Annotated in this window: 58 protein-coding genes and 1 tRNA gene (2 of these 59 only partly in view); 39 read left to right on the top strand and 20 right to left on the bottom strand. The window is 47.8% G+C overall.

The genetic code is table 11. The annotated features are described in order from the left end of the window. The 3 genes from G459_RS0116785 to G459_RS0116775 all read left to right on the top strand — a co-directional run. Positions 1–294, top strand: the final stretch of a protein-coding gene (locus G459_RS0116785) for an MFS transporter (protein ID WP_026968683.1). It extends 1020 nt beyond the left edge of the window; the window shows 294 of its 1314 coding nt (coding positions 1021–1314); its start codon lies beyond the left edge, outside the window; the stop codon is at positions 292–294. A gap of 2 nt (positions 295–296) precedes the next feature. Continuing rightward, positions 297–1766, top strand: a complete 1470-nt coding sequence (locus G459_RS0116780; protein WP_026968682.1) for a bifunctional ADP-dependent NAD(P)H-hydrate dehydratase/NAD(P)H-hydrate epimerase — start codon at positions 297–299, stop codon at positions 1764–1766. 63 nt (positions 1767–1829) lie between these two features. Beyond that, positions 1830–3017, top strand: coding sequence for an MFS transporter (locus G459_RS0116775; protein ID WP_026968681.1), 1188 nt, complete (start codon positions 1830–1832; stop codon positions 3015–3017). Positions 3018–3088: 71 nt separating this feature from the next. On the opposite strand, the gene asnS is transcribed toward G459_RS0116775, so the two are convergent. After that, a complete protein-coding gene (gene asnS, locus G459_RS0116770; protein ID WP_026968680.1) occupies positions 3089–4540 on the bottom strand; it encodes an asparagine--tRNA ligase in 1452 nt (483 codons plus the stop codon). Between the two features lie 176 nt (positions 4541–4716). Here asnS and rpoN point away from each other — a divergent pair, with 176 nt between their 5' ends. Next, positions 4717–6174 carry an RNA polymerase factor sigma-54 gene (gene rpoN / locus G459_RS0116765; RefSeq protein WP_026968679.1) on the top strand — a complete coding sequence of 486 codons (1458 nt, stop codon included), beginning with the start codon at positions 4717–4719 and terminating at the stop codon, positions 6172–6174. Between the two features lie 29 nt (positions 6175–6203). Then, positions 6204–6794 (top strand): PA-phosphatase, encoded by a 591-nt coding sequence (locus G459_RS0116760; RefSeq protein WP_245588196.1) that lies wholly within the window; start codon positions 6204–6206, stop codon positions 6792–6794. Positions 6795–7060: 266 nt separating this feature from the next. On the opposite strand, the gene G459_RS0116755 is transcribed toward G459_RS0116760, so the two are convergent. Beyond that, entirely contained in the window at positions 7061–7807 is a 747-nt protein-coding gene (locus G459_RS0116755) for a porin family protein (RefSeq protein WP_026968677.1), read from the bottom strand. 176 nt (positions 7808–7983) lie between these two features. On the opposite strand from G459_RS0116755, the gene G459_RS0116750 reads away from it, so the two are divergent. Next, positions 7984–8057: transfer RNA gene (locus G459_RS0116750), tRNA-Arg, on the top strand. A gap of 225 nt (positions 8058–8282) precedes the next feature. On the opposite strand, the gene sppA is transcribed toward G459_RS0116750, so the two are convergent. Beyond that, the gene (sppA, locus tag G459_RS0116745) at positions 8283–10049 is read right to left on the bottom strand and encodes a signal peptide peptidase SppA (protein WP_026968676.1); all 1767 of its coding nucleotides are present in this window, start codon (positions 10047–10049) and stop codon (positions 8283–8285) included. Between the two features lie 67 nt (positions 10050–10116). Between sppA and folK the strand changes: the two genes are divergently transcribed. Next, positions 10117–10608, top strand: a complete 492-nt coding sequence (gene folK, locus G459_RS0116740; RefSeq protein ID WP_026968675.1) for a 2-amino-4-hydroxy-6-hydroxymethyldihydropteridine diphosphokinase — start codon at positions 10117–10119, stop codon at positions 10606–10608. A gap of 22 nt (positions 10609–10630) precedes the next feature. Here the strand turns inward: folK and G459_RS0116735 are convergent, their stop codons facing one another. Further along, the gene (locus tag G459_RS0116735; RefSeq protein WP_026968674.1) at positions 10631–10858 is read right to left on the bottom strand and encodes a hypothetical protein; all 228 of its coding nucleotides are present in this window, start codon (positions 10856–10858) and stop codon (positions 10631–10633) included. 350 nt (positions 10859–11208) lie between these two features. On the opposite strand from G459_RS0116735, the gene G459_RS0116725 reads away from it, so the two are divergent. The 17 genes from G459_RS0116725 to G459_RS0116645 all read left to right on the top strand — a co-directional run bounded on the left by G459_RS0116725 (position 11209) and on the right by G459_RS0116645 (position 28472). Beyond that, the gene (locus tag G459_RS0116725) at positions 11209–12621 is read left to right on the top strand and encodes an anthranilate synthase component I family protein (RefSeq protein ID WP_026968673.1); all 1413 of its coding nucleotides are present in this window, start codon (positions 11209–11211) and stop codon (positions 12619–12621) included. A gap of 10 nt (positions 12622–12631) precedes the next feature. Further along, on the top strand, positions 12632–13198 hold the full coding sequence (locus G459_RS0116720; protein ID WP_026968672.1) for an anthranilate synthase component II: 567 nt from the start codon (positions 12632–12634) through the stop codon (positions 13196–13198). 40 nt (positions 13199–13238) lie between these two features. Continuing rightward, positions 13239–14249: an anthranilate phosphoribosyltransferase gene (gene trpD, locus G459_RS0116715; RefSeq protein WP_026968671.1), complete on the top strand. Its 1011-nt coding sequence runs from the start codon at positions 13239–13241 to the stop codon at positions 14247–14249. A 6-nt stretch (positions 14250–14255) separates the two neighbouring features. Further along, entirely contained in the window at positions 14256–15077 is an 822-nt protein-coding gene (gene trpC, locus G459_RS0116710) for an indole-3-glycerol phosphate synthase TrpC (RefSeq protein ID WP_026968670.1), read from the top strand. Further along, a complete protein-coding gene (locus G459_RS0116705) occupies positions 15077–15721 on the top strand; it encodes a phosphoribosylanthranilate isomerase (protein WP_026968669.1) in 645 nt (214 codons plus the stop codon). The genes trpC and G459_RS0116705 overlap by 1 nt, the downstream gene beginning before the upstream one ends. 19 nt (positions 15722–15740) lie before the next feature. Further along, positions 15741–16919: a tryptophan synthase subunit beta gene (gene trpB, locus G459_RS0116700; protein ID WP_026968668.1), complete on the top strand. Its 1179-nt coding sequence runs from the start codon at positions 15741–15743 to the stop codon at positions 16917–16919. 174 nt (positions 16920–17093) lie between these two features. Then, positions 17094–17867: a tryptophan synthase subunit alpha gene (trpA, locus tag G459_RS0116695; protein WP_026968667.1), complete on the top strand. Its 774-nt coding sequence runs from the start codon at positions 17094–17096 to the stop codon at positions 17865–17867. A 107-nt stretch (positions 17868–17974) separates the two neighbouring features. Continuing rightward, the gene (locus tag G459_RS0116690) at positions 17975–18994 is read left to right on the top strand and encodes a bifunctional 3-deoxy-7-phosphoheptulonate synthase/chorismate mutase (protein WP_026968666.1); all 1020 of its coding nucleotides are present in this window, start codon (positions 17975–17977) and stop codon (positions 18992–18994) included. Between the two features lie 136 nt (positions 18995–19130). After that, positions 19131–21068: a ComEC/Rec2 family competence protein gene (locus G459_RS29080; protein ID WP_026968665.1), complete on the top strand. Its 1938-nt coding sequence runs from the start codon at positions 19131–19133 to the stop codon at positions 21066–21068. A gap of 61 nt (positions 21069–21129) precedes the next feature. Next, positions 21130–21906, top strand: coding sequence for an enoyl-CoA hydratase/isomerase family protein (locus tag G459_RS0116680; RefSeq protein ID WP_026968664.1), 777 nt, complete (start codon positions 21130–21132; stop codon positions 21904–21906). Beyond that, on the top strand, positions 21907–23829 hold the full coding sequence (locus tag G459_RS0116675; RefSeq protein WP_026968663.1) for a RecQ family ATP-dependent DNA helicase: 1923 nt from the start codon (positions 21907–21909) through the stop codon (positions 23827–23829). Beyond that, a complete protein-coding gene (locus G459_RS0116670; protein WP_026968662.1) occupies positions 23822–24424 on the top strand; it encodes a hypothetical protein in 603 nt (200 codons plus the stop codon). The genes G459_RS0116675 and G459_RS0116670 overlap by 8 nt, the downstream gene beginning before the upstream one ends. Continuing rightward, positions 24417–24968 carry an NUDIX hydrolase gene (locus G459_RS0116665; protein WP_026968661.1) on the top strand — a complete coding sequence of 184 codons (552 nt, stop codon included), beginning with the start codon at positions 24417–24419 and terminating at the stop codon, positions 24966–24968. The genes G459_RS0116670 and G459_RS0116665 overlap by 8 nt, the downstream gene beginning before the upstream one ends. Next, on the top strand, positions 24965–25402 hold the full coding sequence (locus tag G459_RS0116660) for an acyl-CoA thioesterase (RefSeq protein ID WP_245588195.1): 438 nt from the start codon (positions 24965–24967) through the stop codon (positions 25400–25402). Before G459_RS0116665 ends, G459_RS0116660 begins: the two co-directional genes overlap by 4 nt. A gap of 36 nt (positions 25403–25438) precedes the next feature. Continuing rightward, complete coding sequence (locus tag G459_RS0116655; RefSeq protein WP_035456237.1) at positions 25439–26149, top strand: tetratricopeptide repeat protein; 711 nt, start codon at positions 25439–25441, stop codon at positions 26147–26149. Between the two features lies 1 nt (position 26150). After that, positions 26151–27113: an L-threonylcarbamoyladenylate synthase gene (locus tag G459_RS0116650; protein ID WP_026968658.1), complete on the top strand. Its 963-nt coding sequence runs from the start codon at positions 26151–26153 to the stop codon at positions 27111–27113. A gap of 159 nt (positions 27114–27272) precedes the next feature. Further along, positions 27273–28472 carry a phosphoglycerate kinase gene (locus tag G459_RS0116645; protein ID WP_026968657.1) on the top strand — a complete coding sequence of 400 codons (1200 nt, stop codon included), beginning with the start codon at positions 27273–27275 and terminating at the stop codon, positions 28470–28472. A gap of 86 nt (positions 28473–28558) precedes the next feature. On the opposite strand, the gene G459_RS0116640 is transcribed toward G459_RS0116645, so the two are convergent. Both G459_RS0116640 and G459_RS0116635 read right to left on the bottom strand, forming a co-directional pair. After that, complete coding sequence (locus G459_RS0116640) at positions 28559–28999, bottom strand: DinB family protein (protein WP_026968656.1); 441 nt, start codon at positions 28997–28999, stop codon at positions 28559–28561. Between the two features lie 23 nt (positions 29000–29022). After that, positions 29023–29871, bottom strand: a complete 849-nt coding sequence (locus G459_RS0116635) for an endonuclease/exonuclease/phosphatase family protein (protein ID WP_026968655.1) — start codon at positions 29869–29871, stop codon at positions 29023–29025. 242 nt (positions 29872–30113) lie between these two features. Between G459_RS0116635 and G459_RS0116625 the strand changes: the two genes are divergently transcribed. Beyond that, entirely contained in the window at positions 30114–31007 is an 894-nt protein-coding gene (locus G459_RS0116625; RefSeq protein WP_026968653.1) for a flavin reductase family protein, read from the top strand. Positions 31008–31071: 64 nt separating this feature from the next. Here G459_RS0116625 and fabD read toward each other — a convergent pair whose 3' ends face one another. The 3 genes from fabD to G459_RS0116610 all read right to left on the bottom strand — a co-directional run bounded on the left by fabD (position 31072) and on the right by G459_RS0116610 (position 35341). Next, on the bottom strand, positions 31072–31947 hold the full coding sequence (gene fabD, locus G459_RS0116620) for an ACP S-malonyltransferase (protein ID WP_026968652.1): 876 nt from the start codon (positions 31945–31947) through the stop codon (positions 31072–31074). A gap of 218 nt (positions 31948–32165) precedes the next feature. Further along, the gene (locus G459_RS0116615; protein ID WP_026968651.1) at positions 32166–32567 is read right to left on the bottom strand and encodes a thiol-disulfide oxidoreductase DCC family protein; all 402 of its coding nucleotides are present in this window, start codon (positions 32565–32567) and stop codon (positions 32166–32168) included. Beyond that, positions 32564–35341 (bottom strand): T9SS type B sorting domain-containing protein, encoded by a 2778-nt coding sequence (locus tag G459_RS0116610; RefSeq protein ID WP_026968650.1) that lies wholly within the window; start codon positions 35339–35341, stop codon positions 32564–32566. The genes G459_RS0116615 and G459_RS0116610 overlap by 4 nt, the downstream gene beginning before the upstream one ends. A 316-nt stretch (positions 35342–35657) precedes the next feature. Here G459_RS0116610 and G459_RS0116605 point away from each other — a divergent pair, with 316 nt between their 5' ends. From G459_RS0116605 to G459_RS0116565, 8 genes are all read left to right on the top strand, one after another. Next, on the top strand, positions 35658–36338 hold the full coding sequence (locus tag G459_RS0116605; RefSeq protein ID WP_026968649.1) for a succinate dehydrogenase cytochrome b subunit: 681 nt from the start codon (positions 35658–35660) through the stop codon (positions 36336–36338). A 13-nt stretch (positions 36339–36351) separates the two neighbouring features. Beyond that, complete coding sequence (locus G459_RS0116600; protein ID WP_026968648.1) at positions 36352–38286, top strand: fumarate reductase/succinate dehydrogenase flavoprotein subunit; 1935 nt, start codon at positions 36352–36354, stop codon at positions 38284–38286. A gap of 27 nt (positions 38287–38313) precedes the next feature. After that, positions 38314–39063 (top strand): succinate dehydrogenase/fumarate reductase iron-sulfur subunit, encoded by a 750-nt coding sequence (locus tag G459_RS0116595; RefSeq protein ID WP_026968647.1) that lies wholly within the window; start codon positions 38314–38316, stop codon positions 39061–39063. 247 nt (positions 39064–39310) lie between these two features. After that, on the top strand, positions 39311–40552 hold the full coding sequence (locus G459_RS0116585) for a dihydroorotase (protein WP_026968645.1): 1242 nt from the start codon (positions 39311–39313) through the stop codon (positions 40550–40552). Beyond that, a complete protein-coding gene (locus G459_RS0116580; RefSeq protein WP_026968644.1) occupies positions 40545–41054 on the top strand; it encodes a DUF4199 domain-containing protein in 510 nt (169 codons plus the stop codon). Before G459_RS0116585 ends, G459_RS0116580 begins: the two co-directional genes overlap by 8 nt. An 11-nt stretch (positions 41055–41065) precedes the next feature. Beyond that, complete coding sequence (locus G459_RS0116575; RefSeq protein ID WP_026968643.1) at positions 41066–41614, top strand: DUF4199 domain-containing protein; 549 nt, start codon at positions 41066–41068, stop codon at positions 41612–41614. Positions 41615–41617: 3 nt separating this feature from the next. Beyond that, a complete protein-coding gene (locus tag G459_RS0116570) occupies positions 41618–42580 on the top strand; it encodes a glycosyltransferase family 2 protein (protein WP_026968642.1) in 963 nt (320 codons plus the stop codon). Next, on the top strand, positions 42580–43542 hold the full coding sequence (locus tag G459_RS0116565; RefSeq protein WP_026968641.1) for a glycosyltransferase family 2 protein: 963 nt from the start codon (positions 42580–42582) through the stop codon (positions 43540–43542). The genes G459_RS0116570 and G459_RS0116565 overlap by 1 nt, the downstream gene beginning before the upstream one ends. On the opposite strand, the gene G459_RS0116560 is transcribed toward G459_RS0116565, so the two are convergent. The 9 genes from G459_RS0116560 to G459_RS30185 all read right to left on the bottom strand — a co-directional run bounded on the left by G459_RS0116560 (position 43539) and on the right by G459_RS30185 (position 48029). After that, positions 43539–44303 (bottom strand): class I SAM-dependent methyltransferase, encoded by a 765-nt coding sequence (locus G459_RS0116560; protein WP_026968640.1) that lies wholly within the window; start codon positions 44301–44303, stop codon positions 43539–43541. The two genes, G459_RS0116565 and G459_RS0116560, sit on opposite strands and share 4 nt — an antisense overlap. 127 nt (positions 44304–44430) lie before the next feature. Continuing rightward, positions 44431–44613, bottom strand: coding sequence for a type II toxin-antitoxin system antitoxin (locus G459_RS0116550; RefSeq protein WP_026968639.1), 183 nt, complete (start codon positions 44611–44613; stop codon positions 44431–44433). 3 nt (positions 44614–44616) lie between these two features. Beyond that, positions 44617–45108, bottom strand: a complete 492-nt coding sequence (locus tag G459_RS0116545; RefSeq protein WP_035456232.1) for a hypothetical protein — start codon at positions 45106–45108, stop codon at positions 44617–44619. Between the two features lie 3 nt (positions 45109–45111). Further along, positions 45112–45957: an SPFH domain-containing protein gene (locus G459_RS0116540; RefSeq protein ID WP_026968637.1), complete on the bottom strand. Its 846-nt coding sequence runs from the start codon at positions 45955–45957 to the stop codon at positions 45112–45114. Between the two features lie 117 nt (positions 45958–46074). Beyond that, entirely contained in the window at positions 46075–47031 is a 957-nt protein-coding gene (gene ftsY, locus G459_RS0116535) for a signal recognition particle-docking protein FtsY (RefSeq protein WP_026968636.1), read from the bottom strand. Positions 47032–47126: 95 nt separating this feature from the next. Further along, on the bottom strand, positions 47127–47279 hold the full coding sequence (locus G459_RS29485) for a DUF4295 domain-containing protein (protein ID WP_084454550.1): 153 nt from the start codon (positions 47277–47279) through the stop codon (positions 47127–47129). A gap of 37 nt (positions 47280–47316) precedes the next feature. Beyond that, on the bottom strand, positions 47317–47499 hold the full coding sequence (gene rpmG, locus G459_RS0116525) for a 50S ribosomal protein L33 (protein ID WP_009036148.1): 183 nt from the start codon (positions 47497–47499) through the stop codon (positions 47317–47319). Between the two features lie 32 nt (positions 47500–47531). Continuing rightward, positions 47532–47774, bottom strand: a complete 243-nt coding sequence (gene rpmB / locus G459_RS0116520; protein ID WP_026968635.1) for a 50S ribosomal protein L28 — start codon at positions 47772–47774, stop codon at positions 47532–47534. A gap of 102 nt (positions 47775–47876) precedes the next feature. Next, a complete protein-coding gene (locus tag G459_RS30185; protein ID WP_169725045.1) occupies positions 47877–48029 on the bottom strand; it encodes a C1orf53 family protein in 153 nt (50 codons plus the stop codon). A gap of 71 nt (positions 48030–48100) precedes the next feature. Between G459_RS30185 and rocD the strand changes: the two genes are divergently transcribed. The 6 genes from rocD (at position 48101) to G459_RS0116470 (ending at position 54864) form a co-directional block, all read left to right on the top strand. Beyond that, on the top strand, positions 48101–49342 hold the full coding sequence (gene rocD, locus G459_RS0116510; protein WP_026968634.1) for an ornithine--oxo-acid transaminase: 1242 nt from the start codon (positions 48101–48103) through the stop codon (positions 49340–49342). Between the two features lie 59 nt (positions 49343–49401). Then, positions 49402–50076 (top strand): HAD family hydrolase, encoded by a 675-nt coding sequence (locus tag G459_RS0116505; RefSeq protein ID WP_026968633.1) that lies wholly within the window; start codon positions 49402–49404, stop codon positions 50074–50076. A gap of 121 nt (positions 50077–50197) precedes the next feature. Further along, positions 50198–51166, top strand: coding sequence for a porphobilinogen synthase (hemB, locus tag G459_RS0116500; RefSeq protein ID WP_026968632.1), 969 nt, complete (start codon positions 50198–50200; stop codon positions 51164–51166). A gap of 518 nt (positions 51167–51684) precedes the next feature. Further along, complete coding sequence (locus G459_RS0116485; RefSeq protein WP_157373366.1) at positions 51685–52977, top strand: ammonium transporter; 1293 nt, start codon at positions 51685–51687, stop codon at positions 52975–52977. A 107-nt stretch (positions 52978–53084) separates the two neighbouring features. Further along, positions 53085–54278 carry a porin gene (locus G459_RS0116480; RefSeq protein WP_026968630.1) on the top strand — a complete coding sequence of 398 codons (1194 nt, stop codon included), beginning with the start codon at positions 53085–53087 and terminating at the stop codon, positions 54276–54278. A gap of 298 nt (positions 54279–54576) precedes the next feature. Beyond that, positions 54577–54864, top strand: a complete 288-nt coding sequence (locus tag G459_RS0116470) for a hypothetical protein (RefSeq protein ID WP_026968628.1) — start codon at positions 54577–54579, stop codon at positions 54862–54864. A 74-nt stretch (positions 54865–54938) separates the two neighbouring features. On the opposite strand, the gene G459_RS0116465 is transcribed toward G459_RS0116470, so the two are convergent. Continuing rightward, on the bottom strand, positions 54939–55313 hold the full coding sequence (locus G459_RS0116465; protein ID WP_026968627.1) for a co-chaperone GroES: 375 nt from the start codon (positions 55311–55313) through the stop codon (positions 54939–54941). Positions 55314–55442: 129 nt separating this feature from the next. Next, positions 55443–56497 carry the 3' portion of a molecular chaperone DnaK gene (gene dnaK, locus G459_RS0116460; RefSeq protein WP_026968626.1) on the bottom strand. The gene runs 853 nt beyond the window's last position, so 1055 of the gene's 1908 nt are visible here — the last part of the coding sequence; the start codon falls outside the window, past its right edge; it ends in the stop codon at positions 55443–55445.

Here is a 56497-nt window from a genome sequence, read left to right as displayed (position 1 = left end):
GCCTTGGCATTCGTAGTCGGAATGGTCATGGGAGGGATCCAGTCGCTGTCACGTTCGACTTTTTCCAAACTTATCCCGGATGAGACCACCGATCATGCGTCTTATTTTAGCTTTTATGATGTAATGGAGAAGCTTGCCATCGTATTTGGCACATTTTCCTACGGCGTAATTGAGCAGCTGACCGGCAGCATGAGAAACAGCGCACTTTCTTTGGGAGTATTCTTTGTAGTTGGCTTGGGTTTCTTGCTGTTGGTGACGATTCCCAAGAAGTCGCTGTCGGTTCAGACCACTTGATGATGCTCAAGATTCTATCAGGTAATCATGTCAAAGAACTCGATGCGGCACACATTGCGCTACGGGGAATCTCCAGCTTGGCACTGATGGAGCGGGCTGCGTTTGCTTTTGTGGATTGGTGGAAAGCGAAGAATTTTGACAGAAATTTGCCCGTTTGCATTTTTTGTGGAGCGGGAAACAATGGAGGCGATGGATTTGCGATTGCTCGTTTTCTCCATCAAGCAGGCTTCAAGATCACCGTATTTAATTGCTTTTTTGATTCTGGTAAGATGAGCCCCGATGCTTCAAGCAACTTCAAATTGCTGCCTGAAGCGGTCTTGGTCAAGTCTTGGCGGGAATTTGACTCCAGTGCCGACGGTGTTTTGGTTGACTCATTCCTTGGCGTCGGTTTCAAAGGCGCTTTGAGGGCGGAGGCAGAGGAAATAGTCAACAAGATCAACTCGTTCCCGGGAACAGTGGTTTCGGTCGATATCCCGAGCGGATTGGCTTCGGATGAGATGCTCGAAGGGTCAGCTGTCGAGGCGGATTATACCATCACCTTTGCTTTTCCTAAGCTGTCCCTCCTTTTTCCAGAGCATGGTCGCGTGACAGGAGAGTTGGTTATTGCTGATATTGGAATTGATGATACCGAGTACGATGCTTTCGACAGCCCTTATTTTTTCCTCAGAGAAAAGGATATCGAAGGCTTCCATCGGAGGTTTCATCGATTTTCCCACAAAGGTGATTTTGGGAAGATCTTGCTGCTCGCAGGCAGCCGGGGAAAGATGGGAGCGGCGACGCTTTCATGCACAGCAGCTCTTCGTACTGGATCTGGCTTGGTTACCGCTTTGATTCCGGAGGAGGAAAGGCAGATCTTTCAAATAGCTGTTCCAGAGGCGATGTGCAGATTTTCACTTCCAGCCGATTTATCGGGGTTTGATGCGCTGGGCATTGGCCCAGGAATCGGCGTTGAGAACAAGTCCGAGCTTTTGAAAGTCCTTTTTGAAAAATATAGAAATCCTGTAGTTCTGGATGCCGATGCGATTACGCTGCTGGCACAAAATTCGGATTTGGTGTCTTTGGTGCCAAAGGGAAGCATTCTTACGCCGCATTTGGTGGAGTTTGATCGGATTTTGGGGAAGTCTGAGGATCACCTGGATCGTCTTAAAAAGAGTTCTGAGTTTTGCCAAAAGTGGAGCCTTAATCTCTTGGTCAAAGGTGCCAACTCTGTGATTTGCTTGGCTGACGGAAGACAGATCTTCAACTCATCCGGCACACAATTCATGGCGACAGCCGGAGCGGGAGATGTACTTACCGGGATGCTCACTTCCTTTTTGGCACAGGGATATAGCCCGGAGCAGGCCTTGATCTGCGGAGTCTTCCAGCACGGGCTTGCAGGTGAAATCGCCGGCAAAAAGAAGCGAAGAGGGACGATTGCCTCAGATATCATTGATGCGATTCCTGATACGTTTGTTCAGCTGGACATTTCTTGAAAAACATTTCGATGCCCAAACTTAATTTCCCGGGGGAGAGTTTTCAAACCATAGAATTTTAACATGCAAAAGGAAAAGGCGCTTCTGTGGACGCTCGCCGCCATCAATTTTATCCACATCGTCGATTTCATGATTCTCATGCCGCTGGGGCCTCAGCTGATGCGAATCTTCGATATCGGACCGAGCGAATTCAGTCTGCTAGTTTCCTCCTATACATTCAGCGCGGGGTTTTCCAGTTTTTTCGGTGCGTTTTTCCTAGATCGGTTTGATCGGAAGAAGATCTTGATTTGGGTTTACGTTGGGTTTACAATTGGGACTTTAGGGTGTGCGCTTTCGCCAAGCTACGGGGTTTTGTTGGTGGCTAGAGTGGTCTCGGGAGTGTTTGGGGGATTGACGTCGGCGCTGATCTTGGCGATCATCGGAGATGTTGTCCCCAACGAAAGACGGGGAAGGGCGATGGGATTGGTCATGGCGGCATTTTCGTTTGCCTCGGTGATGGGGGTGCCCCTTGGTTTGTTTTTGGCCAGTCTCTCCAGCTGGCACACGCCGTTTTTCATCCTGACGGGATTGGCAATCTTGAGTTTTGGGATGATTTTTAAATTTATCCCGCCGATTGGCGATCACCTGGGAAAAGAAATCAAACGACCGCGGCCCCTGGAAGTGATCTCCCGCGTCACGAGCAATGGCAATCAGATGCGGGCTATCGGACTGTCTGTGATGATGATGTTCGGACAATTTATGATCATCCCATTTTTGAGTCCATACAACGTCGCCAACGTTGGCTTTTCCGAGATGCAACTAACCTACATCTACATGGCTGGCGGAGCATTTACCATCTTTACTTCTCCATGGGTGGGAAGGTTGTCCGACAAGCACGGCAAGTTGAAGATCTTTACCATCTTCATGTTGCTCAACCTGATTCCGATTGGTATCATTACCCACCTGGGGATTACGCCCATTCCGCTTGTGCTGATGGTCACGACGATGTTTTTTGTGACTTCCAACGGCCGGTACGTTCCGGCGGCGGCCATTATCACCGGCACCGCGCAGCCGGAAAATAGAGGGAGTTTCCTGAGCTTTAATTCAGCTGTACAACAAATGGCAGCGGGATTGGCATCGCTCGGAGCGGGGATGATTATCGGAGAAAACGAACTCGGTCAGCTGACCAACTTCAACATCGTAGGCTATCTGGCGATTTTCTTCAGCATCCTCTGTATTCCCTTGGCTCAAAGGGTGAAAGTGGTGAGCTGAGCTTTCTTACCCAAAAAAAATTTTCTTCTAAAGCAAAATCCCCAACTTTTTTGGCCGGGGATTTTTAGTTTTTAGAATTCCGCGTTTCCTGGAGTTCTTGGGAAGGCGATCACGTCGCGGATATTGCCCATGCCGGTGACGAAGAGTACCATCCGCTCAAAGCCCAAGCCGAACCCCGCGTGCGGGGTCGCTCCAAACCTTCTGGTATCGAGGTACCACCAAAGCTCCTCCTCTGGGATATGCATCTCTTGCATTCTTTGGGTCAGCTTGTCCATGCGCTCCTCACGCTGCGATCCGCCGACGATTTCTCCAATACCCGGGAATAGGATATCCATTGCTGCGACAGTTTTCCCATCCTCGTTTTGACGCATGTAGAAGGCCTTGATCTGTTTTGGATAGTCGGTCAGGATCACCGGCTTTTTGAAATGTTTCTCCACCAGATATCGCTCGTGCTCAGATTGGAGGTCAGCTCCCCATTCCTCGATGAGGTACTGGAATTTTTTCTTCTTGTTGTGGTTGGAATTGCGGAGGATGTCGATGGCCTCGGTGTAGGTGAGCCGAACGAAGTCATTTTCTACCACAAATTTCAGCTTCTCAATCAATCCCAATTCAGCGCGTTGGTCGGCTGGCTTTGTGTTTTCTTCCTCCAATGCTCGCTGAGCCAGAAAGTTGAGGTCTTCCGCACAGTTGTTCAAAGCGTACTGGATTACATATTTTAGAAAATCCTCCGCCAAGTTTTGGTTGTCTTCGGCATCATAGAAGGCCATCTCCGGCTCGATCATCCAGAATTCCGCCAGATGGCGAGTGGTGTTGGAGTTTTCCGCTCGGAAGGTTGGGCCAAAAGTATAGATCTCACCCAAGGCCATCGCCGCCAGTTCTCCTTCTAGTTGACCCGAAACTGTCAGGTTAGTTTCTTTTTCGAAGAAATCCTGCTTGAAATCGATCGCGCCTTCCGAGGTTGTTGGAAGCTTTTTCAGATCCAACGTGGTCACCCGAAACATCTCCCCCGCACCCTCTGCATCCGAGCCGGTGATAATCGGAGTGTGAATGTAGAAGAAGGCTTTGTCATTGAAATATTTATGAACTGCAAAAGCCAGGGCATGTCTCACTCTGAATACCGCGCTGAAGGTATTGGTGCGCATTCTCAGGTGAGCAATGTCTCTGAGGAATTCCAATGAGTGTTTTTTGGGTTGAAGCGGGTATTTTTCCGGATCGGCCTCGCCCAGGATTTCGATGGATTTGGCATTGAGCTCGGAAGATTGTCCCGCGCCCTGTGAAGCGACGACCGTTCCGGTCACTTTGAGACAGGCACCTGTGCTGCATTTTTTCAAAACCTCCTCGGAGATCAGATTGGGATCGGCGACGACCTGGTAGTTGGTGATGATCGAACCGTCATTGAGGGCAATGAAAGAAACATTTTTATTGCTTCTTTTGGTACGAACCCAGCCCATCAGAGTGATTTCTTGTCCGATCAGGTCCTGGTCCAGGACGGCCTTGATTTTGACCCGTTTGTTGAATGCCATTGGAGAGTAATTTATCGGAAAAAATGCTTTTCCGGCCATTTTTTAGTGGAATGCAAAAAAACGATTAAATCACCTTTTTATCAAAAAATTGGGGCTTTTTCCTAAATTTGATTCACTGGCTCTATCCGAAGGGAAGAGCTTTTTTTACCCCAAACAGTAGGTTTTATCTGATTTCAATGCAAAAGCTTAACTTAAGCCAATCTCTTTCCCAGAAGCTTTCTCCCCAGCAAATCCAGTTTATCAAACTGCTGCAAGTACCCACAGCTGAACTGGACGCTCGCATCGAAGAGGAACTGGAAATAAATCCCGCGCTGGAAGAGGGAAAAGATGAGGAACCCGAGCCGAGTCAGGAGGACGACTTTGAAGAATCCTACGAGGAAGAGCGGACCCGGGAGGAGCAAGATCTCAATCTCGAAGACTATCTCGACGACGAGTACAGTGGCTACAAGATGCAGGGCGACGGCAACTACAACGCCGATGACGATGATCGGGAGATTCCGATCTCTTCACAAGCTTCGCTGCATGAGCAATTGATCTCCCAGCTCAGCTATTTGAAGCTGGATGAGCGTCAGAAGATCATCGGCCAGCAGCTCGTAGGCAGTATAGAAAATGACGGCTATATCCGACGGGACCTGGAGGCGATCATCAATGACCTCGCTTTCAGCCAAAATATAGAAACTGACATCGATGAGATGGAGGAGATCCTCCGCAAGATTCAAAATTTTGACCCGGCGGGGATCGCAGCGCGCAGTCTTCAGGAATGCCTGATCATCCAGCTAGAGCGTAAAGAACATCCAGATGATCCGGCTGTCCTGCACGCCCTGTTGATCGTTCAGGAATGTTTCGATGAGTTTACCAAGAAGCATTATTCCAAGATCCAAAAACGGCTAGATCTCGATGAGGATCAGATTAAAGATGCGGTCAATCTGATCACACGACTGAACCCAAAGCCGGGAGGAACCTCTGACGGCATGGTGAGGACGCAGTACATTATTCCGGATTTTATCCTGACAAATACGGGAGGAAAGTTTGAAATCAGCCTTAATTCGAGAAACGCGCCCGAACTCAGGATCTCAAGATCTTATGCGGAGATGTTTGACGCGTATGATAAGAGTGACAAGAAGGACAAAAAACTCAAGGATACGGTCACCTTTGTCAAGCAGAAGCTGGACTCAGCCAAGTGGTTCATCGACGCGATTAAGCAGCGACAAAATACGCTTTTGAGAACCATGGAAGCGATCTTGAATTACCAGAGGGACTTTTTCGTTGACGGAGACGAAACGAATCTCCGCCCGATGATCCTGAAGGATATCGCGGAGCGCATCGACATGGACATCTCCACGGTGTCCAGAGTGGCCAACAGCAAGGCAATTCAAACAGAATTTGGAGTTTATCCGCTGAAGTACTTTTTCTCTGAAGGCATCGCCACCGACAGCGGTGAGGATGTGAGCAATCGGGAAGTCAAATCCGTGCTTCAGGGAATGGTGGACGCTGAGGACAAGAAGCGACCGCTGTCCGATGATAAACTTGTGAAGATGCTAAACAAAAAAGGCTACAACATCGCCCGAAGAACTGTGGCCAAATACAGAGAACAGCTACAGATTCCCGTGGCAAGACTAAGAAAAGAACTGTAGTGCTGCGGTCAGTTGCGTTAGTGATATCTGTGGTTTTCCAACCCCTGTTAATTCCGACGTTGGTTTTTGGGTTGCTATTGTATGGCGTGCCTCAATCTACCAGTATTCCTGCGGAAATTAGGGGCAGCGTTTACTTTCTGATAGTGGTCGCTACGTTGCTGATTCCGATGGTGACTGTTTTTGGACTTCGCTTGACGGGCACATTGAAAAGCCTCCATATGCCGGAAGTGAGGGATCGGCGGGTTCCGTTTGTGATTACGACGCTGTTCTTTCTGTTGACCACTTGGTTTTTGAGACAACGGATGGATTTTGATCCGACGATCTGGCTGGGTATGGCGGTGATCTGTTTTTCGGTGATCTTCTTGACAGCTGTCAGTTTTTTCTGGAAAATGTCAGCCCACATGACGGGACTGGGAGGATTGCTGGCGGTGGTGCTGGTGCTGGGAAGAAAGTTTCCAACCTTTGAAGTGCTGTATCCACTTTTGAGTGTTCTGGTTCTTTGCGGAATCGTCGCATCTGCCAGATTATTTCTTCAGGCTCATCGGCCATTGGAAGTGTATGTCGGCTGGGCAGCGGGTTTTTTGATTTGCTGGTTTGGATTCAGCTGGATTTGGGCTTAAAAAGGATTAGGAAGCTCGACCTAGGTACAAGACTCTTCGGAAAAGAGTCGACAACCTAGATCCATAACGAGAGTGAAAAAGAATGAAATAAGGACCATTTTCGTCCTTCTGATTTCCAGCCCCGACGGACGGTGAGCTTGTCGGACCATGTCAAGGAAAGATCCCATTTGAATACTAGTTGACTAAGTCAGGCTGTCAGATTAGCCACTAAAAAAACGACCGGAAATTACTCCGGTCGTTTTTTGTGGTATTTGCTGATTCAGGCTTTAGAATACTGTGACGGCCACACCGAAGTTAACTTGGCTGGCTTGGGTCGCGAATGGTCCACGTCCTTTTTCCCAGACATCGTTCAAGTAAAAATTGCCCCATACGTAGAAACCGGGAGATCCGGCTTTCACAGAGATTGCATATCTGATTTTTTCCAAACCGTAGCTTTGAGAATCCTTGATTTTGCGCTTGTCAAAGGCGGCAGACTCATATTTGACTTTGGTGTGGGCTTCATAGAGAAATCCGACTTTCCCACCTACGCTGAATCGGAAGCTTTTGCTGTAGTTGTTTTTGTTGAGATGATATCTCAGATCGATCGGAACCTCAAAGTAGTTGGTTGCGAAATTGTTTGTTTTCACAATGATATTGTCGCCGTAGACATCCGTCACGTCCATCAGTTCTGAGGAGTTTGCACCAAGGTCTGTGTTGACAAAGAGGTTTTGGTTGTCGTTGAATTCAATTTTATCAGAGCCTACGCCGAATCCAGGGTTGAGTGTAAAACCCGAATTCTTTCCCATAAGGTAAACTGGAAACTGATAGGAGACATTGAAGGTTCTTGAACCAAAGAAATCCACGCCAATGTTAGAGGGACGGTTGGTTAACTGATTGAACCCAAATTCGAAATTCAAGTCACTCGGAATGTTCGGGCGGCCTCCGATAGGCGTTTTTGGTTTAGTCTCAGAATCCTGCGCCTGCGCAAATTGAAAGGCCAAAATCGCGAGTGACAGCGTAAATAATTTTTTCATCAAAGCGGATACAATTCAGTGTAATGTGGGCAAAAATATAAAATCCCAGAGGATTTACCCCCTTGACTGTCTTAATTATTCTTAAGGTTTCAGGATTGCCGGAAGCACGGAGAAGAAATTTCTTCGAATGGAAATTTGCATAAAAAATTATAATCGGTACTTTTGCAAACCAATTCGGCTTCGTAGCTCAACTGAATAGAGCACCTGATTACGGCTCAGGAGGTTTCAAGTTTGAATCTTGACGAGGTCACTAAGGTAAAAGCTCCACAAGAAGTTGTGGAGCTTTTTTTTGTTTTTGATATTTCCGTCTGATTTTTATCGAGTCCGTCTGGACTTAAGACGAATGGGGATGTGGAGTTGCTGCGAATTCTGCCTTTTGAAGCGACTGATCTAGGCCAGTTCAATAAAGAAAAAGCTTCCTGAAATCCAGGAAGCTTTTGGGTCGGAGATACGGCCGAAAGTGATTTAACTTTCTTTATTTGATTACAATATCCTGCGGCATTCGGACCTGGATGCCTTGGAAGTGCTGAAGGCTTTTGACTTTCTCGATCAGGAAATAGTTTTCTCCCAATTGAGCTTGCAATACTTTGATCTGAACTTTGTCGCCAAAGTCGCTGAGCAAATCTTCAACCCAGGTTTTTTGCTCAGGATAGTAGACGACACGGTAGTCGTCACCGGCGTCAATCTTGCCAGCGGCGATTTCAATGGCGGTGTTTAATCCGCCAAGTACGTCGACCAATCCTCTCTCTTTTGCCTGAGTTCCCGTCCAGACGCGCCCTGAGGCTACTTTTTTCACAGAGTCAGGATGCATGCCACGCCCCTCGGCCACGCGGGAGATGAAGGTTTCGTAGCCTTCTTCGATGCTCGACTGGATGATGGTGCGCTCGACTTCCGTGAGTTCCCGGGTAGGGTTCATAAAGTCGGACAGCTGTCCAGTAGAGACGCCGTCTGTCGTCACTCCCAGTTTGTCGTTCAGCAATTCCTGGACGTTGAACCATAAGCCAAAGATCCCGATTGAACCCGTGATTGTATTGGGCTGAGCGACAATCGTGTCAGCTGGAGCGGAGATATAGTAGCCGCCTGAGGCCGCCACTTCACCCATGGAGACAATCAGCGGCTTGGCTTTTTTGGCTTCTGTCATCTCTCTCCAGATCACGTCTGAAGCTACGATGGAGCCGCCTGGAGAATTCACCCTCAGGACGATTGCCTTGATGTTCTCATCTTTTCGGGCTTTGCGGATCTCCTTCGCGAATTTATCAGAACTCAGAGCTCCGTCCACGTCTCCTCCGACGATGTCTCCCTCAGCCAGGATGACCGCAATACGGTTTCCCGAAGTGATGTTTTTTGACTTTGCCAACGAGCCCAGATCCGTTGCATTGATAGTTGGGATATCGTCATCTTCGCCGATTCCAAGTTTTTCGCGGAGTTTGGTGTGGACTTCATCCTCATAGGCCAGCGCCGTCGCGAGCCCGTAGGTCACGGCATCTTTTGCTTTTCTCACCAGCATCTCAGAGTTGATCTTTTTGAGGCTGTCCAGCGCGATTCCGCGGGTCTCAGCAATCTTGGCAATTGCCAGGTTGTTGATGTCATCGAGGAAATACTGGGTCTGGAGTCGATTTTCAGGACTCATTTTTTCCAGGATGAAAGGCTCCACGGCACTTTTGAATTCGCCGACTCGGAACACTTCAGGCTTGATGCCAACTTTTTCGAAAAGTCCTTTCAGGAAGATTCCTTCGGAGGAAAAACCGTTGAAATCAATCGCTCCCATCGGATTCAGGTAGATTTCATCAGCTGCGGAAGCCAGGAAATAGCCACCTTCGGAATAGGCTTCGTCATAAGTGATGATGAACTTTCCGGACTCTTTGAAGTCAACCAACGCCTCTCTCAACTCCAAAAGATTTGCCTGACCTGCGATGATCAACCCAGCATTCAGATAGATCCCCTTGATATTTTCGTTGGTTTTTGCTTCCAGGATCGCCTTCTTCAAATTTACCAGTCCGGCATTTAAGTCGCCTCCGAAGGGGCTGCCCAAAAAGCCAAGGTCAAGCTCGTCTTCAGCTGTCTTTTCGACCAGCATTCTGCCGTTCAGATCTAGATGCAAGACGGTATTTTCTTTGACTGAAACCTCTGTCTCGGACGACGCGGCGATCATGCCGACTATGCCAAAAAAGACCAGAAAACCGAGAATCGAAAATATAAATAAGCCTACTATAACGGCCAATACATTGCCTAAGAATTTCATGAGATTAGAATTTGGAGTCTAAATTAGCTTTTTTTGATTGACCTTTACAATCGAACCCTTACAAGTGATGCAAACTGAGGTCGTATTTAGTCTAGGAGGAAACAGAGGAGATAGCCAACTGCTACTGTCTCAGGCAGTAGAGGCGCTTAGCTGCCATTTCCAACTGGTAAACACATCTTCTGTGTACGAAACTGCGGCCTGGGGAGGTGTGGCCAAGGGCGATTTTTTGAATCAAATTGCTGTGTTTTTGACGGAAAAGGAGCCAGAAGAGCTACTGAAGATTATCCATAAAATTGAAGCGGATCTGGGAAGAAAGCGTGAAGAGCCGTGGGGTGACCGGACCATGGATATCGATATTGTCTACTTCGGAGAGCAGGTGATTGATTCGGACCAGTTGAAAGTACCGCACCCGTTTATCGCTCAACGGAAGTTTGTATTGGCTCCGCTCGCAGAGATTTTGCCTTTGAAGGTTCACCCGTTTTCTGGAAAAAACTCACTGGAAATGCTGACCGAATGTGAAGACAAAAGCGAGGTAAGGCGGTACGAAAAGAAAGTCTGAAGTTCGATGCGCCAGAGAAAACTCAGGCTTTTGCCAGATAGAGTTGGAACTCCAGTGGACTGCAGGACTTGAACTCATCCACTTCCAGATCATCAAAGATTTCTTCGTCAAATTCCATCTCGGTCTTTTCGATCCTGCCATCGGGATGCACGATGAGCTCGATGCCGGTGAAATCTGTCGGATTGACCATGACCAGAATTTGGTAGTCGTCGAAATTCCGCTTGAAATAGTGAGAAATTGCCTTCGCCATGAGTTTTTATGCAAAGCTAATGATTGACTGTTCAATGAAGCGGGATACTGGTTGTAAATGACTCAGCTGAGGTAGTATCGAGGCCGACGATCGAGCGATATTTATTGTGAAAATGACATCAGAGAATATTTTTTTTTGAAAAAATTGCAATCATGCTTTGCAAATTCCAATCCCTTTCTAAATTTGCCCAAGTCTTATGAAAACAATCGCGAACAAATTCTGGTGGTGGCATTCTACAACTTTCCAAGGGAGAGCTCAGAAAGCCGTTGCCTAAAAATTGCGCAACCACATAGTAAAAGGCTTACTGGATTCCCGGTAAGCCTTTTTTCATGCCAAAAAATCAAACCTGAATGAGCCACGTAAAATTTCCGATTTTGACCACGTACCGCAAGAGACTGGCGGATACCATTACTCCGGTTAGCATTTACCTGCAGATCAGAGACCGTTTTGCCAATCCGATCCTGCTCGAAAGCTCCGACTACCACGGTCAGGAAAACAGCTATTCCTTTATCTGCTTCAACCCGCTTGCTACTTTTAGTTTTAATGCCGGAAAGGTGCGGGAGACGCTTCCCATCGGAGAAGTTTTGGAATATGAAGTGACTGCCAAAAACAGACTGATGGATTGCCTCAGGGCTTTCGGGAAAAAGTTTGATCCGACTCCGGACAAGTTTAAGTTCAGCACCAACGGCTTGTTTGGCTATATCCAATACGACACGCTGGCCTATTTTGAAGATATCAAACTCCAAAATACGAGTCCTAATGAGACTCCGATGATGCAGTACTCCATGTACCAAAACATCATCGTAGTGGATCATTACAAAAATGAATTGCACCTTTTCGAGCACCGCATTGCCGGAGCTGAAAACCCAGAGTACATGGGAGAAATCGAAACGCTGCTCAACAACAAGAACATCCCCGCCTATTCATTCAAAAAAGTCGGCGAGGAAGTGTCCAATTATACCGACGAGCAGTTTCTGAAAATACTGAATCAGGGCCGTGAGCACTGCTTTCGGGGAGACGTCTTCCAAATCGTACTTTCCCGCCGGTTTACCACCGATTTCAAAGGAGACGAATTCAATGTGTACCGTGCCCTGAGATCGGTTAACCCATCACCTTATCTGTTCTATTTTGACTACGGTTCCTTCAAAGTTTTTGGCAGCTCGCCAGAAGCTCAGATTGTAGTGAAAAACCGGACTGCAACGATCTTTCCCATCGCCGGGACTTTCCGCAGAACAGGAAATGATGCGGAAGATGCCGAGTTGGCGAGAAAGCTCTACGACGATCCCAAGGAAAATTCTGAGCATGTGATGCTCGTGGACTTGGCCAGAAACGACCTTTCCCGCTCCTCCAATACCGTGAATGTGGATGTATTCAAAGAAATTCAATACTACTCTCACGTCATCCACTTGGTGTCCAAAGTGACTGGACAACTTCCGGACGGAGCCAATCCACTCCAATTGGTGGCGGATACTTTCCCTGCCGGCACCTTGACCGGAGCACCAAAGTATCGTGCAATGGAACTGATCGACGAACTGGAAAATGTCAGCCGTCAGTTTTACGGAGGGGCAATTGGATACTTGGGATTCAATGGGGATTTCAATCACGCCATTCTGATCCGGTCTTTTGTGTCAGAAAACAATCAACTCCGATTCCAGGCCGGCGCCGGGGTGGTGGCGAAAAGCTCAATTCCATCAGAATTGCAGGAAGTAGCAAACAAATTAGAGGCTTTGAGAGTCGCTCTGAGAGCGGCAGAAAATATTTGACCCAACTAAGATGAAAATATTAGTACTCGATAATTACGACTCGTTCACCTACAACCTGGTCTACATCGTCCGTCAACTGGGCTATGGGCCTCAGATGGATGTCTTCCGAAATGACAAAATCAGCTTGGAGGATGTGGCTCAATACGACAAAATCCTGCTTTCGCCGGGTCCAGGCGTTCCTTCCGAAGCTGGGATCATGCCCGAACTACTGAAGAAATATGCAGCGTCAAAGTCCATTCTTGGCGTTTGCCTTGGACATCAGGCCATTGGCGAAGCTTTTGGCGGCAGCCTGATCAATCTTTCTGAAGTGCTGCACGGTGTGGCTTCCAAAGTGACGATTCAAAAAGACTTGCTTTTCGACCAAATCCCCGATACATTTAGTATTGGAAGATATCACTCCTGGGTCATTGACGAATCCACCCTTTCGCCTGATCTCGAAGTGATTGCCCGTACTCCGGACCAACAAATCATGGCCGTTCGCCACAGAAAGTTTGACGTCAGAGGAGTGCAGTTTCACCCAGAGAGCATCCTGACAGAAAACGGCGTCAAAATCATGCAAAACTGGCTGGAATCCTGATTTAGGCTTCATCCGTCACCCATCATCCCACCCACTCGTAATGAAAGAAATCCTCAATCAATTAATCGAACATAAGACACTCTCCCAAGATCAAGCCCGGGAAGTGTTGAAAAACCTGGCGACTGGTTCCTATAATCAAAGTCAGATAGCTGCTTTTATGACCGTGTATCTGATGCGCTCCATCACGGTGGAGGAGTTGCGGGGTTTTAGGGAGGCCATGTTGGAGCTTTGCATTCCGGTAGAGATTGCCGAATACGATGCGATGGATCTCTGCGGCACGGGCGGCGACGGCAAGGATACCTTCAATATTTCCACGCTGTCTTCCTTCATCGTCGCAGGGGCGGGGCAGAATGTGGCCAAACACGGGAATACGGGCGTTTCGTCGATCTGCGGCTCGTCCAACCTGTTGGCATATTTCGGATATGAGTTTACTAATGACATCGGGGAAATCAGACGATCGTTGGACGAGGCGGGACTCTGCTTCCTTCACGCGCCACTTTTCCACCCCGCTATGAAAAACGTCGCCCCCATCCGAAAGGAACTTGGCGTGAAGACATTTTTCAACATGCTCGGGCCGATGGTGAATCCCAGTTTTCCAAGAAAACAGCTAGTCGGTGTCTTTAGCTTGGAGCTTGCCCGTTTGTACGGATACCTCTACCAGGAGATGGAGGGGAGATTTTCGATCCTGCATGCGCTGGATGGCTACGATGAGATCTCGCTCACGGGGCCGTTTAAGATGATCTCCAATCAGGGAGAGAAGCTGCTTCATCCTGAGAATATCGGCCTCAGCAGGATTTCTGCCGAAAGTATTGCCGGAGGAAATTCCATCCAGGAGTCCGCCAAAATATTTGAAAGTGTGTTGAAAGGAAAAGGAACGAACAGCCAAAACTCCGTCGTGACCGCCAATGCGGCCGCTGCCTTGGTGACGGCGCGCGAAAACTTGGCTTTCACCGATGCCGTAGCGTTGGCCGAGGAAGTTTTGCTCAGCGGCAAAGCACTTCGGGTATTCGACGGACTGGTCAATCCCAAAACCTCAGTTTCATTAGCTTAAATTCCCATGAATATTTTAGATAAAATCATTGCTTCCAAATACCGGGAAGTGGAAGAAAGAAAGAGTTTGGTGCCGGTGAAACTGTTGGAAAGCAGCGTGTTTTTTGACGGAAAGGTGGTATCGATGAAGAAGTACGTGACCAATCCCGAGAAATCGGGAATCATCGCGGAGTTCAAACGCAAGTCGCCTTCCAAGGGACTGATCAACGGCTCCGCATCTGTCGAAAAAGTAAGCATCGGCTACATGCAGGCCGGAGCTTCGGCCTTGTCTGTATTGACCGACAAAGAGTACTTTGGCGGTACAAGCGAGGATCTGAAGACTGCCAGGAAATTCAACTTCTGCCCGATTATCCGAAAGGATTTCGTCGTGGACGAGTACCAGATCCTGGAGGCTAAATCCATGGGGGCCGACTGCATCCTGTTGATCGCCGCGGCTCTGGAACCAGCGAATCTGAAGTCCCTTGCGGCTTTTGCAAAGAGTTTGGGGCTGGAAGTGCTGATGGAAGTGCATGACGGAGAAGAGCTGGAAAGAAGCCTTTGCGATGACTTGGATTTGGTCGGTGTGAACAACCGAAACCTGAAGACCTTTGAAGTGTCCGTGGATACTTCGCTTGCTTTAGTGGATCAGATTCCCAACACTTTTGTCAAAGTATCCGAAAGCGGAATCTCCGATCCGAAGACAATGGTGCAATTGAAAAAGGCGGGTTTTGACGGATTCTTGATCGGCGAGAACTTCATGAAATCCGGCAGGCCGGAACAGGCTGCTTACAATTTTATCAAGGAATTTAGAAAACTCCTGGCCGCTGAGACGACGCTGAGCAACTCCTGATGGAAGTCAAAGTCTGTGGCATGCGGGAGCGGGAGAATATCCTGAGGTTGGTTTCGGAGGTGAAGCCCGACTGGATGGGCTTGATCTTTTATCCGAAATCTCAGCGATTTGTCGCCGATGAATTTGCTTCTCAGGTTGCTGGAGTTGATGTGAAAAAAGTAGGGGTCTTTGTCAATGAAAGTTTGACGGAGATACTGAAGAAGATTGAGATGTTTCAACTTTCCGCAGTTCAACTTCATGGAAGCGAGACGGTCGGATTTGTCGAAGAATTGAGTCAGAAAACAAAGGCGGAAATCTGGAAAGTAGTCTCTGTACGGGAGGCGATTGACTGGGAAAGTCTCAGGGGATATTTGCCTTTTTTGAGCAAATTTCTCTTCGATACCGCGACGTCGGAGCATGGTGGTTCGGGGCGGAAGTTTGACTGGGAGATTCTAGAGAGCTATCCCTTCGAGACGGGCTTTTTCCTGAGCGGAGGGTTGGATGAAGGAAGCGCTGCCGAGGTTTTGGCTTTGGCAGAGAAAGTCCCGCAGCTCGAAGGCGTGGATCTGAACTCGAAATTTGAGGATGCGCCGGGGCTGAAAAATATTGAGAAACTAAAGAATTTTAAAATCGTCTTGGCTCTGCCAGATGCTAATAACCAATAACCTAATAAACCATTTTCCAATGATAGGTGTAGATGAAAAGGGCTTTTACGGCAAGTTTGGCGGAGCCTACATTCCTGAGATGCTGTATCCCAATGTTGAAGAACTGAAGGAGAATTACGAATCCATCCTGGCTTCGAAGGAATTTCAGGATGAATTCAGAGGTTTGCTGAAAGACTATGTCGGACGTCCGACTCCTCTGTATTTTGCTTCCAGACTTTCGGAAAAATATAGAGCGAAAATTTATCTGAAGCGTGAAGATCTCTGCCACACCGGTGCACACAAGGTCAACAATACCATTGGTCAGATCATCCTGGCGAAGAAGCTTGGGAAAAAGCGCATTATCGCCGAGACCGGAGCGGGACAACACGGTGTAGCCACAGCGACAGTCTGCGCGCTGATGGGAATGGAATGCACGGTCTACATGGGCGAGATCGACATTGCGCGACAGCGTCCCAATGTAGAGCGGATGAAGATCCTTGGCGCGACCGTGGTTCCGGCCGTATCTGGCTCCAAAACCCTAAAAGATGCGACAAATGAAGCCATGCGCGCTTGGATCAACAACCCGGTGGATACGCATTACATCATCGGCTCGGTGGTCGGTCCGCACCCTTATCCGGAGATGGTGGCGCGGTTTCAGTCGGTGATTTCCGAAGAGATCAAGTGGCAGCTTAAGGAAAAAGAAGGACGGGAAAACCCGGATATCGTCATCGCCTGTGTGGGTGGTGGATCGAATGCCGCCGGGGCTTTTTACCATTACTATAATACACCTGAGGTTCGTCTCGTGGCTGCTGAAGCGGCCGGTTTGGGCGTCAGCTCAGGCAAATCTGCAGCGACAACAGCATTAGGATCTCCGGGAATCCTGCACGGATCGAAGACGATTCTGATGCAGACCGAAGACGGTCAGGTGGTGGAGCCGCATTCTATCTCTGCGGGATTGGATTATCCGGGCATCGGGCCGGTTCACGCGCATCTTTTTGATGTGGGAAGAGGGGAGTTTGTCGCAGTGGAGGACAAAGACGCCATGGCATCTGGCATCGAGCTCAGCAAGTTGGAGGGAATCATTCCTGCCATCGAATCCGCTCATGCGCTGTATGCCTTGAATATGATCGAATACTCTAAGGATGACGTGATCGTGGTGAACCTCTCGGGCCGTGGCGACAAGGATCTGGAAACGTATATCAAGTGGGGAAATTATTGATTTACGAGGTGGTGAGGAACTTCAATTCATATTCTTCCAATTTTCCCGGTTTGGGAAATGATGGGTATTGAATATTGATTGCTGAATACCGAGGTCTCAGACCTTGCAACCTTCTTTACAGCCTTCCAGCTTAATTTTCCAATTTTAAAATCTTCCAATTTTTCAATACAGAAAATGAACAGAATTCATACCCTATTTAAAGAAAAGGACTCCCGGGTACTTTCTATTTACTTCACGGCTGGTTTCCCCAATCTCGACGACACGGTTCCGATCATGGAGGCGATCCAAGCTGGTGGGGCAGATATCATCGAGATCGGCGTTCCGTATTCCGATCCGGTGGCCGATGGTCCGACGATCCAGGACAGCAACAAGATCGCCTTGGACAACGGCATGAGCATGAAGTTGCTCTTTGAGCAATTGAGGGGCTTTCGTGCCAAAATCCACCTCCCGGTTGTACTGATGGGTTATTTGAACCCGATCATGCAGTTTGGGATGGAGGCTTTTTGTCAAAAGTGCAAAGAAGTCGGAGTGGATGGACTGATCGTCCCCGATCTGCCGATGCAGCAATATTTGGAAGACTACAAGGCAATGTTTGATCAATATGGCATCGTGAATACCTTCCTGATTTCTCCGCAGACTTCCGAAAAACGTATCCGTGAGATCGATGAGAAGACGGATGGATTCATCTATATGGTCTCCTCACATGCTGTGACCGGAGCTAAAACGGATATTTCTGAGGAGCAGGTGGCCTATTTTGAGCGGGTTGCTGCGATGAACCTGAAGAATCCACGGTTGATCGGCTTTGGGATCTCAGACGCCAAAACCTTCACATCGGCCTCACGGTTTAGTAACGGGGCGATTATCGGGTCGGCTTTCATCAAGACGATCAAAGATTCTGAAAACCTGAGCGAACGCATCCAGACTTACCTCCAATCAGTAGTCAACTAGCTAATTCCAACTTTTCCAAAAGTTTTAAACTTTGGAACAGTTCATCGACACATATCTTTTAGAAACAGGCTCAATACTAAAAAACGCCTCGTAAATCGTACCTCCAAATGATTATCCAGCTTCAGTCCGATATTTCCGATTCCCAAAAAGAGAAACTGATCGCCAAAGTCAACGGCATCGGCTACAAGACCACCGAGGTGAAAACCCAGTTAGGCGACTACCTGATCGGTATTGGCAAAAACGAATTTGACATCCGAAAGATCGGTCAGATGGACGGAATCAAGGATATTCACATCGTCTCTGACGAGTACAAGTTGGTGTCCAAAAAGTGGAAGGCCAAGCCGACCTCAGTTGATTTGGGCGACAGCGTCTTCATCAAAGACGGTGAGATGGCCATCATCACCGGCCCCTGCTCCATCGAGACCGAGGAGCAGATTCGGAAAGTGGTTGATCACTGCGTGGAGAATGACATCAAGATGATGCGGGGTGGAGTCTTCAAGCCGAGAAGTAGCCCCTATGCATTCCGGGGACTGGGGATCGAGGGATTGAAGCTTTGGCACGACATCGCCTCCCAAGCTGGGATCAAGATCGTGACCGAGGTGATGCAGACCTCCCAGATCGAAGAGATGTATCCCTACGTCGATATCTATCAAGTCGGCGCCCGCAACTCGCAAAACTTCAATTTGCTCGACGAATTGGGGAAGGTCGATAAAGCGGTAATGATCAAGCGTGGGATTTCCGGGACGATCGAGGAGCTTTTGCAGTCTGCGGAGTATGTTTTTTCCGGAGGAAATGAAAAGCTAATCCTCTGCGAAAGAGGAATTAGAACTTACGAAAGGGCTTCCCGAAATACCCTGGATCTGAATGCGATTCCAATCTTAAAAGCAAAATCCCACCTGCCGGTGATCGTCGATCCATCGCATGGAATCGGCATCCGCGCGTATGTGCCTCAGATGGCCTTGGCAGGAGTCATGTCTGGAGCTGACGGGATCATCTACGAATCTCACGAAGTGCCTGATAAAGCTTATTCCGACGGTCAGCAGACGCTGGACTTCGCGCAAAGCGCAAGATTGACGAGCTGGATCCGTGAGAGCTTCGCCATGCGAAAAGGGTTTGAGTTGCTATAAAAATACCTAAGGCTGTCTGACAGGCGAGCCTTACTACTAGATCTTATTTAAATTTGACAGAGGCCGATTGCTGATCTTTCGGCCTCTGTTTTTTTTGCGCTGATTTTTTTAACTTAAGGTTTTAATTTTTTGAAAGATGAGATTCGCTGACTTTCCATTTTTGAGGTACCTCCCTTTTTTGATTGCGGGGGTTTTTCTTTCGCAACAAGGCTTTCCGGTTTCGATCCTTATTTCAGCTGTGCTGATCGGGCTCTGTTGGGTTATCTATGCGGTTTTTCTTTCTCGGAAAAAGAATTTCAATAAACTCGTTCCAGCTACTCTAGGTTATGGGATGTTGTTTCTCCTGGGTTTACTGCTTTCAGAAATTCAAAAAATCCACGCCGCCGATTCATTCGATCCGAGCTTGGAGTCTTGTGATTCCTATCTGGCAAGAGTCGGCAAGTTCGATGTGCCCAAGCCAAACTCCCAAGAAAATATTCTCGAAGTCGTCCAATTCAAAGACAGTCTGGGCTGGCACGACTCCAAAGGAAAAGTCCTGATCTATCATAAAGGCAAAAGTCAGCTTCTTCCCGGACAGGTGATCTTGGTAGACGGGGCTCCTGAGACCATCCCTCCTCCCATCTTTCCTGACGAGTTTGACTACCGCGGGTTTCTGGCGAGGAAGGACATTCATTTTCGACAATTTATAGGTGAGAAACATCTGTTGGTCGATTCTTCGGACACCGACTCACCAAAGTTTTGGCTGGAGAGGCTTCGAAAATCTCTTGCCGAAATCATCGCTGAGAAAGTACCTAACCCAGAATCCCGACAGATCGCAGCAGCTTTGCTTTTGGGGCAAAAGGAAAGTCTGGATCGGGAAATCCGAAACGCGTACGCTGAGACAGGAACCATGCACATCCTGGCCGTGTCGGGCCTGCACGTAGGGATTATCTATGCCATCTTGCTTTTTCCGCTGAAGGGCATTCGCCTAACCTCCAGACAGCGAAAATCCTACTTGGTCCTTGTGGTTGTCTTGATCTGGATCTACGCAGTCCTGACGGGTTTTTCGCCCTCGGTTATTCGAGCGGCCACGATGTTTTCACTGTTGACGGCGGGGCAGATGCGGGATCGGAAGCCTTCCCCATGGAATATTCTTGCCTTCTCGGCCCTGATCATGATCGTGATGGATCCGGCGGTCATCTTTGAAGTCGGGTTTCAGCTGTCTTACCTGGCAGTGGGGGGGATCTTGCTTCTTCAGCCGCTGATCCTGAGGTGGTGGCTCCCCCGCAATCGCGCTCTGGAATATATCTGGCAGATGACTGCCGTGAGTTTGGCTGCTCAGCTGGCTACCTTTCCCTTGTCCGTGCTGTATTTTCACATCTTTCCAAGCTACTTTTTGATCGCCAATCTGGTCATCATCCCACTTTCGTTTGTGGTGATGAATACCGGGATTTTACTCTTGGCGCTGCATTGGATTCCGTGGATTGGCGCTGGTCTTGGCTGGGCTGTGAACGGGTTGATTTGGTTTCAAAACTGGATCACGCGGACTATCCAGCAGTTTCCCGGAGGAAATATGGAACGGTTGACGATCACCTTTTCCGGGATGCTGCTGATCTGGGTACTGCTGATCGTCTGGGCAAACTGGGAGTGGGGTGACCGAAAGAAGCTGATCTACCTTTCTGCGTTACTTTTCTTTATCTGGTCGACAGACCAAGTGATCCGGGAAGTCAGGCGTCCGGCGACGGAGATTTTGATCTTTTCCGGAGAAAAGGGCATCCTGATGGACTTCAAAGTCGGAGAGAGCATTTATAGCTGGAATGAAGACTTCCCGCCCGAGCAAATCAGCTTTTCCATCGAGCCAAACCGGATTGCGGAGCATCGTCCTCAGATTCCTGAATCCGCCTTTGCCGTGGAGGAAGGTGAGGTGCTGTGGTTTCCATTGGGAGATTTTCGGTTTGACAAAGACTCGCGGAAATTCCGTTGGGGAAAAGACAAACCGATCCGAATTGAGCAGTTCTCATTCCCAAATTCATGGGAATCGTTGGCTTCCGATTCTCTGATCGCGAATAATGGGGCTTTTCGGATAGTTTTCTGAGAGGTCGCTTGGCAGTCGCATTTTATGCCTGTAATTTATCCTCCCATAGCTCAATATCCCCATGGCGACTGCTGTCCTGACTCATATCGAAAACCGAATAGGCTTCATTACCCTCAACCGTCCCGAGAAGCGCAATGCAATCAGTCCGGCAATGATCGGGGAATTGGGCAACGCTTTTTCGGCGTTTGAGAAGAATCTGGAGGTCAAGGTGGTCGTCCTAAGAGCCGAAGGCAAGGCTTTTTCTGCCGGAGCTGATCTTGCCTACTTGCAGGAAATGCAGGGCTATACTTTCGAAGATAATCTGGCTGACAGCCACCGTCTCAAAGCACTTTTTTCCCAGATCTACGAGTTTCCCAAGGTGGTCATCGCTCAGGTGCAGGGACACGCGCTCGCCGGAGGCTGCGGGCTGGTGACTGTCTGCGATTTTGCTTTTGCAGCCACGGAGGCCAAGTTTGGCTACACGGAAGCAAAGATCGGTTTTGTGCCGGCATTGGTTTCGGTGTTTCTGTCTGAACAGATCGGCCAGGCTCTGACGGCAGAGTTGCTGCTGTCAGGAGAGTTGATTACCTCGGTGAAAGCTGCTGAGTTGGGCATCATTACGGCAGAAGTATCTTCGAAGCTTTTGGAAAAAAGAACCTTAGAATTTGCGCAAAAGCTGGTTGATGAAAATTCTGCTTTTTCCATGCAGGAGACGAAGCGATTGCTGCGAAGCCTCGGGGAAAAGTCCCGCCATGAGGCCTTGGATCGCGCTGCCGAAGCAAATGCGAAAGCCCGGGGTGAGGCGGATTGTGTCAAGGGAATCGCGGCATTTCTGTCCAAGACTAAGCCCGACTGGTAATTGGAAACTCAGCTACTTCATATTCTCCGAGAGGTATTTGGGCTGGAGGATTTTCGTCCGGTGCAGAAGCAGGTCATCGATTCGGTGATGGAAGGGAAAGACACGCTGGCGCTTTTGCCGACAGGCGGAGGGAAAAGTCTCTGCTACCAAGTCCCGGCACTGGCCAAGGGAGGAATCTGTCTCGTCGTCTCGCCTTTGATCGCGCTGATGAAAGATCAGGTTGATCATCTCAAAACAAGGGGAATCAAAGCCGCAGCCATTTATTCCGGGATGAGCTACCGGGAGATCGACACTACGCTGGACAATTGCATCTACGGAGACTTTAAGTTCCTGTATGTTTCCCCCGAGCGGCTGAAGCAAGAATTGTTCATTGAGCGGTTTAAGCAGATGAATGTGAATCTGATTGCTGTGGATGAAGCGCACTGCATCTCCCAATGGGGGTATGACTTCCGTCCGCCCTATCTTGAGATTGCCGCCATCCGGGTCTATCATCCCAAGGTGAGCGTGCTGGCGCTGACGGCTTCAGCCACTGCGCAAGTCTGTGTGGACATCGTGGATAAGTTGGAGATGAAATCACATCGGGAATTCCATCAGAGTTTTTCCCGAAAAAATCTTAGCTACAGCGTCCGATTGGTCGAAAACAAACTGGAGAAAGGAATCGACATCCTCAACCGAATTCCCGGAACGGCTATCTGGTATGTGCGAAACCGCCAAGCTACCCAGCAGATCGCCAGAGCACTTTCGCAGCTGGGAATCTCCGCTGCCGCCTATCACGCGGGCCTGTCCAATGCCGATCGCGCCGATCGACAAGAAGCGTGGAAAGCCGACAGAGTCCGGGTGATGGTCAGTACCAACGCGTTTGGGATGGGGATCGACAAGCCCGATGTGCGCGTGGTGATCCACACCGATCTGCCCGAAAACATCGAAAACTATTATCAGGAAGCAGGTCGCGCGGGTCGGGACGGCAAGAAAGCCTTTGGCGTACTCTTGGCCAACGAGCAGGATTTTGAGCAGCTGACGACTCGGTCGGAGTTGGTCTATCCGCCGGTTGATTTCCTGAAGAGGGTCTATCAATGTCTCGCCAACTATTATCAGCTCGCTGTGGGCAGTAACATGCTCAGCAGCTTTGATTTTGAGCTGTCCGACTTTTGCAACACCTACGTGCTACCGGTGTTGGAGACTTTCTATGCGATCAAGGTGCTAGGGGAGGAGGGATTTGTGGAGATCAATGAGAGTTTTTTTTCGCCTTCAAGGGTTCATTTTCGGGTGGACCCCAGCAAGCTGTACGAGATCCAGATAGCCTACGCCAAGCTCGATCCGGTGGTCAAAATCCTGCTGAGAACGTATGGGGGAAATCTTTTTTCCGAATACATCAAAATCCAGGAAGGGAAACTTGCCAAATCCGTATCGATGAGCGAGGCGGATTTGATCAAAGCACTTGCCGAGCTGCAAAAATTGGAGGTGATGGACTATGATCAGCGTAAAGACAAGCCGCAGCTGACTTTTCTGACGCATCGCTATGACGCGGGCAAGCTTCCCTTCAATTATTCGAGGATTGCTGCAAGGAAAGAGCTCACGGTCGAGAAAGTCAAAAGTATCGTGGACTACACCCGCCAACACCGGATTTGCCGGACGCAGTTTATCCAGGAATATTTCGGAGAAAAGACCGATGTGGTTTGCGGAATATGTGATGTCTGCATTGAAGCGAAGAAAAGCCAAAGTCCTGACAGCCAAGAAGAGCGTTTGAAGCTGCGGATTATTGAAACTTTGGAGCAATCGGGCGGGTTATCGGAAGAGGATTTGTTTTCCAAACTCGGTAAGCCAAGGTCTGAGTCCCACTTGCGTCTGCTTCGCCAGCTGATCGAAGCGGGAGAGGTGAGTAAGTGTTCTGACAACGGTATTTTGCTAAAATCCCATGGGTAGTTTCTTCGATGATCTTTTCAAAAGTATTTTCAAGCCTTCGGAAAAATCTCCGGTCAAGGTCAAGGAAAACTTTGTGATCAAAAAAAGTGAACTTTCTGACCTTGCCGAATGGCTGGAATCCGAAGAATACGTCAATTTTCTGGCGTTGATTTACAAAAACTATCATTTCAAGCGAGCCGGTATCGATGTTCATCCGCAAGTTCATATATTAGATTCACCCTACGCCAACGGATTTGCGGTGACGTATGCAGAGCCGTTTGACCAGATATCATTTTCTCGGATTTTCTTGGCGCTTAGCCAGAGGATTCTAGCTTTGGGTTATGAGCAGGTGAGTTTGGATCGAAAGTTTGAGGAAATCAACGACCAAGTGAAGATGACTGAGAAGTTTTATTTCAAGCCGCCCCTTCAAATCCCGATTGAAGGAGAGTTGATTTCTCAGCTTTACGGGAATGTGACATTGGAGAAAGTGAGTGTTGACAATAAGCCCAGTTTTATCAAATTGCTGGCGTCGGTATATTCCGATCGCCTTTATCAAGAAGCCAAACCATTCGACCAGTTGATGGATCGGATCTTTGAAAAAAATTCAGATGGATAGAATTACGCTTAGAAACCAACTCGAAATCTACCGCACTCCCTACGAGGAAGAATCGGCCTTTATCTCTGATTTTGTGGAGCTGACCGATGATCCGACCGCCTATAAGCGGGAGCGCTTGGATGGCCATTTCACTGCCTCAGCCTGGGTAGTCAATCACGAACGTACACACACGCTGCTCACCCTGCACCGCAAGCTGGGCAGATGGCTACAGCTTGGCGGCCATGCTGACGGTAACGAAAACCTGATGGAAGTAGCTCTCCAGGAAGCTCGCGAGGAGAGTGGACTTACCTCCCTGAGCATGGTAGACTCCACGATCTTCGATATCGACAAGCACATCATTCCAGAGCGTCCGCACGTTCAGCAACATTTTCATTTTGATGTGAGATACCTTCTCGAGGCTGAGATCAACGAGCCTTTGCAGATGAGCAACGAAAGCATTTCTTTGGCATGGATCGCGTTTGACTCGGTGGTAGATATGATTGGCTACAATCCATCGATCCTCAGGATGCTCGAAAAGACCAGCAAATCGGAGATTCTCCTTTGAAGCAGAACTTAGACCCAGCCGGGTTGAGAAACGAAATCCCCTTTTTTACTCCGATCCAGATCCGGTTTTCGGATATTGACGGCTATCTTCATGTCAACAATGGCGTCTATTTCAGCTATTTTGAGCATGCCAGGGCGGTTTTCCTCTACGAAGTCTGTGGCTGGAATGTGATGATCATCGGGACTGTCGTCGGCAGGATCGAAATCGACTATCTGCGCCCCGTTCACTTGGAGGATCAGGTGGAGGCTCTGGTTCGCTGTACCAGGTTTGGGGATTCTTCTTTTGATCTAGAGCAGTTTTTAGTAGGCAAAGACAAAGGAGGGGCGGAACATGTCTTCGCCAAATGCCGCTGTGTCATGGTGGCTGTGGACATGAAGACGATGAGACCCGTGTCGATACCGGAAGAGTATAGATTGAAGTTGGCAGTGGTCTAAGTCGCAAATTCCCTATCTTTGCCGAAAATTTATCACGTGAAGAAACTTTGGGTCTTGGGCCTGCTAGCGGCGAGCCTTGTCGCCTGCAAGCCAAATGAGGAAGAACTGCTGAAAGCTGGGATTGAAAAAATGGACGCTCAGGCTTGGCCGGAAGCGGTGACACTTTTTGATCAGTTGCTGGAAATCAATCCCGCAAATGCCCAAGCACTGAATGCCAAAGGCGTGGCGTTGTTTCAGCAAGGCAAGCCCGAAGAAGCGTTGCCGGTTTTTGATGCGGCTATTCAGGCCGACTCGACCAGCTACAAGCCTTGGTTCAACCGTGGCAATGCCAAGATGGAGCTAGAGAAATACAAGGAAGCCCTTGCGGACTTCAATATCGCCAGCGCGCTTGATCCCTCTCAATCCGATATTTTTTTTAACAGAGGCACAGCGTTGCTGAACATGGAAGAATACGAAGACGCATTGTTGGACTTTCAGTCGGTTTTGGAGGCAACCCCCGATCAGGCGGAAGCTCACTTCCGTAAGGCAAAAGCGGAGTTGGGGATGAACGATCCCATCCATGGAATGGAATCTCTCACTAATGCTGTGAACCTCGATCCAAAAAATGCCGAAGCTTACTATCTGCTTGGTGTCACCCGAATGAGTGCTTTGGGGCAGAAAAACGAAGGCTGCGCTGATTTGAAGATGGCCCTTTCCCTGGGTTATGCTGAGGCGGAGACTTGGATCAAGGATTTCTGCGAGAAATAAAATGGCTCGAATTGGCAAAAACATAGACTTGGCCAAATCCTTTTTGGAGAAAGGGATGCTGGTGGGGATTCCCACCGAGACGGTCTATGGTTTGGCCGGAAATGCCTTGGACTCCGAGTCCGTAGCCTTGATTTTTGAAACCAAAAACAGACCTGGCTTTGATCCGCTGATCCTGCACACGTCGTCGCTGGAGCGGGTGGGAGATTTTGTGAGGACTTTTCCCGAGAAACTCAAAATGCTGGCTGAAACTTTTTGGCCGGGTCCTTTGACTTTGCTTTTGCCGAGAAAACCCGTCGTTCCGGATTTGGTTACCTCTGGTCTAGACCGGGTCGCAGTAAGAGTGCCAAAACACCCGCTGACTTTAGCGCTGCTGGAGGAGCTTTCCTTCCCTTTGGCTGCCCCGAGCGCCAATCCTTTTGGATACATCAGCCCCACAAGGCCTTCTCATGTGGAGGATCAATTGGGCCGGAAAATTCCCTATATCTTGGACGGCGGACCATGCACGGTTGGCTTGGAGAGCACTATCGTAGGACTGGAGGGTGAAGAAGTGGTGATCTACCGCTTGGGTGGATTAGAGATATCTGAAATCGAAAAACTCGTGGGGCCGGTAAAGATCAAAGACCACAGCTCGAGCAATCCCGCTGCGCCTGGACAGTTGGACAGTCATTATGCTCCACGAAAGCCCTTTGTGCTGGGAGATCTTCATCAGCTGATCGAAGAAAGAAAAGCCGAGGGAGTTGATTTTGCAGTGTTGAGTTTTTCGGAAAGTTTTCCTGCCTTGAAAACGGAAAAGCAGATTGCCCTCAGTCCGGACAGAAACCTGCACGAAGCCGCCAAAAACCTTTTTGCCGCGATGAGGACTTTGGATGAAAGTTCTGCAGCTGTGATCCTGGCGGAATTGATGCCGGAGACTGGCTTGGGCAAGGCAATCAACGACCGACTCAGAAGAGCGGCAGTGAAGTAAAAGTGGACTTGGGATTTTTGATTTTTTTAGCTTGACCAAAGCGTTTGGCTAATTTTTCTGTCCTTCAATTTTGAGATTTTTCTAACCCAAAACCCGAAATTGGGTTAACTTGAGGCTCTTTTTAAGAGAAGCCAGTCAAAAATCTATTAAACCAATCCTATGAGTTCAAACGTGAAAAATGTGGACAGCCTCAATTTTGCAGGCAAAAAGGCCCTGATTCGTGTGGATTTCAACGTGCCCTTGGATGATAAATTCAACGTCACGGATGATACCCGTATCCAAGCGGCTGTCCCTACTATCAAGAAAATCCTCAATGAAGGTGGTTCTGCCATCTTGATGTCTCACTTGGGTCGTCCCAAAGGCGGACCTGAAGACAAATATTCGTTGAAGCACATCATTTCTGCCGTGGAAGCTGCATTGGGAACCTCGGTTCAGTTTGCTTCTGACTGTATCGGAGAGGAAGCCGAGAGCAAAGCTGCCGCCCTGAAGGCCGGTGAAGTGCTTTTGCTGGAGAACCTCCGCTTCTACAAAGAAGAGGAAAAAGGTGATGTGGATTTTGCAGGCAAGCTTGCCAAGCTGGGAGATATCTACGTCAATGACGCGTTTGGCACAGCTCACCGTGCGCATGCATCGACTGCGGTGATTGCGCAGTTTTTCAAAGACAAAGTGGCCGGGTATCTGATGGAGTCCGAGCTGATCAATGCCGACAAGGTTTTGGGAAATCCAGAGCGACCATACACCGCCATCATGGGTGGAGCCAAGATCGCCGACAAGATCCTGATCATTGAGCGATTGCTGGATGTAGTAGACAATCTCATCATTGGTGGCGGTATGTCTTACACCTTTGCCAAAGCGCAGGGCGGGTCGATCGGGACTTCACTGTTGGAATCTGACAAGTTGGATTTCGTACTGGAACTGATGGAGAAAGCCAAGGCTAAAGGTGTGAACCTAATCCTTCCATTAGACACGGTGATTGCCGATGATTTTTCAAATACAGCCAATCAAGGCATCGCCAAAAAAGGCGAGATTCCTGACAACTGGATGGGCTTGGATATCGGGCCTGAGACCCGAGAACTGTTTGGAAAGGTGATTTTGGAATCCAAAACCATCCTTTGGAATGGCCCAATGGGCGTTTTTGAGATGGAGTCCTTCGACAAAGGAACCAAGGCAATTGCGGAATATGTAGCCGAAGCTACCAAGAATGGCGCCTACTCGCTGATCGGTGGCGGTGACTCTGCTGCCGCGGTCAATAAGTTTGGGTACACCGATCAGGTGTCTTATGTGTCCACAGGCGGTGGAGCATTGCTCGAGCACATGGAAGGTAAAGTGCTTCCGGGTGTGGCTGCTTTGGCAGAATGATCGATATAAACCGAAATAAAAAAGGCCGGCCGAGAAGCTGGCCTTTTTTGTTTACGGGCTCCAAGTGCGGTGAAGAACTGATGCTGTCAACTGCCTCGGGAAAGGATCAGGGAGATTTGCCCGGCATGGTGAGAATTATGAAAGAGAATATGTGAAAACAGCCGCATTTCTGGGACAGCCCCAAAAAACGGCGTGTCTACCGGCCGTGACCAATCCGATTCCGGTTTTGTCTTGACGAGATTTTCCAGCATATCAAATCCCATGGATACGTAGCCTTTGCTTTCTTCCAGATCAAAGGTTTGCCCCAGATCCTCCTGCCCCATGGTCGTGTTTGGGATTGTTGGCGGAACACCAAAAAAGTACCCAAACAAGTTCATGGTCTCCCCGATATGCCGGTAGACAAAGCCGATGCTGGCAGTCTTGGGATTTAGCCTCCAGGATAAGTTTTCCTGGGCGATTCTGTCAAAGGAAAAAGAGCAGGTGAGTTTGTTTTGCTCAATCATGTACAGCAGGAGATCCGGGGTCATGCTCATGGGGTTATCTGAAAAGGTTATAACTCAATTTCTACCAAGATAGGGAAGTGATCCGAAGGATATTTTTTCCCATAGTTATCGGTCAAAATTCCATGACGAATCACGTCGACTTTTCCGTGGACAAAGATGTGATCAATAATTCCATCTGGCATCCTTTCCCAGTCAAAGGCAGAAAATGATCCTTTTGGACCATAGGCCGGTATCTTGGACACCGATCGTGCATCCTTCCAGTCCGGGTTAGAGATGATCGTCTGATAGGCAGCATTGTCAGGCGTGACGTTGAAGTCCCCCATCCAGATCGTCGGTAGGTTTTCTTTATTGATTTCCTTGATTTTGGCAGCTACGAGTTTGCTGCTTTCTTCCCTGGCCTGCTGGCCGATGTGGTCATAGTGAATGTTGAAAATATAAAACCGCTTTCCGTCCTTGGCTTTAAATCTACCCCAAGAACAGATTCTGTTGAGGGAAGCGTCCCATCCTTTGCTCGGTTTTTCTGGTGTTGGAGAAAGCCAAAACGTGCCTGAATCCTCCAGTGTGTAGAGTTTGGGATCAAAAAGGATGGCTGTGTATTCTCCCTTTTCCGCTCCATCATCCCTGCCCACGCCAAGAAATTCATAGCCCAATCCTTCGCTCAGTTGCTTGACCTGATGGGAAAGACCTTCCTGTGTTCCAAAAAGGCCGATTTGGTGAAATTGGATGAGACTGATCACGTGCGGTAGGCGGTCTTTCCAGAGATTCCCGACATCATTTGGATTGTCGTAGCGAACGTTGAATGACGCGAAGCGATGAGTTTGCGCCGGGGAATCGAATGCTGTCCCAGCAGCCAAAACGAAGGCCAAGGCAAGTGTAAACAGGGTTTTGAAATGCATGAAATGTGAACTTATTGGTGAAAAAAGACTTATAACTTTAAAATTGCATGCTATTTTGATCAAATGAAATCGAGCATGACGGGGAATTCAGTTAAGAGAATTACCCTGTGCCGTGCGAGATTCCATCTGACAATTAAGAAACAATTACAGACAGATGAAATCGAGCAGGACGAAAATGTCACTCTTTGGGAGGATTATCAAAAATGCGAGATTCCATGTGGCCAAAAAACCATTATAATCACATGAAAACCTACTATCCCAAAGACCTGAGCACGGTTGAGATTCAGACAATTCTACAGGGAGCAGTGACTCCAAGGCCCATTGCTTTTGCGAGCACGGTGGATGGAGCCGGAAATGTAAACCTGAGTCCCTTTAGCTTTTTCAACATGTTCAGCGCGAATCCGCCGATTTTGATTTTTTCTCCTTCCCGTAAGGTGCGGGACAATTCAACCAAGCATACGCTGGACAACGTGCTGGAGGTACCGGAGGTGGTGATTCACATCGTGGGTTTTGATCGCGTGGAGCAGATGTCACTGGCAAGTACCGAGTACCCCAAAGGCGTCAATGAGTTTGAAAAGGCAGGACTGACTGCTGTGAAATCAGAGTTGGTAGCTCCTCCGAGAGTGAAGGAAGCGGCGGTAGCTTTGGAATGCAAGGTGATCGAAGTAAAGGCTTTGGGATCGGAGGGAGGAGCCGGAAATCTGGTGATCTGCGAAGTGATAGCGATGCATCTTTCCGAATCCATACTGGATGAACGAGGAGTAGTCGATCCGTATAAATTGGATCCGGTAGCCCGACTGGGAGGAAGTTGGTATTCCAGAATTACTCCAGATTCGCTGTTTCAGATCCCCAAGCCCCTTGCTAACCTGGGAATCGGGGTGGATCAGATTCCCGCCGAAATCCGGAGCAGCCCAATCTTGACCGGAAATAATCTGGGCAGGCTGGGGAACGTGAGGCACTTGCCTACTGCGGAGGAAGTTGCGGATCTTTCTCACTCTTCCGAACTGGCCGAAATGCGGCTTCGCTTCAAAAATGATGCGGAGTCCTGGCTTGATCACCTGCATCTCCGTGCGAAAGAAGAACTTGAAAGAGGGGATGCCAACGAGGCTTGGAAGTTTCTGCTCCAAAAGCAGTGAACGCAACGTCCGACGAAGTTGTCAAATCAAAAAAAATCCCGCCTTTCGAGCGGGATTTGATGTTTTATAGTCCGGAAACTTCAGCTTCGGCGTGGATCTTTTTGACCAATCCCTGGAGGACTTTTCCCGGGCCGCACTCTACGAATTGAGTAGCTCCGTCCTTCACCATGTTTTGAACCGATTGGGTCCACTTCACCGGAGCGGTCAACTGGGCAATCAGATTGTTTTTGATCTCAGTGACATCCAGGGTAGCTACCGTGCTGACATTTTGATAGATCTTGCATCCCGGAGCGCGGAACTCGGTTGCTTCGATGGCTTTTTGGAGTTTTTCTCTCGCAGGCTCCATCAGTGGGGAGTGGAACGCTCCGCCGACCGGCAGCGGGAGTGCTCTCTTGGCGCCGGCAGCTTTCATCAGCTCGCATGCGATCTCGATTCCTTTGATCGTACCGGAAATGACCAGTTGGCCTGGGCAGTTGTAGTTAGCCGGAACGACGATTTCGTCGGTGATGGAGGCACAGATTTCTTCTACTTTTTCATCAGCAAGGCCCAAGATCGCGGCCATCGTCGAAGGGGTGATCTCACAGGCTTCCTGCATTGCCATCGCACGCTGATAGACCAGCCTGAGGCCGTCTTCGAAACCAAGCGTGCCATTCGCTACCAACGCAGAAAACTCGCCCAGTGAGTGCCCTGCGACCATGTCCGGAACAAAATCGGGGGCCGTCTTCGCTAGGATCACCGAGTGGAGGAAAATGGCAGGCTGAGTGACATTGGTTTGCTTCAGCTCTTCGTCGGTACCGGCAAACATGATGTCTGTGATTCTAAATCCCAAGATGTCATTGGCTTGCTCGAAAAATGCTTTGGCAGTCGAGTTTTCTTCGTAAAGCGATTTTCCCATTCCAGGGAACTGGGCGCCTTGGCCCGGAAAAACAAATGCTTTCATATCTTATAATTAGTTTGATTTGGGTAGCCATCCCGTTGCTGTCGGGAGGAATTCGCGTTGCGAATATTCAATTCTCGGAGTGTCTCCAGAGAAATGCCGGATTTGATCTTTTGTTTTTTTGATTGGATAGACAAATATAGTCGTTTTCTGATTGTTCGTTTTTTGGAGATTGAGGCCAACTCAAAACAGTTTTCGCCCGGCGGAGACTCAATCAAGTCCTACAGGAATTTAGCTTTCTCTTCGGGAGTAGGCAGCCGGCAGGTGTTTTTTTTACCAAACCAACGGTAGCGATTTTTGCCGATCCAGTCATAAACGGCGTCTCTGATAGCCGGTGGAAAGATGATTAATCCATACAAAATCCGCCAAAGCCCTGGGAGCTTTTTGGCAATCCGGAGTGCAGCAGTACTGCGATAATAGATTTGGTCACCTTCGATGAGCACCAGCGAATCCAGGTAATCCGGATTGGTGTCAAATCTGGAAAGCAACTCCTTTCCTTCCGCTGACTGCAGCGCACCTACCCGAAATTGGTCCTTTTTGTCCCGCTGAAGGACGAAATCAATCGAGGTGTTGCAGAGGTTACAGACTCCGTCAAAGAGGATGACAGATTTAGCCCGGCTCATCTCAGAATCTGAATGGTGCCTTTCAGTTCTCTGGTTTTTTGACTCGGATCTAACACATCAAAACTCACCGTGCCGGAATAGAAATACGTGCTGGCCGGAAGCTCATTTCCATTTTTGTCTTTGCCATCCCAACGGATAAGGACGTCGTTCTCGTTGGATTCGAGGCTATTGTATCGGAACACTTCTGCACCCCAGCGGTTGACGATGAAAATCTCCACGCCAGTCACGAAACGGGGGCATTGTGAGAATGGATTGTCGAAGGCAATGAATAGGTCATTGTTTCCGTCACCGTTTGGAGTGAATGCATTGGGAAGGTTGTAAACTGGGCAGTTGTCCACGCAGACGACGTTGCTCGGCTCGCTTTCATTTCCAGAGCGATCTACTGCGGTGATGTAGTAGCATCCTCGGTAATTTGGGAGATTAGTAAGCGTGGTCTCCAAGTCCAGGGAACTAAGCTCGCTGACCAAGTTGAAGACGCCTTCTTCCCCATCAGGAGTGAAGTATAATTTGTAGCCACTCAGTTCGTCATCGCAGTCGCCGCTGAAATCAGGAACCCAACTCAGGTTGTGTTCAAAGGAGGTGCTGTTGCAAGGTTGTTCGGCGACGTATGCAGCGCACTCGGGCCCTTCAAATGTCAAGACCGGCGGGCAAGGTAGTCGGTTGTCATCAGGTTTTGCGCAGGTGATTTGGGATTTGTTTTCCAGAGGATATATCAGACCGGCCACGTTGTAAGCGCCCTTGGTGATGACATAGTAGCAGTAATCCAACTCTTTGACCAGCGGCATTCCGTTGAAACTTCCGTCGTCGAGGAACTTGAAGCCGCTGCTAGTGACATCCACTTCGGCGATTTTCACAAAGGTATCTGTGTCTGCGGCGCTTGGGTCGGTTCTGTTTCGGTAGACCTCGTGTTTGTATTCGCCAATTTGATTGTTCCAAGGGACATTAAAATTCCAATTGAGCTCTATCGCCTCGTTGATAATCGTCGGCTGTATCCAGACTGAAGAAGCGGCCGAAGAAGTGTCGATCTTGGTGTTGTTGTCCAGCAAAACCACGCGGTAATTGTACACAAGATTTTCAGTATTCAATCCGGTATCCGTGAACAGCGTGTCAGTAGTGATTCCCAAGGAAGTTCTGTTGGTGTTTCCTGTGAAGCCCTCGCTTCTTAGCAACTCATACTGGTAAGGACCCGGGAATTGGACTTTGTCGATATCATACGGTGGAGTCCACTTCACAAAGATCTCGCCCGTGGTGGGATCGGTTTCTTCTACGCTGACATTGGTGATGATGGGGACATCGACGTCGATGGTGATGCAAATTTCATCGGATACGATGCTTTCTCCGAGTCTTGGTTCTGGGAAAGCCGCTACCAAGCGATAGCAATAGGTGTTTCCCGGGGCGAGGCCTTCGCCGCCATTTAGATCAGCGAAACTGACGGTCTGCATATTGGTCGTGCCGATTAGCTCGTACCCGGCTCTGATTCCCGTTTCGCAGCTGTCTGGCTGATATGGATCGGAGTTGATCCTTCTCCAAATCTGCATTTCACTGGCAGAATTTCCACAGACATACGGATCCCAGTTGAGTTCCACCGTTCTGCCGGATTGTTGCTCCAGCTCATCCCAGACGGGAGGTGGGCCGACGACTTTAATTCTCCAGGTTTTGATGTCGACCAGCTTGGGGCCAGAACGAGGCTCGTCGGTGATCCGGACGCGGACTTCGTATTCACGGGCTCTGATGTGGTTGCAGACAGTCTGCCAACCAAAATTGACAATCCCCGGCTGTGGCTGATATTCGCTTTCGGGGGAATACGTCGCCGGAGAAGTGGTGATTTCCATCGGCTCACCAAAGACTTCAATCTTGACAGGATCTCCATCCGGGTCAGTTCCTTGGATGATTTCCTGGATCAACGTGCCCGCCTCGACGCAGAGGTCGTCAGGGAGAATCAACTCAGGTCTGCGGTTGTTGGAGTTTTCGATGATGATCTGCATGTCGCGCACGACGTAGCCGATCTGTTCATATTTCCCGTTGATCTTTCGCCATTCGATGATTCGAAAAGCGACGTTAAACTGGCCGGCTGTCCCAGGTGCGTCCCAGATCAAATCTCCAAATACAGGATCTATGCTCAGATAGGCAGGGGTTGTCCCGTCTTCTTGGCTAAAGCTGAATTCCGGGCTGGCGGGACTTCTGTAGTTGTTCACAGGTCTCTCAAGCTGCTGCTTCGGGATGTCCATCGCATAGGAAAGACTGTCGCCGTCCACGTCGTAAGCGCCTGGGTTGTGGATATAGCGGACGTTTATTGCACCGTTATCTACGGGCGGAATAGTCAGTACAGGCGAATTGTTTACCCCGATAAAAGGGTCAATGTTGATCTCGGTTTCTACATAAAAAGGCGTATTCACCGAATTGTCCATGTTGAGCGTCAGATCGTTTCGGTTGAATTCCTGAAAGCGGATCTTGTATTGACCAGGACCCTGAAATGTGTGCGTGACGACAAAAGTGTTTTTTTCGATCTGATCCCCCAGATCTTCTACAGAACTGAAGTCACTGGCCGTGTTTAATTGGTCTTCTCTACCGTCACCAAAATTAATCGTACCCGGTCCAGCGATGACACTGGATCTCGTATCAGTGTAGAGAACTACAGTGATCCTGTAGGTCAGGGTTTGGACAGAAATTCGCTCTGCTATGATTTCTCCGGCTCGGATGTGTGTGGCCCAGGCTGAGGAGATTCCCGCCACCAGATAGATTAAAAAAAATCCAAGGGAAAGTTTAAGCTTCATGTTTGGTTGACTTTGGTGATTCTTATCTGAAAACGGGATGGAATTCTAAAAGTTAGTTCCAAAATTCGTTACTCAGTGTTTACCTAGTACGAAATAAATGGAAGTAAGGAGAAATTCCCCGGAATTTCAAACTTTAAAAATAAACCGGCGGGAAAAGCCGCTATTCAGAGGCTAGTTGAACTAGCTGGAAAAAGCTATTTAGAACCTTTTAAAATAGTGAAATGGCGATTGATTGCTTTGTTTGCTATCCGTTCCAAATGTAAATTTGGCGGCATAACAAACAAAGACTTTCGTTTTAAACTAATCGCAAATTTGTATGAGCTGGGTTACAAAAACCTTGAAAAGCACCCTAGGCAGAAAGTTGATTATGGCTCTGACGGGCCTTTTTCTGATTCTGTTTTTGACTGGCCACGTTGCCGGAAACCTGCAGTTGTTCTACAACGATGGCGGTGAGGCATTTAACATCTATGCCAAGTTCATGACTACCAACCCTGTCGTCAAGATACTTTCCTATCTGACTTACCTCTCGGTGATTGGACACGTCATCTATTCTATCGGATTGAGTCGCCTCAACCAGGCGGCAAGGCCAGTCGGCTATGCGGTCTCCGGATCGTCTACCAACAGCTCCGCTGCTTCCCGCAACATGGGGATTTTGGGTACAATTATTTTACTGTTTTTGGTGGGGCATATGTACAGCTTTTGGTACCAGATGCACTGGGGAGCGATCCCTACCGTGACTTATGAAGGGGAGACTTACAAGGATCTTTACTCAGTGGTGCAGATTGCTTTCCAGCAAACCTGGATGGTCGTCTTGTATGTCATCGCAATGGGGTTTCTAGCCTTTCACCTTTCTCACGGCTTCGCTTCTGCATTCCAAACTTTGGGCTGGAATCACGCAAAATACTCCCCTGCGATCAGAGCAGTCGGTTTAGTTTACTGCATTGTGGTTCCGATACTTTTCGCAGCCATGCCAGTTTATATCTATTTCAACAGCTAATCAACAGTCCCGTATGATACTAGATTCCAAGATACCTGCTGGTCCTTTGGCAGAAAAATGGACGAAGCACAAGTTTAACAGCAAGCTGGTGAACCCGGCAAATAAGCGAAAGTACGACGTCATCGTAGTGGGAACCGGTTTGGCAGGAGCTTCTGCTGCAGCATCTTTGGCTGAGCTGGGCTACAATGTCAAAGCGTTCACGTTTCACGACAGTCCACGCCGGGCACACTCGATCGCTGCTCAGGGCGGGATCAATGCTGCGAAGAACTATCAGAATGACGGCGACTCGATATATAGACTTTTCTACGACACCATCAAAGGCGGAGATTACAGATCCCGCGAGGGCAATGTCTATCGCCTGGCAGAGGTGTCTGTAAAAATAATTGACCAATGTGTGGCGCAGGGAGTGCCTTTTGCCCGCGAGTACGGCGGATTGCTGGCTAACCGTTCTTTTGGTGGTGCGCAGGTTTCCCGTACGTTCTACGCCCGGGGCCAAACCGGACAGCAGTTGCTTTTGGGTGCTTATTCTGCGCTGAGCCGTCAGGTAGCAAACGGAAAAGTAAAACTCTATCCGCGTACCGAGATGATGGACGTTGTTATGGTCGATGGCCAAGCCAGAGGTATTGTCACCCGAAATCTGATCACCGGAGCGGTTGAGACGCACGCGGCCCATGCTGTCTTGCTTTGCACAGGTGGATACGGCAACGTGTTTTTCCTCTCCACCAACGCGATGGGCTGCAATGTGACCGCTGCTTGGAGAGCCCATAAGCGTGGCGCTTACTTCGCCAACCCTTGCTTTACCCAGATTCACCCGACTTGTATTCCGGTGTCAGGAGATCATCAGTCCAAGTTGACGCTGATGTCCGAATCGCTGAGAAACGACGGCCGGGTTTGGGTACCTGCTTCGAAAGAAAATGCAGAGAAGCTGCGCAAAGGACAGATCAAGGTCAGTGACCTGAAAGAAGAAGACCGTGATTACTTCCTGGAGCGGAAATATCCATCTTTTGGTAACCTCGTACCGCGTGATGTGGCTTCCCGAAATGCGAAAGAGGCTTGTGACGACGGCAGGGGAGTCAACGAAACCGGCGAGGCCGTGTTCCTTGATTTCCGCGACGCCATCAAGCGTGATGGCAAAGCGGTCATCGAGTCGAAATATGGGAACCTCTTCGATATGTACAAGCAGATCACAGGAGAGGACCCTTACACATCGCCGATGATGATCTACCCGGCGGTACACTACACGATGGGTGGGCTTTGGGTCGATTACAATTTGATGACTACTATCCCGGGCTTGTATTGCTTGGGCGAGGCCAACTTCTCCGATCACGGTGCCAACCGCTTGGGAGCTTCTGCCTTGATGCAGGGATTAGCAGACGGTTACTTCGTGATTCCTTACACCATCGGTGACTACTTGGCGCAGACTCCACCCAAAAAAGTGGATGAAACCCATCCTGAATTTGCAAAGGTTGCGCAGGAGGTCAAAAACAGAATCAGCCAGCTGCTGAATATCGACGGCAAGCAGACCATTGATCATTTCCATAAGAAACTGGGCAAGATCATGTGGAATTACTGCGGGATGGCGCGGACAGCAGAAGGTTTGGCAAAAGCGAAAGCCGAAATCAAAGCCCTGAAAAAGGAATTCTGGTCAGACGTCAAGGTGCTTGGAACCAATGAAGAGTTGAACCTTTCCCTCGAAAAAGCACATCGCGTGGCGGATTTCTTGGAGCTTGGAGAATTGATGGTGGACGATGCACTCAACAGAAACGAGTCTTGTGGAGGTCACTTCCGGGAGGAGTACCAAACTCCGGAAGGAGAGGCGCTTCGCGACGATGAAAACTTCGCCTACGTGGCTGCCTGGAAGTATATGGGCGAAGGTCAGGAAGAAGAGCTCAACAAAGAGCCTTTGATATTCGAAAACGTGAAGCTGACTCAGCGTTCTTACAAATAATCTTTAGACAAAAATTCATAGCTGATTATGAAATTGACTTTAAAAATCTGGAGACAGAAAAACGCATCCGACAAAGGTGGCTTCGCTACGTATCCCGTCGATCATGTTTCCAAAGACATGTCTTTCCTCGAGATGCTGGATGTGTTGAACGAAGAATTGACTGAAAAAGGCGAGGATCCTGTTCACTTCGACCACGACTGCCGCGAAGGCATCTGCGGGACTTGCTCGTTGGTCATCAACGGCAAGCCTCACGGGCCGCTTCAGACAACGACCTGTCAACTTCACATGAGGTCGTTTGAAGACGGACAATCCATTACCATTGAACCTTGGAGAGCCAAAGCTTTCCCGGTGGTGAAAGATCTGGTGGTGGATCGCTATGCATTTGACCGAATCATCCAAGCGGGTGGCTATGTCAACATCAATACCGGCGGCGTGCCGGATGCGAATGAGATCCCGATTCCAAAGACAATCGCGGACTTGGCAATGGATGCCGCTCAGTGCATCGGCTGTGGTGCATGCGTGGCAGCTTGTAAAAATGCCTCCGCCATGCTCTTCACCTCTGCGAAAGTTTCTCAGCTGGCCTTGCTTCCGCAAGGTCAAGTCGAACGAAAAACGAGAGTGGAAAAGATGGTGGCCCAGATGGATGCCGAAGGGTTCGGAGCTTGCACCAATACCGGTGCCTGCGAAGCGGAATGTCCAAAAGGAATCTCCCTTACCAATATTGCAAGGATGAACAGAGAGTATTTCTCTGCTTCACTGACCAGCGAAAACGTCTGATCTGAATCTGAAAAATAAATGAAGAGAAAGCCAGGCCCTTGGGTCTGGCTTTTTTTGTTTTTTTGAGAAGGCTTTTCACTTTCTCTGAGGGACTTTCTGAAACGAAAGAGACAGAGGTCCGGGGTTTTCGAAGAGAGCTTGGGAGATTTGTAGACTGGGTGGAGGAACCCATCGGAGTGCCGTTTTTGTTTCGATCACTTTTCTTTTTACCCATTATTGTTGCATTTTTGCAGCAAAACTCAAATTGATGACCGTACTACTGAAAGGCCTTAGATTGATTCAGGATGGGGCGATTTTGGAGCCTAGAGATTACACCTTTGAGAATGGATTGATCGAGGAGGTGTTGGACGCTAGCTCCCGGGAGTTTGATCAAGCAATAGACTGTTTCTCGTTTTTGGCGTCTAAGGGCTGGATCGATCTTCGGTGCGGATTGGGTGAGCCCGGTCAGGAGTACCGGGAGACAGTCGAGAGCCTCTGCCAATCTCTGAGTGCCTCGGGCTTTTCCCAAGCGTTAATTTTGCCCAATACCGACCCGGTCATCCAGTCCAAAAGTGAGGTTGATTTTGTGTTGACGAAAGCAAAGAAGTATGCTCCGCAACTGCATGTAATGGGAGCAGTGACCAAGAATGCTTCAGGAGAAGACCTTACGGAGATCTTGGACATGCATTTTCAGTCCGGGCTTCGGTTTTTTGGAGACGGAACCAAGACTTTGGCCAATCCGGATCGGTACATGAAGATCTTGCAGTACCTCCAGAAGTTTGACGGAGTGTTGTTCGATCACGCCTATGACCCGCTGCTGGCGATATTTGGGCAGATGCATGAGGGAGAGATTTCCACCAAACTGGGCATGAAGGGAATCCCAAATATCGCAGACGATGTCGCCATTCAGAGAAACATTGAGATACTGAAATATTCCGGGGGCCGTGTGCATTTTCAGACTGTCAATACCGCTAAGGGCGTCGCGCTGATTCGGGAAGCCAAGGCACAGGGACTGAAGGTGACTGCAGACGTGTCGATTTACCAGTTGATTTTTTCAGAGGCTGATTTGGTCACCTTTGAGCCCAATTACAAGGTTAAGCCTCCATTTAGAGGAGCCGAAGATCGGGCTGCATTGGTCGAAGGTTTGAAAGATGGGACAATCGATGCGATCGTCTCCAATCACCAGCCACAGGATTTTGATTCGAAATTTGCCGAGTTTGACTTGGCAGCCTTTGGGATGGCGGGTTTGCAGACATTCCTTCCGGCCATGGTCAAGCTTTCCGACGAACTTTCTTGGGAGCTTTTGATTGAGAAAATCACCGAGGGCCCGGAGAGAATCCTTTCTACTTCAACTCCGTCCTGGACTATTTTTGATCCTACGGAAAAGTGGATCTATGGCGAAAAGTCCAATCAGTCGCTGTCCGCAAACAATCCATGGTTTGGAACAGAAGTCACCGGCAAGGTGAAATATGTTTTTCAGAAAGGAAACTTGATCAAGACGGATGACTAAATACTTTGCATCCGCTTATCAGTTTGGCACCTTGGGAGGTGTATTGAGCATTGTCTCATTTTATTTCCTCTCCTTTCTTTATCCAGATCCTACCAATTTGAACCTGCTGTTTGGCTACGTACTGGTTCCGGTAGCTGTGTTTCTTTCCATCAAGTTCTTTAAGGATTATTCCAATTCTGGCTTTCTGTCTTTTTCCGAAGGGATGACGGTTGGGTTTGTGACCTATACGCTACTCGGTATTTTATCGACACTTGGCATCTGGGTGATTCTCAGTTTTTCTCCTGAACTCTTCGAAGAAATCAAGATGCAAAAACTTGAAGTTCTGCTCGAAAGTAAGGCGATGATTATCTCCCAACTCGGTGAAAATTCCTATTTGGCGACTGAAGGAAGCTTGAAAGAGATGTCTCCATGGGATGTTGCTTTGAACGATGGACTTTGGAAAATCGTCCCCGGAATGTTTTTTAGCATTATTATTTCTATTATTTTCAGGAAAAACCCCTAACCAATTCTTTTATGGAAGAGAAACAAACTCCCCTACAGGCAGCGATCAAACCAGGACTTACCATGGGATTGGCCGCCTTGGCCGTTACCTACGTCGCTTATTTTATTGATTCCAGTTTGTTGGCTTCGATGTGGATGCTACTGATCGCATTGGTGATATTCTTTGGTTTGCTGATTTACTTTGGCAAAGAATACCGAACAGAACTCGGAGGATTCATGAGCTTTGGTGTGGCTTTCAACTTCTGCTTCATTGCAATGTTGATTTCAGGAGTTGTGTCGCTAATCGGTCAGATACTTCTGTTTCATGTGATTGACCCATCACTCGCGGGGGTTTTGGCGGATATTACATTTAATAAATCGCTGGAGATGATGGCGAGTTTCGGACAAAATCCTGACACGCTTCCTCCAGATGCGCTGAATGAGATCCGAAAAAGCACCGCTGATTCCTTTACGATTGGCGGCCAGCTGAAAAGCTTTGGCTTTGGACTTATCATTTATGCCATTATAGCGTTAATTTTGGCCGCAATTCTAAAGAAGCGTGACAAATCGCTAGACTATTAATCCATGACTCAAATTTCCGTAGTTGTCCCTGTTTTCAACGAGGAAGAATCATTGCCAGAACTTGCCCATTGGATCAGCCGTGTGATGAATCAGCACGGCTTTTCTTATGAGGTGATCTTCATCAACGATGGCAGCACGGACCGTTCTTGGGATGTGATTCAAAAGCTATCTTCTCGAAACCCTAGCGTCAAAGGTCTTAATTTTACCCGCAATTTCGGGAAATCTGCTGCGCTGGACGCTGGCTTCCGACGGGCGGTCGGGGAAGTGGTGATTACCATGGATGCCGATTTGCAGGATAGTCCAGATGAGATTCCTGGGCTTTATTCCATGATAACCCAAGACGGACTGGATGTGGTGTCGGGCTGGAAAAAAGAACGCCATGACCCGATCTCCAAGACCATTCCTTCCAAATTTTTTAACGGGGTGACCCGCTGGATTTCAGGAATTCAACTCCATGATTTCAATTGCGGACTGAAGGCTTACCGAAACAAGGTGGTGAAAAACGTGCGCATCTATGGTGAGATGCATCGGTATATCCCGTTGCTGTCCAAGTGGAATGGTTTTGGGAAAATCGGTGAGAAGGTAGTGCAACACCAACCGAGGAAATACGGGTACTCAAAGTTTGGACTGGAGCGGTTTCTCAACGGCTTCTTGGATCTGATTACTGTTTCTTTTGTCCATCGGTACAAAAAGAAGCCGATGCATTTCTTCGGGCTCTTGGGTACTTTTTCATTTCTTTCTGGTTTTCTGATTACAGCTTGGCTGATTTTTGAGAAAGTCTATGGTCTGAGCAAAGGGCTGAAAGTCCGCGAAATCGTCGATCAGCCGCTGTTTTTCCTCGCTTTGGTAGCGCTGATTATAGGAGTTCAGCTGTTTGTTACCGGATTTATTGCAGAGCTGATGACGTCCAATCAATCCAAGGAAATCGAATACAAGATAGACGAGGAGCTCAATTTCGACTTTTAATGTTTTTTTCGGTCATCATACCGGTTTACAATCGTCCCTCTGAGGTATTTGAACTTCTAACTAGTTTGAGCCATCAAACCCACAAGGGTTTTGAGGTAGTATTGGTAGAGGATGGTTCGACAACCAAGGCGGACCAAGTCGTATCACGATTTGATTCAGAGCTTTCGATCCAATACTTTTTTCAAGAAAATCAGGGACAGGGATTTGCCCGGAATTTTGGGATGACAGAAGCCAAAGGCGACTTCTTTGTCATATTGGATTCGGATGTCATCTTACCTCCAGATTATCTGTCGGTTTTGGAAAAAGCCATCCAGGAGAGAGATCTGGATGCTTTTGGCGGTCCCGATGCGGCGGCATCGGATTTTTCCAATCTTCAAAAAGCGATGGATTTTGCGATGACTTCTTTTTGGACGACCGGAGGAATCCGTGGAAAGCTGAAAGATCCTTCAAAATATCAGGCGAGAGGATTCAATATGGGCGTTTCGCGGCGGGTTTTTGCGGCATTAGGAGGATTTGTAGATCCAAACCGGGGAGAGGATATCGAATGGAGTATCCGGATCAAGAAGGCAGGATTTCGGCTGGAATTGGTCGAAGAGGCTTTTGTCTATCACAAGCGGAAGAACACGCTTGGGTCATTTGCAAGGCAGGCCTTTTCGTTTGGGAGAAACCGCGTCAACGTTTCGCGATTTCACCCCGAGGCGATCAAGTTGGTACATTGGATGCCGACTTTTTTTGGTTTGTTCTTGGTCTCACTACTTGCCAATGCAGTCTTTTTTCAGATTTTTCTGATCCCGCAGGTTCTTGTTTTGGGAGCTTGGGGAGCAATGGTGATTTGGACAGCCAGCTGGAAGTATCAGTCTATTCTTGTGGGTGATTTGGCACTCGTAACTTCGATTATCCAGCTTTGCTGCTATGGGGCGGGATTGGTTTTTGAATTTGTCAGAAAGCTCACCAAAGGCTAATTGCCTTTTCTGCACACGAAAATTGTCTCATCGGGAGCCAGGGCGAAGCGTTTCACCTTTTCCGCAGGGAGTTCTTTCACGAAGAGGTTTTCCTCCATCTTGAGACCTGACTTCCTTAGTCTTTGGGCATAATCTTTCCCGAACTTCCGAACATGGTCCCGCTGTCCGAACAAACGCTCTCGCTCAGCCGGATCGGTGATGGATTTGTCTTCAATTGTTTTTTCAAGATTGTAAACGGGTGACTGAAGTATTCCCCAGCCATTTGGTTTGAGCACCCGGTTAAATTCCGAGCAAGCTAGGATGTCGTCGTCGACGTGCTCCAACACGTGATTGCAAAAGACCACGTCGAAGGTGTTTTCGGGAAACTGGATGGAGTGAACGTCCATCTTGACCTTTGCCAAAGGAGACTCGATGTCTGCCGTGATGTAGTTCAGATTGGGCAGCGCTTCAAATCGCTCAATGAAGCAGTGCTCAGGCGCGACGTGAAGCACTTTTAATTTGCCGGTGAAAAAGTCTGTTTTTTCCTGAAGAAAGAGCCACATCAATCGATGCCTTTCCAAGGCCAGGCAGCTGGGGCAAAGGGCATTTTCCCGGGCAATCCGCCCATAGGGGAGAAATTTCTTGTATTGGTTTTTGCAAACCGGGCATTCTACCTCATTTCCTTTGTTCAATTGTGACAGGACCTTCATCACCATCGGGCTGACGGTCTGGAGTATTGGTCGTGGGATGTAGCGAATGACGAAACTGATGGCTTTTTTCATGCTGGGTAAATTGCGCTGCAAGTTACCAAAACAATTGCAGTTCGGCTTTCTCAGCGGGATTCCCGGGGTCGATTGGGACAAAAAAAAGGCGGATAGTTCCGCCTTGAGTGAATAAAATATTTACTCTCTAACCAATCGGCTCGTCGGATTCGGAAGATCCTTTTGGGAGTCTTCCGGCTTTCCGCAGAGATTCCCTGATAATCCACTCCAACTGGCCATTTGTGCTTCTAAATTCATCTGCGGCCCATTTCTCCAATGCCTTCATCATGGATTCATCGAGTCGGAGCGCAAACGCTTTTTTCTTTGACATGATTTAGTCCTCCATCCAATTTTCTATAAACTCACTCAACTCTTTCGGCTTTTGCGTGCCGATGAGAATTTTTTTCTTTTCACCCAGATCGATCGAAAGACCCGTGTCTCCAATCACCGTATAGGCTTTGGTGGTTTTATTCCCCTTGATTCCCCATCCGCCATGATCGGTCAGCGGACTGAACGATATCACATCTGCTTTTCGGATTTCATGCTTTTCAATTAGCCTCCACTTGACAAAAGGAAAGTACTTGTAGTGGATTCCTTTTTCGTCGATCCTGGTTTCCAGCTTGATGTTGAAAATCAATCCCATGACCAATGCCATAACGCTGAAAACAGCAATTAGGGCAATCATTCCTTCCATTCTCTCGGTGGATTCGCCTGTGAACACCAGCACACTTACTAGGACAAGTGTGGGAATCTCCAGCAGCAGGATCAGATACATTACCCAAGTGCCCCGGTAGGTTTGCTCTTCTTTGAAAATCCGACCGTACATGATTTATTGGTGCAAAGTTCCCACATTCAGAACCGGACTGGCACTTCGGTCAGAGCAAAGAACTACCATCAGGTTTGACACCATTGCAGCTTTTTTGTCTTGATCAAACTCGATAATGTCCTTCATTTTCAGATCAGCCAAAGCCATCTCCACCATTCCGACTGCACCTTCTACGATCTTTTGTCTTGCTGCTACGATGGCGGTAGCCTGTTGTCTTTGGAGCATCGCTGACGCGATCTCGGAGGCATAAGCCAAATGCGAGATGCGGGCTTCTATTACTTTTATTCCAGCCTGGAGCAGCCGCTCTGCAATTTCTTTTTCCAAAGAATGGTTTACTTCCTCTACTCCAGATCTTAGAGTGATTTCAGAATGGTCATCTTCAAAATTGTCATAGGAGAACAATCCTGCCATTTTTCTGACAGCGGCGTCTGTCTGAAGATGTACGAAGTTTTCATAATCCTCCACATCGAAAGTGGTTTTGAAGGTGTCTTCCACTTGCCAGACGACGATAGTTCCGATCATGACAGGGTTACCGATCTTGTCATTCACTTTGAGTGGTTTGTTTTCGAAGTTTCTGACACGGAGAGAAATTTTCTTTTTGACCATGAAAGGATTGACCCAAAAGAAGCCGTTTGCTTTGACTGTTCCCTCATATCTTCCGAACAGCAAAAGCACTATCGCTTTGTTTGGCTCGACGATGAAGAAGCCGGGCGAACAAGCGATGGATAGGAAAAGTAGAACTCCGCCAATTGGAGATCCATAGGACAGGAGAGTGGCGGAAGCTACGATTCCGAATAGTACCAGGAAAACCATGATGTATCCTGAGCTGGGTTTGGTTATTTTTTCCATTTCAATATGATGTTAAAATGATATCATTGTGAATAACGGAAAATTAATTTAAATGGCAAATTTTCTGCAAAAAAAATACCCCGGGGTGGCCGGGGTATTGAGGTTGATTGGTGGGATTTAGTTCTTTTTGAAAAGAGAGTCGACGAACTCTTTTCGATTGAAGAGCTGGAGATCAGTCATCTTTTCACCGACTCCGATGTATTTGACCGGGATTTTGAATTGATCCGAAATACCGATGACCACACCGCCTTTTGCAGTTCCGTCAAGTTTAGTGATGGCCAAGGCCGTGATATCTGTGACTTTGGTGAATTCTTTGGCTTGGATGAAAGCATTTTGGCCGGTGGAGCCATCCAAGACCAAAAGGATTTCATGCGGTGCGTCCGGGATGAACTTCTGCATCACACGCTTGATCTTGCCAAGCTCATTCATCAAGTTGACTTTGGTGTGAAGTCTGCCCGCCGTATCGATGATCACGATGTCGGCGCCGGTGTCGACACCTTGCTTCACCGCGTCAAAGGCAACAGAGGCGGGGTCAGTGTTCATGCCGTGCGAGACGACAGGCACACCAACGCGGTCGCCCCAAAGAATGAGCTGATCTACTGCCGCAGCTCTAAAAGTGTCCGCCGCACCGAGTACGACTGATTTTCCTGCGCTTTTGAATAGGTTGGCTAGTTTGCCGATGGTGGTGGTCTTTCCGACGCCATTTACACCCACGACCATGAGGACGTAAGGCTTTTTGTCTGCCGGTATCTCAAAATCCAACAGATCCTGCGTGTTGTTCTCTTCCAGCAAAGAAGCAATTTCTTCTCTAAGGATCACATCCAGTTCTGAGGAGTTGAGGTATTTGTCTTTGGCGACACGCTCTTCAATCCTTCGAATGACTTTGATGGTGGTGTCCACTCCGACGTCAGAGGTGATGAGAATTTCTTCCAGTTGGTCGAGGACTTCCTCGTCGACTTGGGACTTTCCTACTACAGCTTTGCTTAGCTTGGAGAAAATGGATTCGCTGGTTTTCTGAAGTCCCTGATCCAGACTTTCTTTTTTCTCTTTTGAAAAAAATCCAAAGATTCCCATGCTGCGTTGTTTTTATAAAAGTGGAATATAATGAAAAAGTCCCTGCTGATATTTAACCAGAGGGACTCAATGTGCATTACGATGCGTTAGGCAAATTATTTTTTCAAGGTGTCCTGTACCGCGGTGGAAGGAACCATTTCTTCTCTGAAGGTGTAGGCACCGGTCTTCTCAGACTTGACGGCACGGATCACTTTGGCGTAAGATACGCCACCTTCTTTTTTCAGGGTTGCTACTACTTTCTTAGCCATTTCTGTGTTGTTTAAGCGGGATCAGACCCGAGCTAAATTACTTGATTTCTTTATGAACAGTTACTTTCTTCAGGATTGGGTTGAATTTCTTCAGCTCCAATCTTTCGGTCGTATTTTTTCTGTTTTTGGTAGTGATGTATCTTGAAGTACCTGGCATGCCGGAGTTTTTGTGCTCGGTGCATTCCATAATCACTTGTACTCTATTGCCTTTCTTAGCCATCTCGGTGTTGATTTAAGGGACTGTGACTTTGATTATTTGATAACAATCATTCCAGAATCCTGCGCTTTTTTCAAAACTGCAGTGATACCGTTCTTATTGATAGTTTTCAGTGCCTTAGAGCAAACTTTCAGAGTGATCCATGCGTCTTCCTCTGGGACGTAGAAGCTCTTCTTGTGAAGATTTGGGTAAAATCTACGCTTGGTTTTGTTGTTTGCATGGGACACGTTATTACCTACTTGAGGTCTTTTTCCGGTTATGTCACAAACTTTTGCCATGATTTCGTATCGTAAAATAAATGCGTTTCTGTAATGAGTCTGCAAATATCGGAACTTTTTGGGAATTAACAACAAAGCATTTTAAAAATATTCGGCTTTTCCTCAGGCTTTTGGATAGGGGCAATGTTTGCACCCGTTTCCACAGCAATAGCCCCGTTTCAGGTGATATTTTTCTGTAAAAACCATCAACCCCTTTCCGTTGATATAGTAGTCTTCTGCGGTCAGAGCTGGCAAGGGCTTCTTTTCTTCTTTCATGGCATGGCCAAGGGGCAATTGTTATATTTGAGTCTGGTCCAGTTACAAAACCGCGTAAAATTAACCAAAACATGGAAAACCTTACTTCCAGCAGCCAAGCAATCGAACTTGAAGATAGATATGGTGCCCATAATTATCATCCTTTGCCCGTGGTATTGGCCAGGGGAGAGGGCGTGTTTCTGTGGGATGTGGAAGGGAAAAGGTATTATGATTTTCTGTCGGCCTATTCGGCTGTCAATCAGGGACACTGTCATCCGCGAATCAAACAAGCGCTGATCGAGCAGGCGGGGATTCTAACACTGACCTCCCGAGCTTTTTATAATGACGTGTTAGGACCTTTCGAGAAGTACTTGACTGAATACTTTGGCTACGATAAGGTCCTGCCCATGAATACCGGCGCGGAAGGGGTGGAAACAGCAATTAAAATTGCACGAAAATGGGGCTATGAGCGCAAAGGGGTGGATGAGAACGCCGCCAAGATCATCGTTGCTGACGGCAATTTCCATGGAAGGACGACGACCATCATCTCCTTTTCCAATGATAGAAATGCCCGGAAAAATTTTGGCCCATACACAGCCGGTTTTGTCAAGGTGCCTTATGATGACATCTCCGCTTTGGAAAGCGCGCTCGAGGACCCGGCTGTGGTGGCATTTCTTGTCGAACCAATCCAAGGCGAGGCAGGAGTTTTTGTACCTCAAGACGGGTATCTGACTAAGGCAAAGGCGGCTTGTCAGAGCAAGAATGTGCTTTTCATTGCGGACGAGATTCAGACAGGCATCGCACGAACCGGGAAACTGCTGGCTGTAGATCATGAAAATGTGCGGCCGGACATGTTGATTCTGGGCAAGGCTATTTCGGGAGGTTTCTATCCGGTGTCTGCTGTTTTGGCCGACGATCATATCATGAATGTGATCAAGCCGGGACAGCACGGGTCAACCTTCGGAGGCAATCCCTTGGGAGTGAAAGTGGCGATGGCCGCTTTGGAAGTGGTTAAGGATGAAAATCTGGCTGAAAATGCGGAACGGCTCGGGGTTATTTTTCGCCAAAGGATGCAGGAAATGGTCGGGAAATCGGACCTTGTTAGGCTCGTTCGAGGAAAAGGATTGCTGAATGCCATAGTGATCAATGACAGCGAAGAAAGCTCCACCGCTTGGGATATTTGTATAGCGCTTGCTGAAAACGGGCTTTTGGCTAAGCCTACTCATGGCAACATTATTCGTTTTGCGCCGCCGCTGGTGATGACCGAGATTCAGCTGAATGAATGTTGTGACATTATCGAACGCGTCATTGCGAAATTTGAAACCCGGGGTTAAAATCGCACTTTTTGAAAACCGATTGAGTTACCATTTTCAGTACCCCTTTATTATATCCAATGTCACAAGCAGTAATTTTCGATATGGATGGCGTCATTTGCCATACCAACCCATTTCATTCCCAAGCCTTCAGGCAATTCTTTGAAAAACGCGAGCTCTTTCCCACTGAGGAAGATTTTATGCTCCATATGTATGGGAAAAACAATGGCTACATCTTGAGCCACTTTCTCAGAAGAACAATTGAAGGTCAAGAGCTCTTGGATCTGGAGGATGAGAAGGAGAGTCTTTTTCGGTTAATATATAAGGAGCAGGTAGATCCGATTCCGGGTTTTCTGGAGTTTTTCCATGCCCTGAGAAAGGCAGGATTTAAAACCGGAGTGGCTACTTCTGCGCCGTTTGCAAATCTCGAATTGATAGCTGGAAAGCTGGATCTTTTTCCTCATCTGGAGTCTGCCCTGGCGAGTGAGCACGTGAGCAAGCACAAGCCGGATCCTGAAGTCTACCTTAAGACAGCTCAAAACCTCTCGCTTGATCCGAGTCAGTGCATCGTTTTCGAAGATTCCTTTTCGGGAGTTTCGGCTGCAAAAAATGCGGGAATGAAAGTGGTGGGAGTCCTCTCGTCGCATACTGTAGACGAGCTGCCGGTTTGCGATCTGTATATCGAAAATTATTTGGGCCTTGAGGTAGCTAAAATCCAGCACCTTTTGAACGCCAAAGACAGCTTGATACAATAGAAGGCTATTTCATTGTTAATCTCATCAAGCATTCTGGATTTTCTGGAATGCTTTTCTCGTTAATTGAAAGAAGGTTACCCTGCCTATGGTTAACTTTGTCCTCTGTTTTACAAAAGAAATGATGCAACGAAGACCCCGCAGAAACCGCAAATCTGAAGCTGTAAGAAACCTGGTTGAGGAAACCAGCCTTTCGGTCAAAGACCTGATATTCCCCCTTTTCCTGATTGACGGATCAAACAAGAAAGTGGAAGTGAATTCAATGCCCGGGATTTTTAGATATTCCCAGGATCTGATGCTTAAGGAGATCGAAGCTTGCATGAATCTTGGGATCATGGCCTTTGACGTTTTTCCGGCATATCCCGAGTCGCTAAAGGATTCCAATGCATCCGAAAGCTATAATCCGGGGACTTTTTATCTGAAAGCACTCCGTGAGATCAAAAAGCAATTCCCCGAGGTCTGTTTGATGTCTGATGTGGCCATGGATCCGTACAGTAGCGATGGGCATGACGGCCTAGTGAAAGGTGGAAAAATCCTCAATGACGAGACGCTCGAGATATTGGGAAGGATGTCATTGGCACAAGCGGACGCAGGAGTGGATATTTTAGGTCCCTCGGACATGATGGATGGAAGGGTGGGGTACATCCGAAATCTTCTCGACGAAAGCGGCTTCTCGGACACTTCGATCATGTCCTACACGGCCAAGTATGCAAGTGCATTCTATGGTCCATTCAGAGATGCGCTGGATTCGGCACCGAAATTTGGCGATAAAAAAACCTATCAGATGAATCCTGCCAATTCCCAGGAAGCATTGATCGAAGCTGACTTGGATACCGAGGAGGGTGCAGACTTCCTTATGGTCAAGCCGGCGCTGAGTTATCTGGATATTATCAAGCTACTTAGTGACAATTGTCCTCTGCCGGTTGCTGCGTACAACGTTTCCGGTGAATACAGTATGGTAAAGGCAGCAGCGGCGCAGGGGTGGTTGGATTCTGACCGTGCGATGCTTGAGATTTTGCTTTCCATCAAGAGATCCGGGGCAAAAATCATCCTGTCTTATTTTGCAAAAGAGTACGCTTTGCTAGGAAAATAGATATTGCTTTTAATTTTTGCCCAAAGCCCAGATTTATCTGGGCTTTTTTTTGTTTTGGGCTGTTATTTCATCAAATCTTCTGGATAACGTGTATGATTTTTTCATTTCAGATAAAAAAAAATCCATTTTATGAAAAATTATGTTTTTCATAAAAAATGACATTTGAATGAATATTCCAAAAAAGTAAAATATTCAGAATATAGTTTTGTCAAATGGGTAAGATATATTTTTTGCTACTGTTTGAGGTCTTCCGTAATCGATTCCAGAGAATTTCATGAAGATTTTCCAAATTTTATTTTTCTAACCGAACAGTTTATGAAATATCGTGTTTCTGTATAAAAATTGAAAAAAATGTAAAAAATGGATGTAAAATAGCCTTTAAATATTGATTTGGTTGAGTTAAAATCAAAAATCAGTTTGTTTTTATGCTTTTTTTATAATTACATTCGAAAGAAGCAATTGCTCGCAAACCTATTTTAAATTCTGAAAAACGTTCAAAATTTAACCAAAACCTAATGATGTATTTCGCACCCCTGTTGGCCCAAGATGCGGCCGCGATCGATTTGTCAGCGGAGATCGCCCAAGGTCTCCTGACGACAAACAATGTATGGATGATGCTCTCTACTGCCCTGGTGTTTATCATGCACCTTGGATTTGCCGGAGTAGAGGCAGGATTTGGCCAAGCCAAAAACACGGTAAATATTCTATTCAAGAATACCATTACCCCGATTATCGGAATTCTTTGCTATGCGGCCTTTGGCTTCTATCTGATGTATCCCGGTTTTGAAGTTCCGGGCTGGTTTGCATTCGATGCGGCTGGATGGAGCATGTTTTGGTTTAGCCCTGCCGACGCCGATGTGACTGTCGGCTATGCAAATGGGGGTTATACCTATTGGACTGATTTCCTTTTCCAGGCGATGTTTGCCGCCACGGCTGCTACGATTGTGTCTGGAGCTATCGCCGAGCGTGTCAAATTGGGAGCCTACCTGATTTTTACCTTGTTCTTTGTTGGGATAGTCTATCCGCTCATCGGAAGCTGGAAATGGGGCGGCGGAGCCTTGAATGAAATGGGATTCTATGATTTCGCAGGAAGTACCTTGGTCCATTCAGTAGGTGGATGGGGAGCGCTGGCCGGAGTGATTTTGGTCGGACCTCGAATCGGGAAATATGTGAATGGAAAAACAGTCGAAAAGCCAGGAGCGAGTGTTCCGCTGGCGGTGATCGGTGTGTTTATGCTTTGGCTGGGATGGTTTGGCTTCAACGGCGGATCAGTGCTTTCGGCAGATCCTGGCTTGGTATCTTTTGTTTTGGTGACGACGTGCCTGGCTGCTTGCGCCGGTGGTCTAGGAGGCTTTTTGGCTGCCTATTTTGCCTTCAAACGCCTGGATTTGGGCATGGTTCTCAATGGCATTTTGGCAGGACTTGTATCTATCACGGCTGGTGCAGATGTGATTAACCCGGGTACAGCTGTTCTTGTCGGTTTTGTCGGAGGAATTTTGGTTGTGATTTCAGCAGTCCTTCTGGATAAAGCAAGACTTGACGATGTAGTGGGTGCCGTCTCCGTGCATTTGACTTGCGGAGTCTGGGGAACTTTGGCTGTGGGTATTTTCTCGACCAATCCAGACCACTCATTTGTTACCCAGTTGATTGGAGTAGCTATTTGCGGAGCGACGGCCTTTGCTTCTGCCTTTGTAATTTTCTTTGTTCTGAAAAAGACCATGGGGATCCGAGTGTCTGAAGAGCATGAAAGAACTGGCTTGGATTCTCACGAACATGGAATCCGCGGATACACCATTGTGTATGACGAATAGGCGTTTGGCCTCATAAAAGTACACGCCACTTCCGGTAGAAAAATCGCGACTCCTTCGTGCGGATGGGTATTATCAAAAACAATCTCTAACTGTTATTCAAAATCAAAATGAAAAATCTATACCTACTTATACTGTGTTTTGTTTTAGCTGCTTCTCAGGTAGCCTATTCTCAAGAAGTCATCATTGTCGAAGAAGTTGTTGAAGAAGAAGAGACTGGTCTGTCACTCTCTGGCTCGGTAGATACTTACTTCAGGACAAATTTTAATGGCCCAAACAAAGGGGAATTCGCTCAGGCGCCAGCCAGTTCATTCGGTAACCTTCCAGGTTTCGCACTTGGCATGGCCAATATTATCGCGACCTACCAAGGGAAGAAGGTGGGTGCAGTTGCTGATTTGGTCTTCGGTCCAAGAGGCGAGGATGCTGTATTCGGTTCGCCGCTTTATGCTGGAGGAATGGCTGGTAGCTCTCAGATCGTCAATCAATTGTATGTCTATTGGAATGTCTCTGACAAAGTCACGCTGACTATGGGTAACTTCAATACCTTCTTGGGCTACGAAGTCATTTCTCCGACTGCCAATTTCAACTATTCGACGTCTTACATGTTTTCTTACGGCCCGTTTTCACACACAGGTATTAAAGCAAACTTCCAGCTGTCTGATAAGTTCTCCTTCATGGCTGCTGTGATGAACCCTACGGATATCACGGAATTTAATCCGGTTGGCACGTATACGTTGGGAGCTCAGTTGGGTTATTCTACGGATGCTGGCAATACTTATCTAAACTTCGTGTACGGGGACCAAGATGGAAACTTAGAAGATGATGGTACATTGGTAACGGATCAATCTTCTCTGGGAAAGACATTTCAGGTGGACTTGACTACAGGATTTGATCTTTCAGAAGCGTTCTATCTTGGATTCAACACAACCTACAATACCACCAGTGCAGGAGAAGTTTTCACAGGGTCGGACGTACAGGATTTGGATGGTGACGGAGCTGGATTTTACGGATTTGCGGGATATTTGCAGACCAGTCCTTCTGAGAACTTCTCGATTGGTGTTCGTGGTGAATATTTCAGCGTATTTAATAACGGCCTAGAAGGTGTCGTAGGTATCGATCCGGCTACTGGGGACGGTAGTGTCTTTGCGGCGACTTTGTCAGGAAATATTAAAGTTGGAGGTAATCTGACCTTGATTCCTGAACTGAGAGTTGACAGCATGAAAGAAGAGTATTTTGTGAACAATGATCTCAATGGAAGCAAAAGCTTGGCGTCATTTCTTTTCGCAGCGGTTTTTGCCTTCTAAGAGATAAAGATTATAAACAGGGTCTATTGTTAAATAAAGCCGGGGTGAATTTCACCTCGGTTTTTTCTTTTTGTTATAGAAACTACCATGTCTTGATTGTTTTTGAAACTGGAATTCGAAAAAATCGTGCTTTTTTTGAAAAATGAAGTTTGAAATTAAATACTGTTTTGGCTTGATAAATTTGTAGATTAAGAATAAAATTTCTTTCAAATTGAATTTTTGACTTAAATCAACTGATTCTTTGTAACCTTTGGGCCGGTGTTGCTGTATATTTTTGTACTTACCCAAATGTACAGATATGAAAAAGTTGACCCTGTTTGTTGCGGCGATTGTCTTTTCGACGATGGCATTTTCTCAAGAGAGACTGAGCGGCCCTAAATTTAAAAACGCTGCTCCCGGAACTGTTCAAGGCCCAAGAACCACGCTAGTTCATGATGCAAGTCCTGTGACTCTACAAGGACCTGCTTCCAAGAACACGCCGGTATGGAAGAGTAAACCGTCTTCCAGATCAAAGGTAATCTTCCGTGATGTAGTTGATAATCCCAAAGGCCCGGCCGCAAAAAATCGAAACCCTTGGGATAAATAAACCTGAGCTGCTCAAATTGCAGTTCGAAACTGTTGATTAAAAAAAGAGCCCCGAAATTTTTCGGGGCTCTTTTTTTATAATTCTGTTTCCCGCTCAAGCATCAGGATTGATCCCTGTGAGATGATAAAGTACTTTTCATTTTCGTAGACCACTTCATGGGCGCCCGACAGAAGGAATATTGCAAGATCTCCCTCCTTAGCTTGTAGTGGCATGTATTTGACCTTTTCCTCCTGATCCATCCAAGGCTCGCTGTCCTCCGTTGGCATCGGAATCGGATAGCCTGGACCTGCTTTGATGATGTACCCTTGCTGCACTTTTTCCTTTTCCTGCACACCTGGAGGAAGGTAAAGTCCCGAGCCGGTTTTTTCATTCGGTTTTTTCAATCGGATCAATACCCGATCGCCCACCAGGATCAATTTCTTCAGTTTGTTTTCTGCTGTCAGTTGCATTTCGCTAATGGATTGTGTCAAAGGATAAAGAGCCAAGAGTCTTGATTTTGAGATCGTGATTCTTGGCTCTGAATAAAGAACGGCACCTGTTCGGAAACAGATGCCGCTGTAATTGGGGATCCGCTTGGATTATTTTTTGTCCTCGCTTACTTCTTCGTAGTCTACATCAGACACGCCATCGCCGGCGTTGTCAGCACTGGCTTCAGGGCCTGGCTGAGCACCGCCACCTTGGCCTGCATTGTACATCTCCTGAGAGGAAGCCTCCCATGCTTTGTTCAATTCTGCCATTGCAGCGTCGATGCCGTCTATGTTTTGAGAACCGTGGGCTGACTTTAAGGTATCCAGAGCAGTCGTGATATTCGCTTTGTTTCCTTCGGAAATTTTGTCTCCGAATTCCTTCAATTGCTTTTCAGTCTGGAAGATCAAGCTGTCCGCTTGGTTAAGTTTCTCGATTTTTTCCTTTTCGGCCTTGTCAGAAGCAGCATTTACTTCTGCTTCACGCTTCATTCTTTCGATGTCATCCTGAGAAAGTCCGGAAGATGCCTCGATCTTAATCTTCTGCTCTTTTCCTGTTCCCTTGTCTTTGGCTGACACGCTCAAGATACCGTTAGCATCGATGTCAAATGTCACCTCAATCTGAGGAGTGCCACGTTGTGCAGGTGGAATGTCAGACAGTTGGAATTTCCCGATGGAACGGTTGTCTTTTGCCAACGGTCTTTCGCCCTGAAGTACGTGGATGTCCACGGCAGGCTGATTGTCTACCGCGGTAGAGAACACTTCTGATTTTTTGGTCGGAATGGTGCTGTTGGATTCGATGAGCTTAGTGAATACACCGCCCATAGTTTCGATTCCCAGAGATAGTGGAGTCACATCCAAAAGAAGGACATCCTTTACCTCGCCAGTCAACACACCGCCTTGGATTGCAGCACCGATTGCCACTACTTCGTCAGGGTTTACACCCTTGGAAGGTTTTTTTCCGAAGAATTTTTCGACCTCTTCTTGTATTCTCGGGATTCTGGTAGAACCACCGACGAGGATTACCTCATCGATGTCAGCTGCGGTCAGCCCGGCATCTTTCAAGGCCTTGATGCATGGATCCATAGATCTTTTCACCAAGGATTCTGACAGTTGCTCGAACTTCGCTCTGCTCAGATTTCTAACCAGGTGTTTTGGGCCTGTCTGAG

The sequence above is a fragment of the Algoriphagus terrigena DSM 22685 genome (genome assembly GCF_000429445.1).
Taxonomy (GTDB): Bacteria; Bacteroidota; Bacteroidia; order Cytophagales; family Cyclobacteriaceae; genus Algoriphagus; species Algoriphagus terrigena.
The sequence above is the reverse complement of the archived record's forward strand: the minus strand, read 5'-3'. Positions and strand labels throughout refer to the sequence as shown.

Excerpts from the sequence above, each read along its gene's own strand:
- G459_RS0116780 (WP_026968682.1), top strand. The coding sequence starts at position 297 with ATGCTCAAGATTCTATCAGGTAATCATGTCAAAGAACTCGATGCGGCA.
- G459_RS0116775 (WP_026968681.1), top strand. The coding sequence starts at position 1,830 with ATGCAAAAGGAAAAGGCGCTTCTGTGGACGCTCGCCGCCATCAATTTT.
- asnS (WP_026968680.1), bottom strand. The coding sequence starts at position 4,540 with ATGGCATTCAACAAACGGGTCAAAATCAAGGCCGTCCTGGACCAGGAC.
- rpoN (WP_026968679.1), top strand. The coding sequence starts at position 4,717 with ATGCAAAAGCTTAACTTAAGCCAATCTCTTTCCCAGAAGCTTTCTCCC.
- G459_RS0116755 (WP_026968677.1), bottom strand. The coding sequence starts at position 7,807 with ATGAAAAAATTATTTACGCTGTCACTCGCGATTTTGGCCTTTCAATTT.
- sppA (WP_026968676.1), bottom strand. The coding sequence starts at position 10,049 with ATGAAATTCTTAGGCAATGTATTGGCCGTTATAGTAGGCTTATTTATA.
- folK (WP_026968675.1), top strand. The coding sequence starts at position 10,117 with ATGCAAACTGAGGTCGTATTTAGTCTAGGAGGAAACAGAGGAGATAGC.
- G459_RS0116735 (WP_026968674.1), bottom strand. The coding sequence starts at position 10,858 with ATGGCGAAGGCAATTTCTCACTATTTCAAGCGGAATTTCGACGACTAC.
- G459_RS0116725 (WP_026968673.1), top strand. The coding sequence starts at position 11,209 with ATGAGCCACGTAAAATTTCCGATTTTGACCACGTACCGCAAGAGACTG.
- G459_RS0116720 (WP_026968672.1), top strand. The coding sequence starts at position 12,632 with ATGAAAATATTAGTACTCGATAATTACGACTCGTTCACCTACAACCTG.
- trpD (WP_026968671.1), top strand. The coding sequence starts at position 13,239 with ATGAAAGAAATCCTCAATCAATTAATCGAACATAAGACACTCTCCCAA.
- trpC (WP_026968670.1), top strand. The coding sequence starts at position 14,256 with ATGAATATTTTAGATAAAATCATTGCTTCCAAATACCGGGAAGTGGAA.
- G459_RS0116705 (WP_026968669.1), top strand. The coding sequence starts at position 15,077 with ATGGAAGTCAAAGTCTGTGGCATGCGGGAGCGGGAGAATATCCTGAGG.
- trpB (WP_026968668.1), top strand. The coding sequence starts at position 15,741 with ATGATAGGTGTAGATGAAAAGGGCTTTTACGGCAAGTTTGGCGGAGCC.
- trpA (WP_026968667.1), top strand. The coding sequence starts at position 17,094 with ATGAACAGAATTCATACCCTATTTAAAGAAAAGGACTCCCGGGTACTT.
- G459_RS0116690 (WP_026968666.1), top strand. The coding sequence starts at position 17,975 with ATGATTATCCAGCTTCAGTCCGATATTTCCGATTCCCAAAAAGAGAAA.
- G459_RS29080 (WP_026968665.1), top strand. The coding sequence starts at position 19,131 with ATGAGATTCGCTGACTTTCCATTTTTGAGGTACCTCCCTTTTTTGATT.
- G459_RS0116680 (WP_026968664.1), top strand. The coding sequence starts at position 21,130 with ATGGCGACTGCTGTCCTGACTCATATCGAAAACCGAATAGGCTTCATT.
- G459_RS0116670 (WP_026968662.1), top strand. The coding sequence starts at position 23,822 with ATGGGTAGTTTCTTCGATGATCTTTTCAAAAGTATTTTCAAGCCTTCG.
- G459_RS0116665 (WP_026968661.1), top strand. The coding sequence starts at position 24,417 with ATGGATAGAATTACGCTTAGAAACCAACTCGAAATCTACCGCACTCCC.
- G459_RS0116650 (WP_026968658.1), top strand. The coding sequence starts at position 26,151 with ATGGCTCGAATTGGCAAAAACATAGACTTGGCCAAATCCTTTTTGGAG.
- G459_RS0116645 (WP_026968657.1), top strand. The coding sequence starts at position 27,273 with ATGAGTTCAAACGTGAAAAATGTGGACAGCCTCAATTTTGCAGGCAAA.
- G459_RS0116640 (WP_026968656.1), bottom strand. The coding sequence starts at position 28,999 with ATGACCCCGGATCTCCTGCTGTACATGATTGAGCAAAACAAACTCACC.
- G459_RS0116635 (WP_026968655.1), bottom strand. The coding sequence starts at position 29,871 with ATGCATTTCAAAACCCTGTTTACACTTGCCTTGGCCTTCGTTTTGGCT.
- G459_RS0116625 (WP_026968653.1), top strand. The coding sequence starts at position 30,114 with ATGAAAACCTACTATCCCAAAGACCTGAGCACGGTTGAGATTCAGACA.
- fabD (WP_026968652.1), bottom strand. The coding sequence starts at position 31,947 with ATGAAAGCATTTGTTTTTCCGGGCCAAGGCGCCCAGTTCCCTGGAATG.
- G459_RS0116615 (WP_026968651.1), bottom strand. The coding sequence starts at position 32,567 with ATGAGCCGGGCTAAATCTGTCATCCTCTTTGACGGAGTCTGTAACCTC.
- G459_RS0116610 (WP_026968650.1), bottom strand. The coding sequence starts at position 35,341 with ATGAAGCTTAAACTTTCCCTTGGATTTTTTTTAATCTATCTGGTGGCG.
- G459_RS0116605 (WP_026968649.1), top strand. The coding sequence starts at position 35,658 with ATGAGCTGGGTTACAAAAACCTTGAAAAGCACCCTAGGCAGAAAGTTG.
- G459_RS0116600 (WP_026968648.1), top strand. The coding sequence starts at position 36,352 with ATGATACTAGATTCCAAGATACCTGCTGGTCCTTTGGCAGAAAAATGG.
- G459_RS0116595 (WP_026968647.1), top strand. The coding sequence starts at position 38,314 with ATGAAATTGACTTTAAAAATCTGGAGACAGAAAAACGCATCCGACAAA.
- G459_RS0116585 (WP_026968645.1), top strand. The coding sequence starts at position 39,311 with ATGACCGTACTACTGAAAGGCCTTAGATTGATTCAGGATGGGGCGATT.
- G459_RS0116580 (WP_026968644.1), top strand. The coding sequence starts at position 40,545 with ATGACTAAATACTTTGCATCCGCTTATCAGTTTGGCACCTTGGGAGGT.
- G459_RS0116575 (WP_026968643.1), top strand. The coding sequence starts at position 41,066 with ATGGAAGAGAAACAAACTCCCCTACAGGCAGCGATCAAACCAGGACTT.
- G459_RS0116570 (WP_026968642.1), top strand. The coding sequence starts at position 41,618 with ATGACTCAAATTTCCGTAGTTGTCCCTGTTTTCAACGAGGAAGAATCA.
- G459_RS0116565 (WP_026968641.1), top strand. The coding sequence starts at position 42,580 with ATGTTTTTTTCGGTCATCATACCGGTTTACAATCGTCCCTCTGAGGTA.
- G459_RS0116560 (WP_026968640.1), bottom strand. The coding sequence starts at position 44,303 with ATGAAAAAAGCCATCAGTTTCGTCATTCGCTACATCCCACGACCAATA.
- G459_RS0116550 (WP_026968639.1), bottom strand. The coding sequence starts at position 44,613 with ATGTCAAAGAAAAAAGCGTTTGCGCTCCGACTCGATGAATCCATGATG.
- G459_RS0116545 (WP_035456232.1), bottom strand. The coding sequence starts at position 45,108 with ATGTACGGTCGGATTTTCAAAGAAGAGCAAACCTACCGGGGCACTTGG.
- G459_RS0116540 (WP_026968637.1), bottom strand. The coding sequence starts at position 45,957 with ATGGAAAAAATAACCAAACCCAGCTCAGGATACATCATGGTTTTCCTG.
- ftsY (WP_026968636.1), bottom strand. The coding sequence starts at position 47,031 with ATGGGAATCTTTGGATTTTTTTCAAAAGAGAAAAAAGAAAGTCTGGAT.
- G459_RS29485 (WP_084454550.1), bottom strand. The coding sequence starts at position 47,279 with ATGGCTAAGAAAGTAGTAGCAACCCTGAAAAAAGAAGGTGGCGTATCT.
- rpmG (WP_009036148.1), bottom strand. The coding sequence starts at position 47,499 with ATGGCTAAGAAAGGCAATAGAGTACAAGTGATTATGGAATGCACCGAG.
- rpmB (WP_026968635.1), bottom strand. The coding sequence starts at position 47,774 with ATGGCAAAAGTTTGTGACATAACCGGAAAAAGACCTCAAGTAGGTAAT.
- G459_RS30185 (WP_169725045.1), bottom strand. The coding sequence starts at position 48,029 with ATGAAAGAAGAAAAGAAGCCCTTGCCAGCTCTGACCGCAGAAGACTAC.
- rocD (WP_026968634.1), top strand. The coding sequence starts at position 48,101 with ATGGAAAACCTTACTTCCAGCAGCCAAGCAATCGAACTTGAAGATAGA.
- G459_RS0116505 (WP_026968633.1), top strand. The coding sequence starts at position 49,402 with ATGTCACAAGCAGTAATTTTCGATATGGATGGCGTCATTTGCCATACC.
- hemB (WP_026968632.1), top strand. The coding sequence starts at position 50,198 with ATGCAACGAAGACCCCGCAGAAACCGCAAATCTGAAGCTGTAAGAAAC.
- G459_RS0116485 (WP_157373366.1), top strand. The coding sequence starts at position 51,685 with ATGTATTTCGCACCCCTGTTGGCCCAAGATGCGGCCGCGATCGATTTG.
- G459_RS0116480 (WP_026968630.1), top strand. The coding sequence starts at position 53,085 with ATGAAAAATCTATACCTACTTATACTGTGTTTTGTTTTAGCTGCTTCT.
- G459_RS0116470 (WP_026968628.1), top strand. The coding sequence starts at position 54,577 with ATGAAAAAGTTGACCCTGTTTGTTGCGGCGATTGTCTTTTCGACGATG.
- G459_RS0116465 (WP_026968627.1), bottom strand. The coding sequence starts at position 55,313 with ATGCAACTGACAGCAGAAAACAAACTGAAGAAATTGATCCTGGTGGGC.